This window comes from Photorhabdus kleinii (genome assembly GCF_025384885.1).
Lineage (GTDB): Bacteria > Pseudomonadota > Gammaproteobacteria > Enterobacterales > Enterobacteriaceae > Photorhabdus > Photorhabdus kayaii.
Genome location: NZ_JAJAFY010000042.1, coordinates 1 through 41,802, shown reverse-complemented (window position 1 = coordinate 41,802; position 41,802 = coordinate 1). Strand labels below are relative to the sequence as shown.

At 43.2% G+C, this 41,802-nt stretch carries 33 protein-coding genes and 2 tRNA genes; 23 read left to right on the top strand and 12 right to left on the bottom strand.

Annotated features, from left to right (window positions below; translation table 11 throughout):
• Positions 1-633 precede the first annotated feature (633 nt).
• The 12 genes from LG003_RS17390 (at position 634) to der (ending at position 19,567) form a co-directional block, all read left to right on the top strand.
• A complete protein-coding gene (locus LG003_RS17390; RefSeq protein ID WP_112876252.1) occupies positions 634-1,434 on the top strand; it encodes an MBL fold metallo-hydrolase in 801 nt (266 codons plus the stop codon).
• Positions 1,435-2,182: 748 nt separating this feature from the next.
• Entirely contained in the window at positions 2,183-7,213 is a 5,031-nt protein-coding gene (locus LG003_RS17385; RefSeq protein WP_262981265.1) for an alpha-2-macroglobulin family protein, read from the top strand.
• 56 nt (positions 7,214-7,269) lie between these two features.
• On the top strand, positions 7,270-9,591 hold the full coding sequence (gene pbpC / locus LG003_RS17380) for a peptidoglycan glycosyltransferase PbpC (protein ID WP_262981264.1): 2,322 nt from the start codon (positions 7,270-7,272) through the stop codon (positions 9,589-9,591).
• Between the two features lie 218 nt (positions 9,592-9,809).
• Positions 9,810-10,235 carry a nucleoside-diphosphate kinase gene (gene ndk, locus LG003_RS17375; RefSeq protein ID WP_112876258.1) on the top strand — a complete coding sequence of 142 codons (426 nt, stop codon included), beginning with the start codon at positions 9,810-9,812 and terminating at the stop codon, positions 10,233-10,235.
• A 182-nt stretch (positions 10,236-10,417) separates the two neighbouring features.
• Positions 10,418-11,596 carry a bifunctional tRNA (adenosine(37)-C2)-methyltransferase TrmG/ribosomal RNA large subunit methyltransferase RlmN gene (locus tag LG003_RS17370; RefSeq protein WP_112876249.1) on the top strand — a complete coding sequence of 393 codons (1,179 nt, stop codon included), beginning with the start codon at positions 10,418-10,420 and terminating at the stop codon, positions 11,594-11,596.
• Positions 11,597-11,688: 92 nt separating this feature from the next.
• Positions 11,689-12,102 carry a tetratricopeptide repeat protein gene (locus LG003_RS17365; protein WP_240000678.1) on the top strand — a complete coding sequence of 138 codons (414 nt, stop codon included), beginning with the start codon at positions 11,689-11,691 and terminating at the stop codon, positions 12,100-12,102.
• A 121-nt stretch (positions 12,103-12,223) separates the two neighbouring features.
• Positions 12,224-13,258 (top strand): cytoskeleton protein RodZ, encoded by a 1,035-nt coding sequence (gene rodZ, locus LG003_RS17360; RefSeq protein WP_112876247.1) that lies wholly within the window; start codon positions 12,224-12,226, stop codon positions 13,256-13,258.
• 74 nt (positions 13,259-13,332) lie between these two features.
• Positions 13,333-14,454 carry a flavodoxin-dependent (E)-4-hydroxy-3-methylbut-2-enyl-diphosphate synthase gene (gene ispG, locus LG003_RS17355; RefSeq protein WP_112876246.1) on the top strand — a complete coding sequence of 374 codons (1,122 nt, stop codon included), beginning with the start codon at positions 13,333-13,335 and terminating at the stop codon, positions 14,452-14,454.
• A gap of 245 nt (positions 14,455-14,699) precedes the next feature.
• On the top strand, positions 14,700-15,977 hold the full coding sequence (gene hisS / locus LG003_RS17350; protein WP_112876245.1) for a histidine--tRNA ligase: 1,278 nt from the start codon (positions 14,700-14,702) through the stop codon (positions 15,975-15,977).
• Between the two features lie 11 nt (positions 15,978-15,988).
• On the top strand, positions 15,989-16,609 hold the full coding sequence (locus LG003_RS17345) for a YfgM family protein (protein ID WP_262981263.1): 621 nt from the start codon (positions 15,989-15,991) through the stop codon (positions 16,607-16,609).
• Positions 16,610-16,623: 14 nt separating this feature from the next.
• Positions 16,624-17,796, top strand: coding sequence for an outer membrane protein assembly factor BamB (bamB, locus tag LG003_RS17340; protein ID WP_262981262.1), 1,173 nt, complete (start codon positions 16,624-16,626; stop codon positions 17,794-17,796).
• 289 nt (positions 17,797-18,085) lie between these two features.
• Entirely contained in the window at positions 18,086-19,567 is a 1,482-nt protein-coding gene (gene der, locus LG003_RS17335; protein ID WP_112876242.1) for a ribosome biogenesis GTPase Der, read from the top strand.
• A gap of 23 nt (positions 19,568-19,590) precedes the next feature.
• Here the strand turns inward: der and LG003_RS17330 are convergent, their stop codons facing one another.
• From LG003_RS17330 to hemF, 3 genes are all read right to left on the bottom strand, one after another.
• On the bottom strand, positions 19,591-19,908 hold the full coding sequence (locus tag LG003_RS17330) for a protealysin inhibitor emfourin (protein ID WP_112876241.1): 318 nt from the start codon (positions 19,906-19,908) through the stop codon (positions 19,591-19,593).
• A 159-nt stretch (positions 19,909-20,067) separates the two neighbouring features.
• Positions 20,068-21,213, bottom strand: coding sequence for a metalloprotease PrtS (prtS, locus tag LG003_RS17325; RefSeq protein WP_262981261.1), 1,146 nt, complete (start codon positions 21,211-21,213; stop codon positions 20,068-20,070).
• Positions 21,214-21,446: 233 nt separating this feature from the next.
• Positions 21,447-22,355, bottom strand: coding sequence for an oxygen-dependent coproporphyrinogen oxidase (gene hemF / locus LG003_RS17320; protein ID WP_112876239.1), 909 nt, complete (start codon positions 22,353-22,355; stop codon positions 21,447-21,449).
• 137 nt (positions 22,356-22,492) lie between these two features.
• On the opposite strand from hemF, the gene LG003_RS17315 reads away from it, so the two are divergent.
• Positions 22,493-22,924 (top strand): GNAT family acetyltransferase, encoded by a 432-nt coding sequence (locus LG003_RS17315; protein ID WP_011145692.1) that lies wholly within the window; start codon positions 22,493-22,495, stop codon positions 22,922-22,924.
• Between the two features lie 45 nt (positions 22,925-22,969).
• On the opposite strand, the gene LG003_RS17310 is transcribed toward LG003_RS17315, so the two are convergent.
• On the bottom strand, positions 22,970-23,389 hold the full coding sequence (locus LG003_RS17310; protein ID WP_112876238.1) for a YgiW/YdeI family stress tolerance OB fold protein: 420 nt from the start codon (positions 23,387-23,389) through the stop codon (positions 22,970-22,972).
• A gap of 170 nt (positions 23,390-23,559) precedes the next feature.
• On the opposite strand from LG003_RS17310, the gene LG003_RS17305 reads away from it, so the two are divergent.
• From LG003_RS17305 to cysM, 6 genes are all read left to right on the top strand, one after another.
• Positions 23,560-24,168 carry an RpoE-regulated lipoprotein gene (locus LG003_RS17305; RefSeq protein ID WP_262981260.1) on the top strand — a complete coding sequence of 203 codons (609 nt, stop codon included), beginning with the start codon at positions 23,560-23,562 and terminating at the stop codon, positions 24,166-24,168.
• Positions 24,169-24,410: 242 nt separating this feature from the next.
• Positions 24,411-25,433, top strand: a complete 1,023-nt coding sequence (locus LG003_RS17300) for a sulfate ABC transporter substrate-binding protein (protein WP_262981259.1) — start codon at positions 24,411-24,413, stop codon at positions 25,431-25,433.
• Positions 25,433-26,266 carry a sulfate/thiosulfate ABC transporter permease CysT gene (gene cysT / locus LG003_RS17295; RefSeq protein WP_112895214.1) on the top strand — a complete coding sequence of 278 codons (834 nt, stop codon included), beginning with the start codon at positions 25,433-25,435 and terminating at the stop codon, positions 26,264-26,266. Before LG003_RS17300 ends, cysT begins: the two co-directional genes overlap by 1 nt.
• The gene (cysW, locus tag LG003_RS17290; RefSeq protein ID WP_112876234.1) at positions 26,266-27,111 is read left to right on the top strand and encodes a sulfate/thiosulfate ABC transporter permease CysW; all 846 of its coding nucleotides are present in this window, start codon (positions 26,266-26,268) and stop codon (positions 27,109-27,111) included. The genes cysT and cysW overlap by 1 nt, the downstream gene beginning before the upstream one ends.
• Before the next feature lie 14 nt (positions 27,112-27,125).
• Positions 27,126-28,214: a sulfate/thiosulfate ABC transporter ATP-binding protein CysA gene (gene cysA, locus LG003_RS17285; RefSeq protein WP_112876233.1), complete on the top strand. Its 1,089-nt coding sequence runs from the start codon at positions 27,126-27,128 to the stop codon at positions 28,212-28,214.
• Positions 28,215-28,352: 138 nt separating this feature from the next.
• Positions 28,353-29,234 (top strand): cysteine synthase CysM, encoded by an 882-nt coding sequence (cysM, locus tag LG003_RS17280; protein ID WP_112876257.1) that lies wholly within the window; start codon positions 28,353-28,355, stop codon positions 29,232-29,234.
• 295 nt (positions 29,235-29,529) lie between these two features.
• Here cysM and crr read toward each other — a convergent pair whose 3' ends face one another.
• The 5 genes from crr to cysZ all read right to left on the bottom strand — a co-directional run bounded on the left by crr (position 29,530) and on the right by cysZ (position 34,630).
• Positions 29,530-30,039, bottom strand: a complete 510-nt coding sequence (gene crr, locus LG003_RS17275) for a PTS glucose transporter subunit IIA (protein WP_112876232.1) — start codon at positions 30,037-30,039, stop codon at positions 29,530-29,532.
• Positions 30,040-30,087: 48 nt separating this feature from the next.
• A complete protein-coding gene (ptsI, locus tag LG003_RS17270) occupies positions 30,088-31,815 on the bottom strand; it encodes a phosphoenolpyruvate-protein phosphotransferase PtsI (RefSeq protein ID WP_112876231.1) in 1,728 nt (575 codons plus the stop codon).
• 172 nt (positions 31,816-31,987) lie between these two features.
• Positions 31,988-32,245: a phosphocarrier protein Hpr gene (gene ptsH / locus LG003_RS17265; protein WP_262981258.1), complete on the bottom strand. Its 258-nt coding sequence runs from the start codon at positions 32,243-32,245 to the stop codon at positions 31,988-31,990.
• Positions 32,246-32,791: 546 nt separating this feature from the next.
• Positions 32,792-33,745, bottom strand: a complete 954-nt coding sequence (gene cysK / locus LG003_RS17260; RefSeq protein ID WP_112876230.1) for a cysteine synthase A — start codon at positions 33,743-33,745, stop codon at positions 32,792-32,794.
• A gap of 114 nt (positions 33,746-33,859) precedes the next feature.
• Positions 33,860-34,630 carry a sulfate transporter CysZ gene (cysZ, locus tag LG003_RS17255; protein WP_262981257.1) on the bottom strand — a complete coding sequence of 257 codons (771 nt, stop codon included), beginning with the start codon at positions 34,628-34,630 and terminating at the stop codon, positions 33,860-33,862.
• Positions 34,631-34,850: 220 nt separating this feature from the next.
• On the opposite strand from cysZ, the gene zipA reads away from it, so the two are divergent.
• The 4 genes from zipA (at position 34,851) to LG003_RS17235 (ending at position 39,560) form a co-directional block, all read left to right on the top strand.
• Complete coding sequence (gene zipA / locus LG003_RS17250; protein WP_262981256.1) at positions 34,851-35,762, top strand: cell division protein ZipA; 912 nt, start codon at positions 34,851-34,853, stop codon at positions 35,760-35,762.
• 61 nt (positions 35,763-35,823) lie between these two features.
• Positions 35,824-37,842 (top strand): NAD-dependent DNA ligase LigA, encoded by a 2,019-nt coding sequence (gene ligA / locus LG003_RS17245; protein WP_262981255.1) that lies wholly within the window; start codon positions 35,824-35,826, stop codon positions 37,840-37,842.
• A gap of 234 nt (positions 37,843-38,076) precedes the next feature.
• Positions 38,077-39,261 carry a NupC/NupG family nucleoside CNT transporter gene (locus LG003_RS17240; RefSeq protein WP_113043643.1) on the top strand — a complete coding sequence of 395 codons (1,185 nt, stop codon included), beginning with the start codon at positions 38,077-38,079 and terminating at the stop codon, positions 39,259-39,261.
• An 83-nt stretch (positions 39,262-39,344) separates the two neighbouring features.
• On the top strand, positions 39,345-39,560 hold the full coding sequence (locus LG003_RS17235; RefSeq protein ID WP_011145708.1) for a DUF3820 family protein: 216 nt from the start codon (positions 39,345-39,347) through the stop codon (positions 39,558-39,560).
• 95 nt (positions 39,561-39,655) lie between these two features.
• Here LG003_RS17235 and LG003_RS17230 read toward each other — a convergent pair.
• The 3 genes from LG003_RS17230 to gltX all read right to left on the bottom strand — a co-directional run bounded on the left by LG003_RS17230 (position 39,656) and on the right by gltX (position 41,533).
• A tRNA-Ala gene (locus tag LG003_RS17230) sits at positions 39,656-39,731 on the bottom strand.
• Between the two features lie 57 nt (positions 39,732-39,788).
• Positions 39,789-39,864: transfer RNA gene (locus tag LG003_RS17225), tRNA-Ala, on the bottom strand.
• A gap of 250 nt (positions 39,865-40,114) precedes the next feature.
• Positions 40,115-41,533, bottom strand: a complete 1,419-nt coding sequence (gene gltX / locus LG003_RS17220; protein ID WP_262981254.1) for a glutamate--tRNA ligase — start codon at positions 41,531-41,533, stop codon at positions 40,115-40,117.
• Between the last annotated feature and the right edge of the window lie 269 nt (positions 41,534-41,802).

Sequence of the window (41,802 nt, the reverse complement as noted above, 5' to 3'; positions counted from 1 at the left end):
TGCCAATTATTTTAAAATATATTAATTCTATTTTTACATGGCAATAATATATTTTTTTATTGTATTAATAAAGGTGTTAATAATGATTGGATATAAATGGATAGGTTATGTTTATAACGACATGTGATATTTCTATAATTATTGATTGTTATATTTGAATGTTTTCATATAATATAAAATCAAATTATATCTGATAAATATATTATGTTTTTATCTTATAATATAGATAAAATGAGAGTAGTTATGTAAGTCAATTACTGGCTTTATAGTGATATTGTAAATTAAGCATTGTCAATTATACTAGGTATTAGTATAGTAAGTTTGATTAAATTGTTTGAATAACCTATCGTTGGGTTTTATTATTTAATAATATATTTATCTCTACCTTTAAAAATATGTTGTACAGCAAGGGATAATATTCGTATGTGAATATTGCAAGACAATAAATATGATAGAGATATAATCATTTCATGTTGAAAAATTAACTGTCAGTAGAGGAGGGGTAATTTGTGATCTGCTTATAAAAATGTGACGATATAATGGCTTTTCATTATTTTATTGATGTACGTCAATGCTATTGTTACCTGTACCGTTTAATAGAAGCGTGACTTCAACAAAATTAATGGATAAGCTATGTCGTTAAAAATAACTGTACTACTGGAAAATAAAACATCTGATTCATATTTGATAGCTAAGCCTGGTTTGAGTCTTTTACTTGAAGATGGTGAAGAGAAGATAATTTTTGATACCGGCCCGGATGGTAGCTATATTGAGAATGCAAACAGGATGGGGATATCTATTGATGATATATCCAAAATTGTTATCTCTCATGGACATTCTGACCATATAGGTGGTGTTAATTATTTTCCCCATAATGCTAAATTAATATGTCATCCTGATGCATTAAATGAGAAATATTATGGTGTTATGTTCAGGAAAATGGCGTTAAAATTTAAAAAAATGTCGGGTAAAATTAATAAACGAGTTAAGAAGAGAGTTTTATTTCGTTTAACGAAATCGCATATGAAGATAAGTGAGCGATTTATTTTTTCAGGGGAAATAGCAAATGATCATCGAAAATCCTTTGGGTTAATTAGAAAGAGCTCTTGGGCCAATGATTATATATTGGATGATAGTGCGTTAATTTGGAAAAGCGATAATGGCTTGGTGATTATCGTTGGCTGTGGTCATTCTGGTATTTGTGAAATTATTAACCACGCTAAAATGATTACCGGTGTGGATAAAGTATTCGCAGTAATAGGCGGATTGCATTTAAGGAGAGCGTTACCGACGGAGTTATTGAAGATCAGAGAATTTTTCATAAAAGAAAATATAAAAGAGGTCTATGGATGTCATTGTACTGGTAGCTGGGGAAGACTTTGGTTACCAAATGTCAAACAGCTAAAAACAGGACAGGTATTATTAGTCGAGTAACATAATGAAAGTCGTTGAGAAAATGGATGTTCATCAGGTTATTACCCCATTTGCGACAGCGTTGGGGTTAGCGTTTTTTTCTGTTTTAAATAATTGGGATTATAATAACGATAGGTTAATGTTTTTATTGCTATACCCGTCATCTTTCAAGTTGCCTCTTTGTTGGCTGCACTCACTCACCCCGGTCACATAGTTTGCTATGCTCCCGGGGATTCGCTCCCTTGCCGTCGCGATGCATCTTGAAATCCATAGGGTATATAATCCTATTGCCGTATTTTTTAGGAAAAATAATAGTATATTGAAGATGACTGTATTTAATCTAATAATGATATTGATAACCGGTACGATAATGATAATTTCCTGTTTATTCAACTTGTTTTAATGATCGATTTTATATTGTTTTACTGCTTGTAAATTATCAAGCGGATGGTGCAGTAAAGGTCTATCTTCGGTCACTGAGAGAAATGACGAAAATTCGTTTTACAAGATATATGGAGTTCTTAATGAAAAATTGAATCGATAAATTTAGATTTACTTATCGTTTCTGTGATGTTTAATTCATTAAAATAACAGGCTATTATATGAACTTAATGTCTTTACGTTGCTTATATAAATAGGCGGTATAATAAGTTGATCATAGGTATATAGTTGATTCTATCTGTTTGATTTAAATTTAATATATTGATTTATAAAGTTATTCATTAAATCCTGCCACCAGTTGGCCGGAGTTAAGACAGGGGTTATGATTATGAATCAAGGTCAATTCTGGCAACGGCCAAGAAGAAACAAACGTTATTTGGCGGTGATTTTAGCGTCTTTGCTGATGCTTTCTGGTTGTGACCAATCTGATAGCACTGATAATAAGCAAGCTGCCCAACCGCAGTCCACAGAAATTCAAAGCGAAAAAGCACCTCAACAATCAAATACTCCACCAAAATCAGTAAAACCGAAAGATGCAGCCTCACTGGCTGAATTAGTAAAACGTTATGCCGGTAAACCAGTGAAGATTCTGGATGCCTCGGAAGTTCAGCTTGATGGCGCTAGTGCAATGGTGGTGACATTTTCTGTTCCTTTAGATCCGAATCAGGATTTTGCGCAGAATGTCCGTTTGGTGGATGTCAAAGAGGGCAAACTTGATGGGGCGTGGGAACTGTCAGATAACATGATGGAACTGCGCTTGCGCCATTTGCCGCCCTCCCGTAAGTTGCAATTGACCGTAGATAAAGATGTTAAAGGTATCAATGATCGTCAACTCGAAACGGCTTATGAGAAAACGCTGACAACCGCGACGATTTCTCCGTCTGTCGGTTTTGCCAGCAAAGGCTCTTTGTTACCCAGTAAAGTTGCTGAAGGTTTGCCAGTATTGGCTCTGAATGTTAATCGTGTTGATGTTAATTTTTTCAGGATAAAAGAGGCGGCATTACCGGCTTTTATTGCACAGTGGCAATATCGCAATAATATGAATTCTTGGGAATCTGAAGAGATGCTCAAAGATGCGGAACTGGTTTATACCGGCCGTTTCGATCTGAATCCAACACTGAATACCCGCGAAAAATTACTGTTGCCATTAAGTAATATTAAAGAGTTACAGCAAGATGGTGTTTATCTGGCGGTGATGCAACAAGCGGGTAAATACACAGACACCAATCCAGCAACAATGTTTACCTTAAGTGATATAGGTGTTTCTGTGCACAGCTATTTGGATAAGATGGATGTGTTTACCCAATCTTTGGCGCAAGGTAGCAGCCTGAAAGGGGTGGAAATACGGCTGTTGGATGATAAAGGGCTATTATTGTCAAAGGCAACAACGGACGATGATGGGCATGTCAGCTTAGAAAAAAATGCGAAAGCGAAACTATTGCTCGCTACTCATGATCACCAAACCAGTATGATTGATTTGGTATCACCGGCGCTGGATCTGTCTGAATTTGATATCTCTGGTCCACAAGGGTACAGCAAACAGTTTTTTGTTTTTGGACCTCGTGATCTCTATCGCCCGGGTGAAACGTTGATTGTCAATGGCCTGTTGCGTGATGGCGATGGCCGTGCAATGAAAAGTCAGCCAGTTAAAGTGGATGTACTGAAAACCGATGGTCAGGTTGTCCGTAGTTTTGTCTGGCAACCCGAAAATGGGTTGTATCAGTATCGTTATGCGATCCCCCAGTCAGCGGCTACTGGGCTCTGGTCGCTACGTTTTGATTTGGGCGATAACAAACCCCGTTATTACAAGTTTAATGTCGAAGATTTTATGCCGGAGCGCATGGCTCTGGAAATTAGTAGTGAGTCGCAACCCGTGATGAAAGACCACGATGTGGATTTCGCGATTAAAGGCCGTTATCTATATGGAGCGCCTGCCGCATATAATCGCTTGCAAGGGCAATTATTTCTGCGTCCAGCTCGGGATGCGGTAGCAAAATTGCCTGGCTATGAGTTTGGTGCGGTTACAGAAGACAATCTTAGTCGCACATTGGATGAGTTTGATCTGGTTTTAGGTAATGAGGGTAAAGCTGTAATTAATGTCAGTGCCGACAACTGGAGTTCGGTCTCTTCGCCGGTAAACGTCATTGTACAGGCAGGTTTGCTTGAATCTGGTGGCCGTCCGGTAACTCGTCGAGTTGAACAGGCCGTTTGGCCGGCAGAAAAGCTGGTTGGTATCCGTCCGTTGTTTAATCAGAAAGAGATTTATGACTATCGCGTAGGGCGTTACCAAAGTCGTTACAATGTGGATGAAAATTCACTGGCGCAATTTGCGGTGGTGTATGCCGATGCCAATGGAAAAAAATATGCTGCGAAAGATTTTACTGCCCGCTTGGTTTATGAACGCCGCGACTATTATTGGCGTTGGTCGGATAGCGAAGGTTGGCAATCAGGCTATGACCAGAAAGATTTGGTGATGGCGGATGAACATATCCAGATTGCTCAAGATGGTACGGCAAAGATCAGTTTTCCGGTTGATTGGGGGTCGTACCGTATTGAAGTGGTTAATCCAGAAAATCAATTAGTGACCAGCGTTAATTTCTGGGCGGGTTACTCATGGCAGGATAATACCGGCGGCACAGGAGCTGTTCGTCCTGATCAGGTGAAGTTATCTCTGGATAAGCCCGCTTATCAGGTAGGTGAGAAGATAAAATTGCATATGGTCGCGCCACAGGCCGGTAAAGGTTATCTGTTGGTGGAATCCAGCGAAGGGCCACTTTGGTGGCAAAAAATTGATGTGCCAGAACAAGGTTTGGATGTGGAAGTGCCGGTAAATAAAGAGTGGCATCGTCATGACCTTTATTTAACCGCTGTGGTGGTGCGTCCAGAGGATAAATCTCGTCAGGTGACACCGAAACGGGCCATTGGCGTGTTGCACCTGCCGTTGGCTGATGAAAATCGTAAGCTGGATTTGACGCTATCCGCACCGGAAAAAATGCGTCCGAATCAGAATCTTACTGTTAAAGTCAAGGTGACGCCACAGCAAGGGCGGAAATTACCCAAGCAGGTTAATGTGCTGCTTTCTGCTGTCGATACGGGGGTGCTGAATGTCACGAATTTTAAAACTCCCGACCCCTATGAGGCCTTCTTTGGTCGTAAGCGTTACAGTGTCGATCAATATGATGTGTATGGTCAGTTGATTGAAGGTGAAGGCCGTCTGGCGAATCTGCGTTTTGGTGGTGATGGTGATGATAGCGCCCTTGATCGTGGCGGCAGAAAGCCACTAACCGAAGTTAAGATTATCGCTGAACAAGCACAGCCAGTGACGCTGGATGAAAGTGGCGAAGGGCAGATCGTTTTGCCAATCCCTGATTTCAATGGTGAATTGAGGTTGATGGTTCAAGCGTGGAGTGAAGATGAGTTCGGCCACGGTGAAAGTAAAGTTGTCATTGCTGCGCCGGTGGTTGCACAGATGGCATTACCTCGCTTTATGGCAGGTGGTGATAGCGCATTGTTGTCGTTAGATTTGACTAACTTAACTGAACAGACGCAAAACTTGACCTTGAACTTTGCGGTTAATGACCTGATTAAGTTGGAGGGGGATATTAGCAAAGAGATAACATTGGAAAAAGGCAAACGCACCACAGTAGAGATTCCGGTCACAGCGGATTTGGGGGTTGGTCAAGGAGAGGTTTCCTTGACGATTGATGGTCTGAATTTACCCGGTGAAAATCTGAAACCGTATAAAAATAGTTGGAAGATTGGTGTGCGTCAGGCACAGCCAGCGGAAACTGTTCTGTTCGCTAATGTTATTCATCCGGGAGAGGAGTGGCAGTTGCCGTTAAATACCTTATCGGGTTTATCACCAGAAGGAGCCGAGGGGCAGTTGTTACTGAGCAGCCGTCCACCGTTACAGATTTCACGCTATATTCGTGAATTGTACGCCTACCCATATGGCTGTCTTGAACAGACAATCAGTGGGCTTTATCCGTCACTCTATTCGAACAAATCAGAGCTGAATAGTTTGGGTATCATGGCGGAAGATGATAATAAACGCCGGGCAAGTATTGATGAGGGAATTATTCATCTGTTGAGTATGCAGCGTCATGACGGTAGCTTTGCTTTATGGGATAAAACCGGTGATGAAGAATATTGGTTAACGGCCTATGCCGCCGATTTTCTATTCCGTGCAAGTCAACGAGGTTACAGCGTACCTAAAGAGGTGTTGACTTCTGCCAATAACCGTCTGTTACGTTATTTACAGGATAAGAGTGTTATTAACTATCCCTATAGCCAGAATCAGGAAGCAATGCGATTCTCGGTTCAGTCTTATGCTGGTCTGGTGCTTGCCAATCAACAGAAAGCGCCATTGGGCGCTCTGAGACAAGTTTATGAACGCCGTCAGCAAGCAGGCAATGGCTTGTCACTGGTACAACTGGGAGTCGCACTGAAATTGATGGGGGATAACACCCGAGCAGATGAAGCGGTTCGTTTGGGGATCAGTAAAAACCGTCATGATGATGTAGATTTAGGTGATTACGGCAGTGACATCCGTGACAACGCAATGATTGTTGCTCTGTTGACTGAAAATAATATGCTAATAAAGGAACGTGATGAGAAATTGCTGGCTCTGTCTGATGAATTGACATCTCGCAATTATTTCTCAACTCAGGAGAGTAATTCACTCTACTTGGCGGGACGTTTCTTTATTGATACATCAGTGCAGCCGTGGAAAGCGGTGATTAATCAGCGGACTTCACCAATAAGTAGGGATAAGTCCTATAGTGAGATGTTATATCCACAGGATATTCAGCAAGGTGTGAGTATCAGTAACCTTGGTGACAGCACGCTCTATTCACGAGTAAATGTGGTGGCCTACCCGCTGCGCTCTCCGAAACCTTACGCTAATGTGCTGAAAATTCAGCGTAGCTATCTGGATATGAAGGGTAATCCGGTTTCCATTGACCAGCTGAAAAGCGGTGAAATGGTGGTTGTGAAGCTGGTGGTAAGCTCAGATAAATCCGTACAGGATGCTTTGGTTGTTGATTTATTGCCCGCCGGCTTGGAGCTGGAAAACCAGAACTTGGCTAACAGCAGTGCCAAGTTGAGTGAGAGTGCCGCTAATCTTCAGGAGTTGATTGGCGATATGCAACAGGCGACGATTCATCATATTGAATATCGTGATGATCGATATGTGGCGGCAGTCGCGGTTGATTCGTCTCAGCCAGTGACGTTGCTCTATCTGGCACGTGCTGTAACTCCGGGTGTTTACACCATTCCTGCACCACAGGTTGAATCTATGTATGTGCCTTACTGGCGTGCAGTCGGTTCTACACCTGAAAAACTGGAAGTTGTCCGCTAAATTTGTCAGCCCTTATGCTCTAGTGTAAGGGCTGATTTCTCTCTTGGTGTTCATAGATGAAGAAAACGCATCGCCTTATGTGGCTGATTGTACTGTTGTTGTTTTTGCTCCCGGCGGGTTTATGGCTGGCAGATAAAATCTGGCCTCTGCCACTGCGTGAAGTCAAAATGGCGCGTATTGTCGTGAGTGAGGATGGTACGCCGCTTTGGCGTTTTGCCGATGATGAAGGCGTTTGGCGTTATCCGGTAACATTGGATCAAGTATCACCGGAATATATTCAGGCATTGCTGACTTATGAAGATCGCTGGTTCTATAAACACCCGGGGATTAACCCGATTTCTCTGGTCAGGGCTGCCTGGCAAGATATACGAGCCGGTAAGATTTTGTCCGGTGGTAGTACGCTGTCAATGCAGGTCGCTCGGTTGATTGATCCCCATTCACGCACTTTCGGCGGGAAGCTGAAACAGATCTGGCGTACTTTGCAGCTTGAATGGCACTATTCCAAAAATGAAATTCTGGAGATGTATCTGAACCGCGCGCCGTTTGGTGGCACATTACAAGGTGTCGGTGCGGCGAGTTGGGCATATTTGGCTAAACCGCCCTCTGAACTCTCAGCGGGAGAAGCGGCTTTACTGGCTGTTCTGCCACAGGCTCCTAGCCGTTTAAGGCCAGATCGCTATCCTGAACGGGCACAGGCTGCTCGCGATAAGGTGTTGCAACGGTTGGCGCACTATAAAATCTGGCCGGAACAGACGATTGCTGATATTCGGCAAGAAACGTTGTGGTTGGCTCCTCGGCAGGTGCCACAGCTTGCCCCTTTGCTTGCCAGACGAATGGCGAAAGGTACTCGTCAGGAGATCATCAAAACAACCCTTGATGTGGGATTACAGCGTCAGCTTGAAGATATGGCGGTGAATTGGAAGTACCAGTTACCAGAAAAAACTTCGATTGGCGTGTTAGTGGTTGATCATACAGACATGGCGGTAAAAGCCTATATCGGCTCGCTGGATCTACGGGATGATAGCCGTTTTGGTCATGTCGATATGATAAGTTCATGGCGTTCGCCGGGATCAACCTTGAAGCCATTTTTGTATGCCATGGCGCTGGATGATGGGTTAATTCATGGGGAATCACTGTTACAGGATGTGCCTCGCCGCTTTGATTATTATCGCCCCGGAAATTTTGACAGTGGCTTTCATGGGCCGGTCAGTGCCAGTGAGGCGTTGGTTCGTTCACTGAATTTACCCGCTGTGCAACTGCTTGAAGCCTATGGCGCCAAGCGGTTTACCGCCAATATGCGTAATGTGGGAACCGTATTGCGTTTTCCTCCCGGCAGTGAACCCAATTTATCATTGATTCTTGGTGGTACGGCAACCCGGATGGATCAACTGGTGGCGGCTTACACGGCGTTTGCCCGTCAGGGGAAGGTTTCCCCCTTGAGATTCACTCCGCAGCAGAAATTGCGTGATCGGCAACTTTTTTCCCCCGGCGCTGCATGGATAGTGAGGCGAATTATGGCTGGAGAAGCTCTGCCGCAACCTGATGATGTTTTGCCGGCACAAGTGCCGCTGGCTTGGAAAACCGGTACCAGCTATGGCTACCGTGATGCTTGGGCCATTGGCTTAAATGCGCGTTATACCATTGGTGTTTGGGTTGGTCGGCCGGATGGCACGCCAGTTGTCGGGCAGTTCGGCTATGCTACGGCGGTTCCCATCATGAATCAGGTCAATAATCTGTTGTTCGCCAATATGCGAAATGGGGCTAAACGGATTCCTGTTGATCCGCGTCCAGCAAGTGTGAGTCGGGCAATTATCTGTTGGCCGGGAGGGCAGAGTTTACCGAAGGGAGAGGATAATTGCCGTCAGCGGCGTCTGAGCTGGATACTGAATAACACGATTCCGCCTACGCTGCCTGCGGTGGGGCAAGAGGCTATTTCAGGCATCAATGAACAGGTGTGGTTGGATAAAAACGGTTTGCGCGTGGCTTCTGATTGTCCCGGCGCTCAGGCTAAAAATATCGCTTTATGGCCGATTACCCTCGAATCATGGTTACCAACACAAGAGCGGCGGGCACAGCGTCTGCCGCCGGTTAATCCTCGATGTCCACCGTTGAAATCAGATGAAGCGCCCTTGTTGATCGTGGGGATTCGTAACGGAGATGTATTGAAACGGCTTCCTGGTTTTGGCAGCCTTGATTTACGTGTTACCACTCAGGGCGGTAGTGGTGGGCAACAATGGTGGTTTCTGAATGGAGAACAGGTAATGACCACAGAAAATAATCGGGGATTTGTTCAGACATTGACTCAGCCGGGTAAATATCAGCTTAGTGTTTTGGATTTGGGCGGGCAAATTGATTCTGTCAATTTTACCTTGAAGTAAACGATTCAGGTAAAAGTGTGATTTGTACGAAAAAATGGTAATTTTCGCTAAGGAAAATTTAATGGAATGTTATGTTTTCTGTAGGCAACCGCTATTCGTACCCCTATAATCAACGCCGTTTTTATCTCCGCTAAGGTTGCGGAATGAGTATTAACCGATTAACTTATCGGGAAAAATTAAAATTATCAGTTGCTGCAAGAAGAACCAAGAGGTTATCTATGACGGTTGAACGTACTTTTTCTATTGTTAAGCCTAACGCTGTGAAGAAAAATGCCATCGGGGCTATTTATGCTCGTTTTGAAAGTGCTGGGTTTAGAATTATTGCCGCGAAAATGCTTCACCTGACCCGTGAACAGGCTGAGGGCTTCTATGCGGAGCACAAAGGCCGCCCTTTCTTTGATGGTTTGGTGGAATTTATGACTTCTGGTCCGATTATGGTTCAGGTGTTGGAAGGCGAGAATGCAGTACAGCGTCACCGTGATCTGATGGGGGCAACTAATCCTGATAATGCATTGGCAGGTACTCTGCGCGCTGATTATGCAGATAGCTTCACTGAAAACGCGGTTCACGGCTCTGATGCGGTTGAATCTGCAAACCGTGAAATTGCGTATTTCTTCACAGAAGATGAAATTTGCCCACGTTAATTGATTTGCCGTTACCCGTAGCATCATTGCATTAAAGTTTGTACAATGCGGCGCCCCGCTGTTAATTCAACGGGGCGCTTATTATTTGTTACTATACTAAACTGATAGTGACCTGAATTGAAACTTCGCGTTGAGTTCATTAACGCAGAGCCGAAAGTGTTACAACGAGGCGATATAAAAAGATGTCCCAACCAAATACTGCGGCACAATTTGCTGCTTCTGTCGTGTCTGAAACTCCAGAAAAGAAAGGCGGTAAAATTAACCTGCTTGATCTGAATCGCAAGCAAATGCGCCAGTTTTTCATTGACATGGGAGAAAAACCATTCCGTGCTGATCAAGTGATGAAATGGATATATCACTACTGTTATGACGATTTTGAGCAGATGACAGATATTAACAAAATTCTGCGAGCAAAATTGCAACAAGTTGCAGAGATCCGTGCACCTGAAGTCGCAGAAGAGCAACGTTCGGCCGATGGTACGATTAAATGGGCGATCACTGTTGGCGATCAGCAGGTTGAAACGGTTTATATCCCGGAAGATGATCGCGCAACTTTGTGTGTCTCTTCTCAGGTAGGTTGTGCACTGGAGTGTAAATTCTGTTCCACTGCTCAGCAAGGGTTTAACCGTAATTTGCGGGTTTCTGAAATTATTGGTCAAGTTTGGCGTGCCGCAAAAATTATTGGTTCACTGAAATCCAGTGGTCGTCGCCCGATTACCAATGTGGTGATGATGGGGATGGGAGAACCGCTGCTTAACCTAAATAACGTGGTGCCTGCCATGGAAATCATGATGGATGATTTTGGTTTCGGTTTGTCAAAGCGCCGTGTGACGTTATCCACATCTGGTGTAGTGCCAGCACTGGATAAACTTGGCGATATGATTGATGTTGCTTTGGCAATTTCCCTGCATGCACCGACAGATGATGTACGGGATGACATCGTTCCTATCAACCGTAAATATAATATCGAGCAGTTCCTTGCAGGTGTGCGCCGCTATTTGACTAAATCTAATGCTAATCAGGGGCGTGTGACGGTGGAATATGTCATGCTGGATCATATTAATGACAGCGTGGAACAGGCACATCAATTAGCTGAATGCTTGAAAGACACACCGAGTAAGATCAATCTGATCCCATGGAACCCGTTTCCGGGGGCGCCATATGGCCGCAGTTCCAACAGCCGGATTGATCGCTTTGCTAAAGTGTTGATGGGATATGGTTTCACCACTATTGTCCGCAAGACTCGCGGTGATGATATCGATGCCGCATGTGGTCAACTTGCCGGTGATGTAATTGATCGTACCAAACGTACATTGAAAAAACGTCAGGCCGGTGAACCTATTCAGATAAGAGCAGTCTGAATGGGAATGTTGGTATGTCCTGTCATGCAGTAACTGAAATGCATAAGTGAAATGATCGTTACAATGACATATCTTTGGTCGGTGGGGATGGAATGATAAGGAAATCGTTATCGGGAATGATGGTGGTTGCTATGTTGTTGGTAGGATGTTCCAATCAACCAACAAACGGCAATCAACAGCGAAAAGTCGCAGCAGAAACCCGGATTCAGCTGGGAATGGCCTATCTGGCTAAAGGTAATTTACCTGCCGCCAGATATCACTTTGATAAGGTTTTACTGGCAAAGCCAGACCATTATCAGGCTCAATTAGGTATGGCGTTGTATGAGCAATATTCTGGTCAGCCGGAAGCCGCTCGTCAACGTTACAAAATGGCGATGCAGTACGCGCCAGGAAATGATACGGTATTGTATCATTACAGCGTTTTTCTCTGTGAGCAGGGGCAGTATGAAGAAGTCAAGACTCTGTTTACTGGGAGCCATGCTGACAGGCGTGTTTGTTATCAGTGATTTGCCGCTAGTAAAATAGCAAATCTATTTCGCCGCGCAGGCCATTGTGTAATTTAAAGATTATAGCAAGGCGCCGGCGCGAAGTTTTTCACAACCTGAACAGTACCGCGTCTTCTTGCTAATGAATACAGAAACGACTCCAGAACAAGCTTATTTAACCGCCGGCCAGCTCCTGCGTCAGGCTCGTGAACAGCACGGGCTAACCCAGCAGACTGTAGCTGATCGCTTGTGTTTAAAACTTTCTACAATACGTGATATTGAAGAGGACAATATTCCGGCCACTATGGTACCGACTTTCCTGCGTGGTTATGTTCGCTCTTATGCTAAGTTGGTACAAATTCCAGAAGCAGAAATTCTGGCAATTCTGGATAAGCATACCCCGGCAAAAACAGCGAAAGTTTCACCGATGCAGAGTTTTTCGTTGGGTAAAAAACGGAAAAAACGCGAAAGTTGGTTGATGTGGATTACGTGGTTGATTATTTTAGTCGTAATTAGTTTGACGGGAGCATGGTGGTGGCAAAATCACATAGCTCAACAGAAGGAATTGATTTCGATGGCTGATCATTCTGCGGCTAAGGTTGCTCAGAAAAAAGCCAGTTCAGAGGATTTACCCACTGAAAATCATGATCAGGTGACACAGTTACCAACCCGCGAACAGGCAACAAGTGAGCCATCATCATCTGCCGCTGTAACCGAAAATGCAGTGGCAGCGAATAATACTGGTGGTCTTGATGGTCATAGTGAGGAAGTGGCCCAATCTGCGGCATCAACGCAAAATCAAGTGGTGAAAACACCTGAAACTCAATTAGCAGGTAACGGGCCACAAACTCAGACTGCTCCATTGTCAGCCAATCAAGGGACAGCTCAAGTACCGAGTGTGTCTGAAAATAATTCAACGGCAGTCGCTGACAGTAATAATCTGATGATGAATTTTAAAGCATCCTGTTGGTTGCAAGTTGTTGATGCAAAAGGAAAGAAATTATTTAGTGGAACTAAACATAAAGGTGACCATCTGAGTCTCTCTGGCTCATTACCTTATGAGTTAACTATCGGTGTTCCGGCTGTTGTGGATGTACGGTTCCGCGGGCAACCTGTTGATTTAAGCCGCTTTATTAAAGAGAGTCGTATCGCGCGTCTTAAAGTACCGGCAGCATAATGAAAGGCCTGTTACAGTAGGGCATAGTTGTAATTTTATCAGTAAGCACATGGAAGTCTGGGAGAAACACCAGTATGCATAATGAATCGCCGATAAAAAGACGCAAATCTACGCGTATTTATGTAGGCAATGTGCCTGTCGGGGATGGTGCGCCCATTTCGGTGCAGTCAATGACAAACACACGTACTACAGATGTGGAAGCGACTGTTAAACAGATTAAATCGCTTGAGCGTGTTGGCGTTGATATTGTTCGCGTATCAATACCAACGATGGACGCCGCGGAAGCATTTAAGTTGATTAAGCAGCAAGCGAGTGTTCCTTTGGTTGCAGATATCCATTTTGATTACCGTATCGCGCTTAAAGTTGCAGAGTATGGTGTCGATTGTCTGCGGATTAACCCTGGAAATATCGGTAATGAAGCACGTATCCGTGAGGTTGTGGCTTCTGCCCGTGATAAAAATATCCCAATCCGCATTGGTGTAAATGGCGGATCATTGGAAAAGGATCTTCAGGAAAAATATGGTGAGCCTACCCCAGGAGCGTTGGTGGAATCGGCTATGCGCCATGTGGATATTCTTGATAGGCTTAATTTTGATCAGTTTAAAATCAGTGTAAAAGCGTCAGATGTCTTTCTGGCGGTTGGTGCCTATCGCTTGTTAGCTCAGAAGATTGATCAGCCATTGCATCTTGGTATTACTGAGGCGGGTGGTGCGCGTGCAGGTTCTGTAAAATCTGCCATTGGCTTGGGTATCCTCCTGTCAGAAGGTATCGGTGATACCATGCGTATTTCTTTGGCTGCCGATCCTGTCGAAGAAGTTAAAGTGGGTTTTGACATTCTGAAAGCATTACGTATTCGTTCCCGTGGTATAAATTTTATCGCTTGTCCAACCTGTTCCCGTCAGGAATTTGATGTTATTGGCACAGTTAATGCTTTGGAACAACGTTTGGAAGATTTACTCACACCGATGGATGTTTCTATTATTGGTTGTGTGGTTAACGGACCCGGCGAGGCGGAGGTTTCTACTTTGGGTGTCACCGGCGCCAGAACGAAAAGTGGTTTTTATGAAGATGGGATACGGCAGAAAGTGCGTCTCGATAATGCTGATATGATCGATCAGCTTGAGGCGAAGATCCGTGCTAAAGCATCAATGCTCGATGAAAATATGCGCATTGGCATAAGTCAACTGGACAAATAATGTATCTGATACTGGCTCATCGTGATGATGAGCCAGCGTTGTTTTGTTTGTTAATTGAAGCTCGCCGGTATTCGCTTCTATACCCTATGGATTTCGAGATGCATCGCGACGGCAAGGGAGCGAATCCCCGGGAGCATAGGTAACTATGTGACCGGGGTGAGCGAGTGCAGCCAACAAAGAGGCAACTTGAAAGATAACGGGTATATAATCAACATCATTTTTGAATCATTAACTAGAGATAAAACGTGGCAAAAAATATCCAAGCTATTCGAGGCATGAATGACTACTTGCCGGCAGATACGGTTATCTGGCAGCGTATCGAAACTATTTTGAAACGAGTACTGGCGGGTTATGGTTATAGCGAGATCCGCACACCGATTGTAGAGCAGACCCCGTTATTTAGACGGGCTATTGGGGAAGTCACTGATGTGGTTGAAAAGGAGATGTATACCTTTGATGATCGCAATGGTGAAAGTGTGACCCTACGCCCTGAAAATACCGCGGGTTGTGTGCGTGCCGGTATTGAACATGGTCTGCTGTACAATCAGGAACAGCGCGTATGGTATTTAGGGCCAATGTTCCGTTATGAACGTCCACAAAAAGGCCGTTACCGCCAATTTTATCAATTAGGTGCTGAAGTTTTTGGTCTTCAAGGGCCTGATATTGATGCCGAACTTATTTTATTGACTGCTCGCTGGTGGCGTGAGCTCGGTATTTTTGAGCATGTGACGCTTGAACTGAATTCCATTGGTTCGTTGGCGGCACGCGCCAATTACCGCGAAGCGTTGGTGGCTTTTCTTGAGCAGCACAAAGATAAGCTGGATGAAGATTGCAAACGTCGTATGTACAGTAATCCATTACGTGTTCTGGATTCAAAAAATCCAGAGGTTCAGCAACTTCTTAATGATGCGCCGGAACTGTTTGATTATCTTGATGCCGAATCAAAGGAACATTTTGATAGCCTGTGTGCACTTCTTGATGGGGCGGGTATCAAGTATCGGATTAATCAGCGTTTGGTTCGTGGCTTGGATTATTATAACCGCACAGTATTTGAATGGGTGACAACGGCACTCGGGGCTCAAGGGACGGTCTGTGCCGGTGGTCGGTACGATGGGCTGGTTGAGCAACTGGGGGGCCGACCAACGCCTGCTGTGGGTTTTGCCATGGGGATGGAGCGTCTGATTTTGCTGGTGCAAGAAATTAATCCAGCATTTGTCGCGGAGCGGTCAGTTGCAGATGTTTATCTCGCTTCTTTTAGTGAAGGTAGTCAGCAAGCGGCATTGATTTTGGCTGAACAGGTACGTGATACGTTGCCCCAATTGCGTTTAATGATGAACCACGGGGGAGGGAACTTTAAGAAGCAACTGGGGCGTGCGGATAAACAAGGCGCCAAAATTGCGCTGATCCTCGGTGAGGATGAAATTCGTTCTGGTCAGGTAGCCATTAAAGATTTACGTACAGGTGAACAACAAACGTTGCCGCAAAGCGAAATTGCTGCTCGTTTGGTTGAACTGTTAGGTTAAGGAGAGACTCTGTGGAAGTCTATACCAATGAAAACGAACAGGTAGACGTGATTCGTCGCTTTTTTGCCAATAATGGTAAGGCCTTGGTTTTTGGGCTGGTGTTGGGTGCCGGGGCGCTGATTGGCTGGCGTTACTGGCAATCTCATCAGACAAATCAGTTGCAGGAAAGTGCAGAAGCTTTTGAACGAGTAGATCAAGGATTAATTACCAGTACAAAAGAGAGTCATGCTGCTGCCGAAAAATTTGCCAGTGAAACTAATAACAGTTATGGCGTGATGACGCATATGCATTTGGCTCAACTTGCTGTTGAAAAGAATGAATTAACTAAAGCAGATCAATTTTTATCTGCGGCTACCGATCAGGTAAAAAATGAGGATTTGCTGTCTCTGGTGAATATTCGCCTAGCCAGGGTTCAATTGGCGGAAGATAAAGCGGATGCCGCGCTGAAAACATTGGAACAGGTTAAAGGTTCCGGTTGGGTTGCCGTTGCAGAGGATATCCGCGGTGATGCCCTGTTGAAAAAAGGTGATATTGCCGGTGCCCGTGCGGCGTATACCAAAGGTTTGAGCTCAAATTCACCACAGGCGATCAAATCGATGTTAAATCTTAAATTGAATAACTTATCCAGCTAAGGGGAATTCTTTCAATGCAACTGCGTAAAACACTCTTGGTTGGTTTAGTGGCTTCCGTTCTGTTAGCCGGTTGTTCAAGTGAGCAAGACACGGTAACGATGTCACCATTGCCACAGGTCGAAAATCAATTTAATCCAAGCGAAGTTTGGGATAAATCTGTAGGTGATGGTGTAGGCCGTTATTATTCTCATTTGACACCAACCTGGCAGGGCTCTGCTGTTTATGTTGCTGATCGTCATGGCATCGTTAAGGCGTTGGACATTGATAGTGGTAAAGAGATATGGTCGGTGAATCTGGCGGAAAAAGCGGGTTTCCTCTCTTCTCGTATACCTGCATTGCTCTCTGGTGGTCTGACCGTTGCTGGGGATCATCTATATGTAGGTACTGAACGTGCCAAAGTTATTGCATTGAATACCAAAGACGGGCAAGTTGCCTGGCAATCCGACGTTGCCGGTGAAGCGTTGTCGCGTCCTGTGGTGAGTGATGGTCTGGTGCTGATTCATACCAGTAATGGGATGTTGCAGGCATTAAGTGAGTCAGATGGTAAAGTGCAATGGTCCGTTAATTTGGATTCACCGTCATTATCATTACGTGGTGAATCGGCGCCTGCTGTGGCTTACGGTGCTGCCATCGTAGGTGGGGATAATGGTCGTGTCAACGCCGTCTTGATTTCTCAGGGGCAGTTGATTTGGCAACAACGTATTTCTCAGGTAACCAGTTCTACAGAAATCGGTCGTCTTAATGATGTTGATACGACACCAGTTATTTCTGATGGCGTGATATATGCAATAGCTTATAACGGTAATCTGGTGGCGCTTGATATGCGTTCAGGTCAGATCCTCTGGAAGCGTGATTTGGGTTCAGTGAACGAAATGGTTGTTTCTGGTGATAATATTTATATTGTTGACCAAAATGATCGTGTTATGGGTCTGCGTCAAAGTGATGGTGTCACTTTGTGGACTCAGACAAAATTGCAACACCGTAATTTAACCGCGCCTGAAATGTATAATGGTTATCTGGTTGTTGGTGACAGTGAAGGTTATCTGCACTGGCTGAATATGGATGATGGTAAGTTTGTTGCTCAACATAAAGTTGATAGTTCCGGTTTAATGAGCCGTCCGGTTGTCGCCAGTGACAAATTGATGGTGCAGGCGAAAGACGGTACGGTTTATCTGTTTACCCGTTGAGTTGTGCTTACTGTCTGTGTTGACCGGAAATATAGAGTAAAGCGTTAGTTATATACCCTATGGATTTCAAGATGCATCGCGACGGCAAGGGAGAGAATCCCCGGGAGCATAGGAAACTATGTGACCGGGGTGAGCGAGTGCAGCCAACAAAGAGGCAACTTGAAAGATAACGGGTATAGTCCTACGGCTCCTGGAGAGAAAGAGAACAGGAGCCGTTTCGTCTTTTTAGTGTTCTGTTGTGGTGAACAGCGGAGTACTAATTTCAAATTAAGTCATGAGGCATCAACAAATGATACCTGTCGTCGCTCTGGTAGGGCGCCCAAATGTGGGTAAGTCCACATTATTTAACCGTTTAACCCGTACAAGAGATGCGCTGGTAGCGGATTTTCCAGGTCTGACTCGCGACCGTAAATATGGTCGAGCTGAGGTTGAGGGGCAGGAATTTATCATCATTGATACCGGTGGTATTGATGGCATCGAAGAGGGTGTGGAAACTCATATGGCAGCTCAATCTTTGATGGCGATTGAAGAGGCCGATATTGTTCTGTTTATGGTAGATGCTCGTGCCGGGCTTATGCCAGCAGACCACACGATAGCAAAACATCTACGTGGTCGCGAAAAAGCTACTTTTTTGGTCGCGAATAAAACTGACGGTGTTGATATTGATACCGCTATTGCTGAATTTTATTCCCTCGGATTGGGGGATATCTATTCTATCGCTGCTTCTCATGGTCGTGGCGTCACCCAACTTATCGAACGAGTACTGTTACCTTTCTCCGGTAAAGGTGAAGAAGACGTGGTTGAGCTGACTGAGGAAGAGGCCAACGCAGCTTATTGGGCAGAGCAGGAACAGAATGAAATTGAGATGGTAGAAGGGGAGGAGGATTTTGATCCATCAACTCTGCCATTGAAATTAGCCATTGTCGGTAAGCCAAATGTGGGCAAGTCTACGTTGACTAACCGTATCTTGGGTGAAGAAAGGGTTGTGGTTTACGATATGCCAGGCACTACCCGTGACAGCATTTATATTCCAATGGAGCGCGATGGCCGTGAATATATCCTTATTGATACCGCGGGGGTACGTAAGCGGGGTAAGATCACTGAAACGGTTGAAAAATTTTCAGTCATAAAAACCCTTCAAGCGATTGAAGATGCTAACGTTGTATTACTGGTTATCGATGCGCGAGAAGGTATTTCCGATCAAGATTTGTCATTATTGGGTTTTATTCTTAATAGTGGGCGCTCATTGGTCATCGCGGTCAATAAATGGGATGGCATGTCACAGGAAGATAAAGAGCGTGTGAAAGAGATGCTGGATTATCGTCTTGGTTTTGTTGACTTTGCCAGAGTACATTTTATCTCTGCTTTGCATGGTAGTGGGGTGGGGAATCTGTTTGACTCGATTCTTGAGGCTTATGATTGCGCCACTCGTCGTGTTAATACTTCACTGCTAACCCGTATCATGCATATGGCCGAAGAAGATCATCAACCGCCGATGATCCGTGGTCGCAGGGTGAAAATGAAATATGCTCATGCTGGTGGTTATAATCCACCAATTGTTGTGATCCACGGTAATCAGGTAACAGATTTGCCTGATTCTTATAAGCGTTATCTGATGAACTATTTCCGCCGATCCCTAAAGGTGATGGGAACGCCCATTCGGATTCAGTTTAAAGAAGGGGCGAATCCCTATGCTGACAAACGTAATACGTTGACACCAAATCAAATGCGTAAACGTAAACGTCTAATGTCGCATCTGAAAAAGCGTTAATGCTAATAGGAAAAGGGGGGTGATTAACCACCCTTTTTGTCGGTGTCCCAGATCTGGGTAATGATTTCCGGTGCATCTGACTCAGGAAGGGTGAAGTGGTGTTCTTCATTTCCATTGATGATACTGAGCAGATAATACTGTTGATCAGGATATGGTGATGGTGGCATAGAATCAGAAAAGTCTTGTTCTATGGCTTGAAGAAATAAGTGCTGTTGGTGCGGAGACAATGATTTTAAATTCACTGTCTTATCTTGGTTAAGGCTAGGTGCGGTGGCAAATCCTCCTTGTAGAGAAATTGTGATTTTACTATCAGTTGTGAGTTTGAGAGTTTTATTATTCATGATATACCAAATTTTTACGGTTATTTTTTAGGTCTCTTTAGTATAGCGTGAAATTCGTCGTTAACAATTTTGGCATCTTCTGTTGGATATATTTTTTATAAGTCAGGTATTACAAATAATAAAATATCGCTGGCGTTAAACCAGCGATATGTTTATAGATTAATCTTCAGTTTTATCTTTAGTTTTGTCCTTATCGCCGCCTTTATCGTCTTTGTCACCGCCCTTATCATCTTTATCTTCTTTCACTTTAACGCCCACTTCTTTCCAGCTATCAATTGTCGCTTTTTCAACATCCTCATCAAATAACTCACGAGCGTGTTTAATTGTTAATTTAGCGAAGGATACGAAGTTAGCATCACGTGCAAGATCTTTATCCAACAATGTGTTGTACCATATTTTTCCTGCTTTCTCCCAGGAATATCCACCTAATTTTGTCGCCAGATTATAGAAGGCTTTATTAGGAATACCTGAATTAATATGCACTCCACCATTGTCTCTATAAATCGGCAGATCTTTATAATCATCCATATGACCAGGCTGCGGATCTTTACCGAGAGTTTCATCATCATATGCGCTGCCGGGGTTTTTCATTGAACGAATCCCTACACCTTTAATATCTTTGCCCAGTAACCCACTGCCTATAACCCAATCTGCTTCGTCAGCTTTTTGTTTCAGATAATGTTGTTTTACTAATGAGCCAAAAACATCCGCTATTGATTCATTTAATGCACCAGACTGAAAGAAATAGACCAGATCCGCTGTTTTCTCAATAACGCCATGAGATAATTCATGGCCGATCACATCAATAGATGTCGTGAAATCATTGAAGGTTTTGCCATCTCCGTCGCCAAATACCATTTGTCCGTTGCCCCAGAATGCATTCATATATTCTTCGCCATAATGCACGGTGGCAATCAATTTCATTCCTTTATCATCTAATGAGTTGCGATTAAATACTTCTTTATAGAAATTGTAAGTTGCTTCTAAATATTTATATGCGTTATCAACTGATTTATCTCCGTTATCTGGTTCTCCTTCATCTCGTACTAATTTTCCTGGCAACTTGCGTTTATTTTCTGCATCGTGAATAGAACGATGTATAGTTGTCTTAGTAACTTTATCATCATCGGAATCATCGGAATCATCGGAATCATCGGAAGATTCTTTAATAACATTGTCCAACATTAAACTCTGAGTGTGATTTAATGTCATTAATACTTTCTTCTTTTCATTGTCATTATTATAAATATTTTGAAGAATGTACGGCGGTATTACGCCTCTGTAGTTATTGTTTTGTATTTGCATAAAATATCTCCTGGAATAAATTTTTAGTTATTAATTAGAGGTACTCTTTAGGTACGGATTCATATTAAACACGTTTCCAGCAGATAGTCATCAGGTCCAACCTGCTTCTTTTATGTTAAGGGGTTGTTAACAATATGTTAAGTTTTTTTGTGTGAGGGATTTTTGCATTGGCTGTAATAAAAATATAAATAGTTAGGAATAGTTTTTTATAATATTCCTAACATGATGGAAAATCATATCCAGTTTTTTGCTGGTAGAAAGTCGGTATATAAAGCGGCTTCTGTAGATTCTGGTTCAGGGTGATAATCATGTTCCCAGCGTACTAATGGTGGCATGGACATTAAGATAGATTCTGTTCGTCCCCCACTTTGTAATCCAAATAAGGTTCCTCTGTCCCAAACGAGGTTAAATTCTACATAGCGACCACGGCGATATAATTGAAATTGCCGTTCACGTTCACCCCATAATATTTCCTTCCTTTTTTCCACAATAGGTAGATAGGCAGAAAGGAAACCTTTACCTATATCTTGAGTAAAATTAAAACAATGTTTGAAGTCAGGTGTATTTAAATCGTCATAGAATAAGCCACCAATTCCACGGGCTTCGTTACGATGTTTAATATAGAAATAATTATCACACCATTCTTTATATTTTGGGTAAACATCTTCTCCATAGGGTCGACATATATTTCTGGCGGTGGTGTGCCAATGAATAGCATCTTCCTTAAAACCATAATAAGGTGTTAAATCAAAACCCCCACCGAACCACCACACTGGCGCTTCACCTTCTTTTTCTGCAATAAAGAACCGAACATTAGCATGGCTGGTTGGTATATAGGGGTTTAAAGGATGAATAACTAGAGAGACGCCTATTGCCTGATAACGGCGACCGACCAATTCAGGACGGTGAGCTGTTGCTGATAAAGGAAGCATATCTCCTGATACATGAGAAAAATTAGCGCCTGCTTGTTCGAATATCGTGCCTTCTTTCATAATTCGACTACGGCCTCCGCCACCTTCTTCTCGTTGCCAGCACTGCTCAGTAAATTTCTCTTTGCCATCTATTTGTTCCAGTTGTTGGCAAATTTCATCCTGTAATGAAAGGAAAAAAGATTTAATCTGATTAATGTTTGGTGTATTCATGGTTCTTTTCCCATTATGGTGTGGTGAGCGTTATATTATAGCTATTAGTGGAAGAGAACGCATTTTCGTATTGATTCCGGTGTTAAAGCGGAGATAATGAGAAAATAGTTATTTCAATAAAAACAGGTTGGTTAGGGATGGAAATTCGGGTATTTCGACAAGATGATTTTGAAGAAGTGATCACCTTATGGGAACGCTGCGATTTACTTAATCCTGGTGTTGATCCTGAAGTGGATATCGAGCGTAAATTGACGCATGATCCTGACCTGTTTTTAGTCGCGGAAGTGGTTGGTGAAGTGGTTGGGACGATTATGGGGGGTTATGATGGTCATCGTGGCTCAGCTTATTATTTGGGAGTTCATCCTGAATTTCGCGGTAGGGGAATTGCTAATGCATTAATTGCCCGATTGGAGAAGAAATTGATTGCCCGTGGTTGCCCAAAAATAGTTCTTATTGTTCCTGAAGATAATGATGCCACTATCTATATGTGTGAAAAACTGGAATATGAAGATCGTCATCAAGAGAGTGTTATTTTCAGTAAACGTTTGATTGTTGATCAGGAATATTGAGTTCAGATATGGCTGAGTGAAAGAATACCACTCAGCCATAAGGCATTAGTTCAATTTGGTGACTTTTTTCACATCAACAGTCATACCATTCCATTCTTTATCGACTTCACCTTCAAGACGGACTCTATCTTGAGGCGTTATCGTTTGGCCATTCCAGTATTTATGATCAACTTCGACTTCAACAATTCCTGCATTATCGCGGAATATGAAGTGATCGCTGTGGATACGGGATTCAATATGTCCTTCCAGCACGACCCAACTGTCATCTCTCATATTTTTAACTTGTTGGGTGGTGGAAACTCTTGCATTTTGATCGACAAAACCACCTTGTGGTGCTGCTTGGACGGGGGGCTGTGCTGAATCAGGACCAGAAAAACCACCAAATTGCGTCTGTGAGGTTTGAGCCAGTGATGGCATACTGAACAAAGCAATCAAAGCGGTGGTTATAAGTGTTTTTTTCATCATATTGACCTTACTGATAGTGATGATTTTTAGGGGGGATAATGATACCGCTAAGTGGTATTTTATCAATAAAATATTCATTTAAGGTGATTAATTTAAACATTCTCTGAAACTAACAATCAGATGTGATGTCTCAGTGCCTATCTCTGTATTGAGTCATAAGGGAACCAGTTATGCAGAAGTATACTTTAACTAACATGTTGTCAGGGTTACGTATTGTCACAATAAGTGGTGCATTGTTATTGGCCGGTTGTACAGGTTCATCGGGTTTTTCATGGTCGCATTTGTCTCCTTTTAGCTGGTTTGGCAGCTCTTTAAAAATCTCAGATCAGGGGGTGGGAGAAATAAATGGTCTGACTGCAATGAATAAAGACGCAATAGAGAAGGGGTTGGATAGAAAGTACCACTTACGCAGTGGCATGGAAACAAAGCATGGTCAATTGGTGACAGTATTTCAAGCAATGGATGGTGATCAATTGAAGATAGCGTTATTTGGTCAGTCCGATGAAAAGGTCAGTCGCATTGAAGTGCTAGATGAAGATATTGAAACCGTCTGGGGAACAAAGGTCGGCATGCCATTTTCGGCACTTTATAGCAAGGCATTTGATGTTTGCCGAAATACGGTGAGTGAGTTAGAGAAGAGCGCTATTGTCTGCGTATCCCCACAGAGCAAACATGTCAGTTATCTGTTTACAGGTCATTGGAATGGCCCTGAAGGATTGATTCCTTCTGATGATGTGCTGAAAAACTGGAAAGTGGAACGTATTATTTGGAAGCGATGAGAATTTCTGATTAAAAACATAAACTGAGTCGGTTTGATGAATTTGATGTTCCTCTTGCGGAGCCGTAATAGGCCCGCATTTTTCATTTAAGAACTTAATTCTTCCTGTCAGCTTATTGCGTTTCATACTTTCTAAGTGCAATTTGGTATATTAAACGGTGATAGTTATCTACCCTGTTATAAATAAACTGGATACATTAGTCACTGGCGCGTTATTTGATGAAATAACGGATAAGGTGAGAAATGAAAAAGTATTCAGTAAAAAATACAATACTAAACGGACTGGTAGTAGTAACTTTATTAGGCAGCAGTCACGCCTCTGCTGTAGAGCTATTAAACAGCTCTTATGATGTTGCGCGTGAGCTATTTTCTGCGCTGAATCCTGAATTTGAAAAACAGTGGAATGAGCAGTATCCACAAGATAAGTTGATAATCAAACAATCCCACGCCGGTTCCTCCAAACAAGCACTGGCAATTCTTCAAGGATTGCGGGCTGATGTGGTGACTTACAATCAGGTAACGGATGTACAAATTTTGCATGATCGTGGCAATCTGCTCTCGGCTGATTGGCAGAACCGCTTGCCAAATAGCAGTTCACCTTACTATTCCACGATGGCGTTTCTTGTGCGTAAAGGTAACCCCAAAAATATTCGTAATTGGGATGATTTAGTGCGTCAGGATGTCAAATTAGTCCTCCCAAACCCTAAAACCTCCGGTAATGGTCGTTATGCTTATTTGGCCGCCTGGGGAGCTATTCAACAGCAAAATGGTGGAGATCAAGGTAAAACTCGCGAATGGATGAAACGTTTCCTGAAAAATGTCGCTGTGTTTGATACTGGCGGTCGCGGGGCAACAACTTCATTTATTGAACGTGGTTTGGGTGATGTACTGATCAGTTTCGAATCTGAAGTAAACAACATTCGCAAGCAGTATAATGGTGATAAGTATGAAGTAATCGTTCCACCGGTAGGTATTCTGGCAGAATTCCCTGTGGCTTGGATTGATCAGCATATTGCGAAAAATGGTACAGAGAAAGCGGCTAAAGCTTATCTGAATTATCTTTATAGCCCACAGGCACAGCAGATCATTACTCGCTTTAATTATCGTGTCAGTAATAAAAACGTGATGGCTCAACAGAGAGCCCGTTTTCCGGAAACTAAGCTGTTTCGATTGGAAGATCAATTTGGTGGTTGGTCACAAGTGATGAAAACTCACTTCAATACTGGCGGTATGCTGGATCAATTGCTGGCCGAGGGGCATAAGTAATGTTTTCGAGATCCAGTAAGCGAGTATTGCCTGGTTTTGGGTTGAGCTTAGGCAGTAGTTTGTTCTATACCTGCTTGATTTTATTGTTACCCTTGAGTGCATTAGTTGTGCAGCTTTCCAGTATGACCTGGGAACAGTATTGGCAGGTGATTGCTAATCCCCAAGTTGTAGCAGCTTATAAAGTGACATTGCTAGCAGCAGCGGTTGCCAGCTTGTTTAATGCGGTGTTTGGTATGTTGATGGCATGGGTTTTAACCCGCTATCGTTTCCTTGGCCGTAGCTTGTTGGATGGTTTGATGGATCTCCCTTTTGCGTTACCTACTGCGGTAGCGGGATTGACATTGGCAACGCTATTCTCTGTGAGTGGTTGGTATGGTTCTTTGCTTGGGCACTTTGATGTGAAAGTAGTGAATACTTGGTTGGGTATTGCGGTAGCGATGGCGTTTACAAGTCTGCCATTTGTAGTGCGAACGATTCAGCCGGTACTTGAAGAGTTAGGGCCAGAATATGAAGAAGCAGCTCAAACATTAGGCGCTAATCGTTGGCAAACTTTCTGGCGGGTTGTATTGCCAGAATTATCCCCGGCTTTAATTGCGGGCACCGCACTCTCTTTTACCCGCAGCTTGGGGGAGTTTGGTGCAGTGATCTTTATTGCCGGTAACATTGCATGGCAAACAGAAGTGGTATCGCTGATGATTTTCATCCGCTTACAGGAGTTTGATTACCCCGCAGCCAGTGCCATCGCATCAGTTATATTGGCAATATCCCTGATATTACTCTTTAGCATTAATACTCTGCAAAGCCGCTTTGGTCGGCGGATTGGAGGGCATTAATGGTTGAATTATCTGAATCTTATGTAGCGCAACGACCACCTGTAAATTGGGCGAAATGGACGTTGATCATAACAAGCGTATTGTTTTCAATCTTACTGTTAGTGATCCCCATTGTCTGGATATTTATGACTGCCTTTTCTAAAGGCGTTGAGATAGTCACTGAGAATCTTTTAGATCCTGATATGTTGCATGCCATCTGGTTAACGATACTGATCGCGTTAATTACCGTTCCGGTAAACCTAATTTTTGGCGTCATGATCGCTTGGCTGGTAACGCGCTTTCAGTTTCCAGGGCGGCAATGTTTATTGACATTGATCGACATTCCGTTTGCTGTTTCGCCGGTTGTAGCTGGTTTGATCTACCTATTGTTTTATGGTTCGAATGGTTGGGCTGGAAGTTTGTTGGAACCCTGTGATATCCAATTGATGTTTTCCTGGCCGGGAATGGCCTTAGTAACGATATTTGTGACTTGTCCTTTCGTTGTTCGAGAGCTGGTGCCGATGATGCTTAGTCAGGGGAGCCAGGAGGATGAAGCTGCAATTTTATTGGGGGCGTCTGGTTGGAAAATGTTTTGGCGGGTGACGTTACCTAATATCCGTTGGGCGTTGTTATATGGTGTGGTTTTGACTAATGCCCGGGCGATTGGTGAATTTGGTGCTGTCTCAGTAGTATCCGGTGCTATTCGTGGTGAAACTTACACATTGCCGTTGCAGGTTGAATTACTGCATCAAGATTACAACACCGTAGGGGCATTTACTGCGGCGGCATTGTTGGCATTGATGGCAATTATCACTTTGATTGTTAAAAGTGCTTTGCAGTGGCGGTTAAGTCGCCAACATGGTTAAGGTAGGAGCAGAATATGAGTATTGAAATTAACAATATCAGTAAATATTTTGGTCGGACTCAGGTTCTGAGCGATATCACTCTGAATGTTTTTTCTGGAGAAATGGTTGCTTTGCTTGGTCCGTCAGGCTCCGGTAAAACAACCTTGTTGAGGATTATTGCTGGTCTGGAACAGCAAACTGCGGGGAAGCTGAGTTTCCACGGGCAAGATGTTAGCCGTATGCATGCTAAAGATCGGCAAGTTGGATTTGTATTTCAGCATTATGCACTGTTTCGGCATATGACCGTGTTTGATAATGTTGCTTTTGGATTGACAGTCCTACCACGACGTAAGCGTCCGAATATGGCGGCTATCCGCCGTAAGGTTATGGAGTTGTTGGAGATGGTGCAATTGACGCATTTTGCTGAACGCTATCCATCACAACTTTCTGGTGGGCAGAGACAGCGGGTAGCGTTGGCAAGAGCATTGGCTGTTGAACCACAAATTCTATTACTCGATGAGCCATTTGGTGCATTGGATGCTCAGGTAAGAATGGAATTACGCCGTTGGCTACGTCAGCTCCATGAAGAACTTAAATTTACCAGTGTCTTTGTCACTCACGATCAGGAAGAGGCGATGGAAGTGGCTGACCGGGTTGTTGTTATGAGGCAAGGGAATATTGAACAGGTAGGTACGCCCCAAGATGTATGGCGTTATCCGGCAAGCCGTTTTGTGATGGAGTTCTTGGGTGAGGTCAATCATTTTAGTGGGGAAATTAAAGGCTCTCAGCTGTTGATTGGCGGGCAGCACTTGCCTCTCAATGTGACGCCAATCCATCAGGGGAATGTTGATGTATTCTTGCGTCCGTGGGATATCATGATGAACTCGCAACCGACACTTTCTAGTCCATTGCCAGTACAGGTGACTGAGGTCAGTCCTAGAGGGCATTTCTGGCAGCTTTCGGTTCAGCCCCTAGGCTGGCATCATGAATCGGTTGCTATTATTTGGTTTGATGAAACTTCAGTACCCACAAGAGGAAACTGTTATTTTATTGGTGGCACTGAGGCGCGTTTATATGCGGGTGATAAACAATTGCAAACACTGAGTTTAGCCCAAACTGCCTGATAATTATTGAGATTTGGTTGGTACCATTTTGCTCATCGCCTTACCGCCAGGGATGGGCATTTTTTATTTAGGGTCTTGCGATATATGTCTGAATATGGTTATTTCGCATTTCTATTAAATAAAATTTGGGTAATAGCTGTGGCAAGTTTGGAACATTTTATAGGGAACACCCCACTAGTAAAATTACAACGAATGACCGATAGGCTAGGTGTAGAAATATGGGTGAAACTTGAAGGTAATAATCCGGCAGGCTCGATAAAAGACAGAACAGCGCTATCAATGATTCAGCAAGCTGAATTGCGGGGTGAGATTTCTCCCGGTGACGTATTAATTGAAGCCACTAGCGGAAATACGGGTATTGCGTTAGCAATGATTGCCGCAGTAAAAGGTTATCACCTTAAATTACTGATGCCTGATAATATGAGCCTTGAGCGTCAAGCTTCTATGCGAGCTTATGGTGCAGAACTGATTTTGGTGAGTAGCGCAATGGGCATGGAAGGCGCACGTGATTTAGCTCAGCAAATGGAGCGTAATGGTGAAGGTAAAGTACTTGATCAATTCAATAACCCGGATAATCCTTTAGCGCATTTTACGACGACAGGGCCGGAAATTTGGCAGCAGACGCAAGGGCGTATTACACATTTTGTTTCCAGTATGGGAACGACAGGAACTATTACCGGTGTTAGCCGCTATTTAAAAAGCCAGTCTAATAGTGTACAGATTATTGGCTTACAACCAGCGGCGGATAGCCATATTCCAGGTATTCGCCGTTGGTCGCCGGCTTATTTGCCTGGCATTTTTCGCAAGGAGTTAGTTGATCAAGTGTTGGATATCACTCAGAAAGAAGCTGAAGATACCATGCGTTTGTTAGCTCAGAAAGAAGGGATTTTCTGTGGGGTTAGTTCCGGCGGTGCTGTTGCCGGAGCATTAAGTGTTGCGGTACAAAATCCAGGTTCTGTCATTGTTGCCATTATCTGCGACCGTGGTGACAGATACCTTTCTACCGGGGTATTTAATTAATCTGGTTATATATCCGTCATCTTTCAAGTTGCCTCTTTGTTGGCTGCGCTCACTCACCCCGGTCACATAGTTATCTATGCTCCCGGGGATTCGCTCCCTTGCCGTCGCGATGCATCTTGAAATCCATAGGGTATACATTCATCGTGAGTAGAGTAAAAGAGGTGGGTAAGCTCTGCTCACACTAGCCAATTCCTAAATAGAAAACGATGTAAATTGAAAATAAGGGATAAAAAAACAGCCGCGATTGTCGGCCGTTTTTTAATATGAAAATGGTATTGTAACAGTTAAAGTGTTGCTACTTTTTAATACGCATAATGGGTGTTTCACCAACAGTGACAGAACCACTCAACTTGAATAACTCTTTAATCTCATCCATGTTGGAAATAACAACAGGTGTCAGGGTCGATTTTGCTCTCTCTTCAAGGAATTTAAGATCGAATTCCAAAACTAAATCACCTTTTTGTACACGCTGACCTTCTTCAGCAATACGTTTAAAGCCTTCGCCTTTAAGCTCAACCGTATCAATACCAAAATGGACAAATAGCTCAATACCGCTGTCCGATTCGATAGAAAATGCATGGTTGGTTTCAAATATTTTACCGATTGTTCCATCAACTGGTGCAACTATCTTGTTGCCGGCGGGTTTTATAGCGATACCATCGCCGACAATTTTCTCGGCGAAGACAACATCTGGAACATCTTCAATATTGACAATCTCACCAGATAAAGGCGCGATAATTTCAATAGTGCCGCTGTTTTTTTTATCATCTGAAACTAGAGATTTCAGTTTATCAAACAGACCCATGAATCTTCTCCTAATTGTTTATACTGGACCGCGTTTTAACCGATATTGTTAGCAAAGTGTTTTTTCTTTGATGAAGGTATCAACCAATTCTATCAACCCCTTAGCGGTAGACTGAGAAAGGGCTTGCTCAGCTAGCGCTTTTGCATCTTCGTAACGAGTATTACGAATGATTTTCTTGATGCGGGGAATAGAAATCGCACTCATACTAAACTCATCCAGCCCCATGCCTAATAGCAACAAGGTAGCACGTTCATCACCTGCAAGCTCGCCACACATCCCCGTCCATTTACCTTCAGCGTGTGAAGCATCGATGGTTTGCTTAATCAGGCTCAATACTGCTGGTAGCATCGGGTTATAAAGATGAGAAATCAACTCGTTACCGCGGTCTACAGCAAGAGTATACTGAGTTAGATCGTTTGTCCCAATACTGAAAAAGTCAACTTCTTTTGCCAGGTGATGAGCAATAACTGCTGAAGCTGGTGTTTCTATCATCACACCCACTTCGATTGCTTCATCGAATTTTTTACCTTCTTCGCGAAGCTGGCCTTTCAGTAATTCAAGTTCTACTTTCAGTTCCTGTACTTCTTCTACAGAAATAATCATTGGGAACATAATACGTAATTTACCGAAAGCAGATGCACGTAAGATAGCACGTAACTGAGAATGTAAGATCTCTTTTCGATCAAGGCAAATACGAATTGCACGCCAACCAAGGAATGGGTTCTCTTCTTTCGGTAGATTCATATAGGGCAGATTTTTATCACCACCGATATCCATCGTACGTATAATAACCGCCTGGCTGCCTATTGCCTCGGCAACGGCTTTATAAGCTTGGAACTGTTCTTCTTCTGTTGGCAGTGCATCACGATCCATAAACAGAAATTCTGTACGGTATAAACCGACACCTTCGGCACCATTGCGTTCAGCGCCGATCACATCACGGACGGTACCGATATTGGCACAGACTTCAACCTGATGACCATCAAGAGTCATTGCCGGGAGATCTTTCAACTTTGCAAGTTCAGCTTTTTCTGACAGATATTCGTTTTTGGTCTTTTTAAGCTGTTCAATTTCTGCATCAGACGGGTTGATGTAAATATGGTTATTTACTGCGTCCAGGATTAGGTAATCACCATTCTGGATTGTCGCCGTCGCCTGGGTGGTACCCACGATCGCGGGCAGTTCAAGAGAGCGGGCCATGATTGACGTGTGAGAAGTTCGACCACCTAAATCGGTAATAAAACCGAGTACTTTTTCCAGATTGAGTTGTGCGGTTTCAGATGGAGTCAGGTCGTTGGCAACCAGAATGACTTCCTCTGAAATTGAGCCAAGATCAACAATGGGCATACCCAGAATGTTTTTCAGCAAGCGTTTACCGATATCACGTACGTCTGTGGCACGTTCTTTCAGGTATTCATCATCTAATTCTTCAAGGGCTTGGGCTTGGGTTTCAATAACGGAGTAGACCGCAGCATCCGCAGTTTTGAAATCGTTTTTGATTAACGTAATAATTTCTTGCTCAAGTTCTTCATCTTCCAATAGCATGATATGCCCTTCGAAGATTTCAGCTTTTTCTTCTCCGAGGTTTTTTGCTGCTATATTCTTGATGATTTCTAGCTGAGATGAGGCTTTTTCACGACCTTGCTTGAAATGGAAAATTTCTTGTTCGACTTGCTCTTGGCTGATTTTTTTCTGATTGATAATGATTGTGTCTTCTTTCAGTAATAGTGCCTTACCGAAAGCAATGCCTGGTGATACTAATATGCCTGAAATCATGATGTTACCTAACTACTAATAATTATTCTTTAAAGAGCCAGCCCGCAGATGGTTTGCTGTTTTAGGACATGCATTTAAACTGATATCCCCAGATAAAAGTTTATCCGGGGATGAGGAACGGCTAAGTGAATACCTGTTTATATCTTGGCTGGCTTTGCGGTTTAATGGAAAGTTATTCCAGTTCTGCCATCAACTTAACCAGATGCTCGATTGCTTTTTGCTCATCTTCACCTTCAGCAGAAATGGTCACTACAGTGCCTTGAGCGAGTCCCAAAGTTTGTAACTTAAACAGGCTTTTAGCACTGGCAGTTTTACCACCGGAAGTCAGTGTAATGTCGGAGGAGAAACTTTTGGCTTCTTTAACAAACTGTGCAGCGGGACGGGTGTGTAGGCCATTTGGCGCAGTAATAGTGACTTCTTGCTGGAACATAACGTTTCCTCAATAACTTAGATTTTTGCTATGTAAGTTAAGAACTTGTAATGGACAAATTTTAACTTGAGTGTTTATTCACTGCCTATCCCATTTAAGACGATTTTATTTACTTAAAGAACGAACTGAGTAATGTTCGGGTAAAAGCAATAATAGCTCTTGAACGTTCTTTAGTACGACTCGTAAGTTCCGGGTCATTGTGCTGTATTCACTTTTACGGGTAAGAATGAACAGCACTAACTACGTCTACTGAGATAGACTCTCAGGTTGATAATGTAATAAAAATTTTTATTCATTATCAAAAAAATTGTTCTTTCCGATGCTTCTAATTGATAGTTTGAAGTAAAGATAGATCGCGGAACTACTTAACTGAAACTACTACTCCTGTTAATTAATTTCGAGCATCGAAATAATTATTATTGGTTAAATACTAGACCCATTGTAAGAAATCATCTAGCAAAGTGTAAAAATTTGATCTACCACACAGAAAAAGCACCATTTAGGTGCTTTTTTATCAATAAATCTAAGTAAGTTACTTAAAAACTTTTATTCATCAGACAAGTCAGTAAACAGTACACTGCTTAAATAGCGTTCACCTGATGAAGCCAGAATAACGACGATATTTTTGTCTTTATATTCTGGTTCCTGAGAAAGCTTCACTGCTGCTGCAACGGTAGCACCCGAGGAAATACCTACCAAAATTCCCTCTTTCACCATGATTTCACGTGCGGTTTTGATCGCTTCCTCACTGCTGATTTTGAAAACGCGATCAACCAGTGTCAAATCAAGGTTATCTGGAATGAAACCTGCGCCAATACCTTGAATCTTATGGGGACCCGGTTTCACTTCTTCACCGGCCAGAGTCTGGCTGATGACAGGTGATTCTTCAGGTTCTACGGCAACCGAGGTGATATTTTTACCTTTGGTGTTTTTCAGGTAACGGGTGACACCTGTTAATGTACCGCCAGTCCCTACACCGGTAACAAATACATCCACTTCACCGTCTGTGTCTTCCCAGATTTCCGGGCCTGTGGTTTTTTCATGGATTTCTGGGTTTGCCGGATTGCTAAATTGTTGCAGGATAATATAGCGGTCGGGATCGCTGTCTTTGATTTCATTGGCTTTCTCAATGGCACCTTTCATACCTTTAGCGCCTTCCGTCAGCACCAGTTGCGCGCCTAATGCTTTCAATAGCTTGCGGCGTTCAATACTCATGGTTTCTGGCATGGTCAGCGTTAATTTGTAGCCCCGAGCGGCGGCAACATAAGCAAGGGCGATCCCGGTATTACCGCTGGTAGGTTCTACCAACTCTTTCCCTGGTTGTAGGATACCGCGTTTTTCAGCATCCCAAATCATATTGGAACCAATGCGACATTTTACACTAAAACTTGGGTTACGGGATTCTACTTTTACCAGAATACGCCCATTGCCAAAGTGTTTTAGGCGAATTAACGGGGTACGACCAATAGTCAAAGAATTATCTTCGTAAATTTTACTCATACTCGTCTTTCAACTCCCTTTAGTGATATCCGGTCAACAATACGCCAACAACCGGTTAATGGAAATATAACTTAAATATATTTTTATTGTCTAAAAGAATAACTTAAATGAATATCACGGCATAATACGAGGAGCGTGTTGATCTCGATAGCGATCAACCCACATTGCTGTCGCTGCACATACGGCAATAGGCATAATCACCAAATTGACAATGGGTATCATGGTTAAAATACTCACTGTTGCGCCAAATTGCAGATTAATTATTTTGTTTTGGCGAAGGACCCTACGCATTGTTGGAAAACTGACTTTGTGGTTATCAAAGGGGTAATCACAATACTGAATTGATAGCATCCAGGCACTGAAAATAAACCAAAGCACAGGTGCAACAGTCTGTCCGATAACAGGAATAAAATAGAGTAGCAATAAGACCATAGCGCGTGGAATATAGTAGCACAGCTTGGCTAATTCCCGTTTCAGGATACGTGGAACATCTTTGAAAAGTGCTATAACGCCGGTATCCGGTGCGGGGGTTCCTGTTAAATCCGCTTCCAGTTTTTCTGCCAGCAAACCATTGAATGGCGCTGCGATAAAATTTGCTATGGTGCTGAAAAAGTAAGTAAAAATCAGCAAAACAGAGAGCACGGCCAGCGGCCATAAAATATAACTGAGCCACTGCATCCAATCCGGTATTTTGCTCACTATCCAATGGATCCAGTTCTCCAGTTTCTGATAGAACCACCAAAATGAACCGCCGAGAAACAAAATATTTGCCAACAAAGGCAATAGAACAAATCTTTTAATGCCTGAACGGGTAATTAATTTGCAACCTTGCATCAAATACTGAAAGCCGCTCAAATTTTTTGGCGATTTTGTCAAATTCAGCATACTTCCTATTCTCTCTTGTGTGATTGAAACGCTATCATATAGGCAGGATTTTCGACTGACTAGTATTGTTCTGTATAAAAAAAATGCAAAAGAGGCTTATTAGGCATTTTTCTGATAAGAAAAGTGTGTATAAGCTTGCACTTGTGTTATTTGACAAATACAGTTAATACAGAAAATATTCCGCCGTGGTGGCATACTTAATTAAACAACAGAGATAGCAATGATGCAGGATTTGCGTCTGATATTAATCATTGTTGGTGCGATAGCAATAATAGCTTTGCTGTTACATGGGTTGTGGACCAGCCGTAAAGAGCGTTCTTCGCTTTTTCGTAATCGCCCAGTTAAACGTCATAAACATGATCGTCAGAATAGTTTCGTCGATGACAGTGACGATGAAGCGTTCGACAATCAGCAAAAGCCTTATGCCCATAAGCAGGTGAAATCTCATCAGGAGTATAACGCTGAGTCAGCTATCGAACGCCGTCAGCAAAAGTTGACTGAAATTGATGCTGCAACGCCTGAAGAAAGCGATGATCCATTGCTGGCGAGCCGTCAGCCTGAAACGACAGCGAGAAAAGCCGTCGTAGAAGAGCAGGAACCCCAGCTCGGTCTGTTTGAATTTGAAGGGCAGAATGAGTCTGAAAGAAACGGATCTGTGATTGAAGGAAAATCTCAGGAAGCAGCTGGCGAAAAAGAAGCTCAGACTAAAGTGAAAGAAATTGTTTTGGTTCTTCACGTAGCAGCACACCACGGTCAGGAATTGAATGGTGAATCCTTGCTGCAAAGTATTCTACAATCTGGCTTCCAGTTTGGGGAAATGCAGATTTTTCATCGTCACGTGAACCCATCAGGTAGTGGCCCGGTCCTGTTTAGTCTGGCAAATATGGTGAAACCGGGTTCATTTAATCCTGAAACAATGGTTGATTTTACGACTCCAGGGGTTTCCATATTTATGGTGGTCCCTTCTTACGGAGAATCTAATCAGAATTTTAAACTGATGTTGCAGGCGGCCCAGCGTATTGCTTCTGATGTTGGGGGTGTGGTGCTTGACGATGAGCGAAAAATGCTGACACCGCAAAAAATCGAATTGTATAAGGCACGTATTCGCAGCACACTTGGTGTTCAGGTATAATCAATTTATCGAATGTTCAAGCCCCCGCCAGTCGGGGGCTTTTTATCGCTGGTTATAAATCATGAAATCAACTGCTCAACAAATAGAAAAGCTCAGAACAACACTGCGTCATCATGAATATCTGTATCACGTCATGGATGCACCAGAGATCCCTGATGCAGAATATGATCGGTTAATGCAGGAATTGGAGGATCTTGAAGAACAATACCCTGAGTTGATTACATCGGATTCACCAACGCAGCGGATTGGAGCTGCTCCTCTGACGGCTTTTGAACAAGTCCGCCATGAAATTCCTATGTTGTCACTGGATAACGTATTTGATGAAGAGAGTTATCTGGCGTTTGATAAGCGGGTACGTGACCGCCTGAAAGAAACTCAGGATTTAGAAGTGTGCTGTGAGCTGAAACTGGATGGTTTGGCTGTCAGCCTGTTGTATGAAAATGGTGAGTTGGTACGGGCTGCAACCCGTGGTGATGGTACAACAGGGGAAAATATTACATCAAATATACGGACTATCGGCGCAATTCCACTGCGTCTATTCGGCGAAAATATTCCAACTCGTATTGAAATTCGCGGTGAAGTTTTCATGCCGCAAAAAGGGTTTGAGAAACTGAATGAGGAAGCTCGCCGCACGGGTGCAAAAGTATTTGCTAACCCACGTAATGCGGCGGCTGGCTCTCTACGTCAGCTCGATCCTCGTATTACGGCCAAACGCCCATTGGCTTTCTTCTGTTATGGTGTTGGTATATTGGAGGGGGGCGAGTTACTAGCCAGTCACTACGAGCGATTGATACAGTTTAAGAAATGGGGATTGCCGGTCAGCGATAAAGTTAAAGTTTGTACCGATAGTCAACAGGTTATTGATTTTTATCATGATATTGTAAACCAGCGTTCCGCATTGGGGTTTGATATCGATGGTGTTGTTGTCAAAATCAATTCGCTGGAGTTACAGGAAACATTAGGCTTTGTTGCCCGTGCGCCCCGTTGGGCCACGGCATTCAAATTTCCTGCACAGGAGCAAATGACGATTGTTCGTGATGTTGAGTTTCAGGTTGGTCGTACTGGCGCAATCACACCGGTAGCACGTCTGGAGCCAGTGCAGGTCTCTGGTGTAATTGTCAGTAATGCAACATTGCACAATGCGGATGAGATTGAACGTTTAGGTTTGCGGATTGGCGATACGGTTATTATCCGCCGTGCTGGTGATGTGATTCCACAAGTTGTCGGTGTTTTGGAAGAGAGAAGGCCACAGGACAGTAATGAAGTTGTTTTCCCTGAACATTGCCCGGTATGTGGGGCAGATATTGAAAGGATTGAAGGGGAAGCTGTCGCGCGTTGTACGGGGGGATTGGTGTGTGGTGCTCAGCGTAAAGAAGCGCTTAGACATTTTGTTTCCCGTCGGGCGATGGATGTTGACGGCATGGGAGAAAAGATTATCGATCAGCTAGTGGATAAAGAGTATGTCAAAACCCCGGCAGATCTTTTCAGGCTGACGGCGGGCAAGTTGACTGGGCTTGATCGTATGGGGCCGAAATCTGCCCAGAATGTAGTAGATGCGTTGGAAAAAGCAAAAAGAACCACCTTTGCCCGTTTCCTTTATGCATTGGGTATCCGTGAAGTTGGGGAAACGACCGCTGCTAATCTGGCTGCTCACTTTGGCGAACTGGATAAATTACGTTCCGCTGATGAGGAAGCATTGAAAGAGGTTCAGGATGTTGGCGAAGTGGTGGCGAAACATGTCGTTAACTTCTTCATTGAACCTCATAACCAAACAGTCATTGACGATCTGATTGATAATATCGGTATCAACTGGGAACCGGTCGTCGTAACCAAGGCTGAGAAGATTGACAGCCCATTTTCGGGTAAAACAGTTGTGTTGACAGGTTCATTGCATCAGTTATCCAGGGATGAAGCTAAAGCTAAGCTTGCTGCTCTTGGGGCAAAAGTGACAGGCAGCGTTTCTAAAAAAACAGATTTGGTGATTGCGGGTGAAGCTGCCGGTTCAAAGTTAGCTAAAGCTAATGAGTTGAATATTCCGGTTATTGATGAAGAAGAAATGATTCGTTTATTGGGTGAATAACTTTTTATTTACATACTGATTATTGAGAGTTTTTCTCAATAATCAGTTATACGTTATAAGGTGTTTTTAAAACTTATCTTATACGATTCAGCTAAAAATGTGATCAGACACATTAAGTAAAGATTTACAGTAAGAATTATTTCAGTTTAATGTGATACTTATCCTCATTTACTCACCTTTTATTACATAGAATGCATTTATAAAAACTCGCTTTCTATCGTGTTTGGAGTAGATATGTCTCAAATCTTGCATTTCTTTTTAGCTTTAATTGTCATTGGCGGCCTTGCTATTTTGGCGAGTAGTGACCGTAAAAGTATTCGGCCTCGCTATGTTATTCAATTGCTTGTTATTGAACTTATCTTGGCTTGGTTTTTCCTGAATTCTGGTATTGGTCAGGAATTTGTCATGGGATTTGCTGGTTTGTTTGAGCATTTACTGAAATATGCGGGTGAAGGGACTGAATTCATTTTTGGCGGCATGATGGATGCAAAACTGGCATTCTTCTTTCTGAATGTATTGTGTCCGATTATCTTTATTTCCGCGTTGATTGGTATTTTGCAGCATATCAAACTATTGCCAATCATCATCCGGGTTATTGGTACCCTGCTGTCTAAAGTCAACGGCATGGGGAAACTGGAATCATTTAACGCAGTCAGCTCTCTGATACTTGGGCAGTCTGAAAACTTCATTGCTTATAAAGATGTATTGGGAAAAATGTCTGAGCGTCGCATGTACACGATGGCTGCGACAGCAATGTCAACGGTTTCTATGTCGATCGTTGGTGCTTACATGACAATTTTAGCGCCTAAATATGTTGTGGCGGCACTGGTGCTTAATATGTTCAGTACCTTTATCATCCTATCATTGATTAACCCGTATGCTGTTGACAGTGAAGAAGATATTCAGATGAGCAATCTTCACGAAGGCCAAAGTTTTTTCGAAATGCTAGGTGAATATATTTTGGCGGGTTTCAAGGTGGCCCTCATTGTCGCAGCTATGTTGATTGGTTTCATTGCCCTGATTGCGGCTGTTAATGCGTTGTTCAGCATGGTGTTTGAAAAGAGCTTCCAGGAAATGCTCGGTTATGTGTTTTATCCATTTGCTTGGGTGATTGGGATTCCTACAGATGAAGCATTGAAGGTTGGTAGTGTCATGGCAACCAAATTAGTTGCTAACGAATTTGTGGCAATGCACAGCTTACAATCCATTGCGACAGAACTTTCTCCTCGTTCACAGGGTATTTTGTCGGTATTCTTGGTTTCTTTTGCTAACTTCTCTTCCATTGGGATTGTGGCAGGTGCGATTAAAGGCTTGAATGAGAAACAGGGTAATGTCGTTTCCCGCTTTGGTTTGAAACTACTGTTTGGTTCAACGCTTGTCAGTTTCTTGTCTGCGGCTATTGCAGGTTTGGTACTGTAAAAGATAACGTTTTATCATGGAATGTTGCATCATGGATGATGCAATTTCCCTTTCACCTATTTCTCCTTATAGACGTACAAATTATGGAAAAAGAGAACCTGATAGAAATTGCTAATACTGCAATGCCGTTCGGTAAATACAAAGGGCGTATGCTCATTGACTTACCGGAAGAGTATTTGTTGTGGTTTGCTCGTAAGGGTGAATTTCCACAAGGTAAATTGGGTGCGCTGATGGAGATGACTTTAGCAATAAAACTAGAGGGACTAGATTCGTTGGTGAAGCCATTGAAAAAAGGTTAGCTAAGGTTGGCGTTTGTTTTTTAATCGATAATGGCGGTTAGACATGGTAACAACCAAAAGGCCCTGAAGGCATAGCTTTCAGGGCCTGATAATTTTGGTGGAGCTAAGCGGGATCGAACCGCTGACCTCTTGCATGCCATGCAAGCGCTCTCCCAGCTGAGCTATAGCCCCACGAGCGTGGTATTTCCTAATTTTAGTGCCAAATACCTTATTACAATATAAAGGATTTGGTGGAGCTAAGCGGGATCGAACCGCTGACCTCTTGCATGCCATGCAAGCGCTCTCCCAGCTGAGCTATAGCCCCAATCAAAATTAATGGAACGGGGCGCATAATATGAAACCTTGCAAATACTGTCAACGGCTAACTTATCATTCTCACAACAAGCGTTGAAAAAGCCATCAACTTTATAATCAATTAGCAAAATAGAGACTGAGCAATGGGTTGAAGTAAAATAGAAGGTGCTTGGGAAAGTGGTAAAAAGGTAGCAATTAAATGAGATTTTCTGAAAATAAAAAGGCATCACATGTGATAAGTGATGCCTTGGGTGCATTAATTAGGATTGAGTTTCACGTTGAGCAATGAATTCCAGCGCTTGATTGATACGGGATAAAATACGGGTTTGCCCGATAGCGTGAATAGTGACATCCACACCTGGGGATTGACCTGCACCGGTAGCCGCAACCCGCAATGGCATACCGACTTTACCCATACCGACTTCTAGCTCATCAGCGGTGGATTGAATGGCATGGTGCACATTTTCTGGTGTCCAATCAGTAATTGAAGCCAGCTTTGCATGGACAACTTCAAGAGGCTGACGGGCAACTGGGCGCAAATGTTTCTTCGCCGCATCGGCATCAAATTCAGCAAAATCTTCATAAAAATAGCGGCAGGATTCCGCCATCTCTTTCAGAGTTTTACAACGTTCGCCCAGTAATTTAATTAGATCAACCAACTGTGGACCATGACGGGTATCAATACCTTGTTGCTCAATATGCCATGCTAGATGAACGGCAACTTTCTCTGGCGGTAGGGTATTAATATAGTGATGGTTCAACCATTGCAATTTTTCGGTATTGAATGCACTGGCGGATTTATTGATGGCATCCAGGCTGAACAGCTCAGTCATTTCTTCAATGCTGAAAATTTCTTGATCGCCGTGCGACCAACCCAAACGAACCAGATAATTCAGCAGTGCTTCTGGCAGATAGCCATCATCACGGTATTGCATAACGCTCACTGCACCGTGACGTTTGGATAATTTTTTACCGTCATCACCTAGAATCATCGAAACGTGTGCATATTCTGGCACGGGAGCGCCTAGTGCTTTCAGGATATTGATTTGGCGAGGCGTATTATTGATATGGTCTTCACCGCGGATGACATGGGTGATCTCCATATCCCAGTCATCGATAACAACACAGAAATTATACGTTGGTGAGCCATCGGTACGACGGATAATCAGATCATCAAGTTCCTGATTACTGAACTCGATGGGGCCTCGGATACGATCATTAAAAACAACAGAACCTTCCTGTGGATTGCGGAAACGGACGACATGGGGTTGATCTGGGTTATGTTGACATAGATTATCACGGCAATGGCCGTCATAACGCGGTTTCTCGCCATTTGCCATTTGAGTTTCCCGCAGTTCTTCCAGACGCACTTTAGAACAATAGCAGCGATAGGCACTCCCTTGTTCTAGCATTTGATCAATTGCCTGATGATAACGATCAAAACGTTTCGTCTGATAATAAGGGCCTTCATCCCAATTCAGATTTAACCAGTTCATACCGTCCATAATGGCATTGATAGCTTCCTGAGTTGAGCGTTCAAGGTCAGTATCTTCGATACGCAATACAAATTCGCCTTTGTTATGGCGGCTATATAACCAGGAATAAAGTGCGGTACGAGCACCGCCAACATGAAGATAGCCAGTTGGGCTTGGTGCGAAACGGGTTTTAATTTTACTCATCGGGGATTGCCTTAATTACGTTTCACTTTTCAATGAACGTTATTGGTGATTTAAAGTAATAAAAGTGGGGGTCATTTTATCACTGCACCTTAATTCCTCAATGCTGTTAACGGGAAGTTGTTGAGGAAAGTCAGTGTACTTGTCTAAACTGTACCCTATAGTGATGATAATTATCTCACCCTTGTTTAATTTTGAGACGAACGATATTTTTCTCTAGAAAAAGCGTTGACTCACTCTGAACTATCCCTATAATGCGACTCCATCACGAC

Bases quoted from the DNA above. Each gene is read 5' to 3' on its own strand.
- LG003_RS17365 (WP_240000678.1), top strand. From the start codon at position 11,689: ATGATAAGGAAATCGTTATCGGGAATGATGGTGGTTGCTATGTTGTTG.
- ligA (WP_262981255.1), top strand. From the start codon at position 35,824: ATGAAATCAACTGCTCAACAAATAGAAAAGCTCAGAACAACACTGCGT.
- cysZ (WP_262981257.1), bottom strand. From the start codon at position 34,630: ATGCTGAATTTGACAAAATCGCCAAAAAATTTGAGCGGCTTTCAGTAT.
- LG003_RS17310 (WP_112876238.1), bottom strand. From the start codon at position 23,389: ATGATGAAAAAAACACTTATAACCACCGCTTTGATTGCTTTGTTCAGT.
- LG003_RS17330 (WP_112876241.1), bottom strand. From the start codon at position 19,908: ATGAATAATAAAACTCTCAAACTCACAACTGATAGTAAAATCACAATT.
- LG003_RS17385 (WP_262981265.1), top strand. From the start codon at position 2,183: ATGAATCAAGGTCAATTCTGGCAACGGCCAAGAAGAAACAAACGTTAT.
- cysW (WP_112876234.1), top strand. From the start codon at position 26,266: ATGGTTGAATTATCTGAATCTTATGTAGCGCAACGACCACCTGTAAAT.
- cysK (WP_112876230.1), bottom strand. From the start codon at position 33,745: ATGAGTAAAATTTACGAAGATAATTCTTTGACTATTGGTCGTACCCCG.
- rodZ (WP_112876247.1), top strand. From the start codon at position 12,224: ATGAATACAGAAACGACTCCAGAACAAGCTTATTTAACCGCCGGCCAG.
- der (WP_112876242.1), top strand. From the start codon at position 18,086: ATGATACCTGTCGTCGCTCTGGTAGGGCGCCCAAATGTGGGTAAGTCC.
- LG003_RS17240 (WP_113043643.1), top strand. From the start codon at position 38,077: ATGTCTCAAATCTTGCATTTCTTTTTAGCTTTAATTGTCATTGGCGGC.
- zipA (WP_262981256.1), top strand. From the start codon at position 34,851: ATGATGCAGGATTTGCGTCTGATATTAATCATTGTTGGTGCGATAGCA.
- ispG (WP_112876246.1), top strand. From the start codon at position 13,333: ATGCATAATGAATCGCCGATAAAAAGACGCAAATCTACGCGTATTTAT.
- hemF (WP_112876239.1), bottom strand. From the start codon at position 22,355: ATGAATACACCAAACATTAATCAGATTAAATCTTTTTTCCTTTCATTA.
- LG003_RS17370 (WP_112876249.1), top strand. From the start codon at position 10,418: ATGTCCCAACCAAATACTGCGGCACAATTTGCTGCTTCTGTCGTGTCT.
- LG003_RS17315 (WP_011145692.1), top strand. From the start codon at position 22,493: ATGGAAATTCGGGTATTTCGACAAGATGATTTTGAAGAAGTGATCACC.
- bamB (WP_262981262.1), top strand. From the start codon at position 16,624: ATGCAACTGCGTAAAACACTCTTGGTTGGTTTAGTGGCTTCCGTTCTG.
- ptsH (WP_262981258.1), bottom strand. From the start codon at position 32,245: ATGTTCCAGCAAGAAGTCACTATTACTGCGCCAAATGGCCTACACACC.
- prtS (WP_262981261.1), bottom strand. From the start codon at position 21,213: ATGCAAATACAAAACAATAACTACAGAGGCGTAATACCGCCGTACATT.
- LG003_RS17235 (WP_011145708.1), top strand. From the start codon at position 39,345: ATGGAAAAAGAGAACCTGATAGAAATTGCTAATACTGCAATGCCGTTC.
- gltX (WP_262981254.1), bottom strand. From the start codon at position 41,533: ATGAGTAAAATTAAAACCCGTTTCGCACCAAGCCCAACTGGCTATCTT.
- LG003_RS17305 (WP_262981260.1), top strand. From the start codon at position 23,560: ATGCAGAAGTATACTTTAACTAACATGTTGTCAGGGTTACGTATTGTC.
- crr (WP_112876232.1), bottom strand. From the start codon at position 30,039: ATGGGTCTGTTTGATAAACTGAAATCTCTAGTTTCAGATGATAAAAAA.
- cysT (WP_112895214.1), top strand. From the start codon at position 25,433: ATGTTTTCGAGATCCAGTAAGCGAGTATTGCCTGGTTTTGGGTTGAGC.
- cysA (WP_112876233.1), top strand. From the start codon at position 27,126: ATGAGTATTGAAATTAACAATATCAGTAAATATTTTGGTCGGACTCAG.
- pbpC (WP_262981264.1), top strand. From the start codon at position 7,270: ATGAAGAAAACGCATCGCCTTATGTGGCTGATTGTACTGTTGTTGTTT.
- LG003_RS17300 (WP_262981259.1), top strand. From the start codon at position 24,411: ATGAAAAAGTATTCAGTAAAAAATACAATACTAAACGGACTGGTAGTA.
- LG003_RS17390 (WP_112876252.1), top strand. From the start codon at position 634: ATGTCGTTAAAAATAACTGTACTACTGGAAAATAAAACATCTGATTCA.
- ptsI (WP_112876231.1), bottom strand. From the start codon at position 31,815: ATGATTTCAGGCATATTAGTATCACCAGGCATTGCTTTCGGTAAGGCA.
- ndk (WP_112876258.1), top strand. From the start codon at position 9,810: ATGACGGTTGAACGTACTTTTTCTATTGTTAAGCCTAACGCTGTGAAG.